The sequence below is a fragment of the Paenibacillus pinistramenti genome (genome assembly GCF_005869875.1).
GTDB lineage: Bacteria > Bacillota > Bacilli > Paenibacillales > Paenibacillaceae > Fontibacillus > Fontibacillus pinistramenti.
This window is the reverse complement of the sequence record NZ_VAWG01000002.1, coordinates 402,879-460,549: the sequence shown is the minus strand read 5'-3', so window position 1 is coordinate 460,549 and position 57,671 is coordinate 402,879. Positions and strand designations below refer to the sequence as shown.

The window sequence follows — 57,671 nt, the reverse complement described above, 5'->3', positions numbered from 1 at the left end:
AGCAGCGTATAAACAGGACCTGAATTCCAGGCGTACTTCTGGCCCTCGCCGGCGTTAAGAAGCGCGTACAGCAGGGATGAAATACCGATGGTGAAGGTTAGAGCGCCCCAGTAGTCGATTGTCCGGTCAGCCTTCTTCTCCAGTGACTCATGGAAATAGAAGATGATCAGCAGCAGGGAGACGAGGCCGATGGGCAGATTAATATAGAAGATCCAGCGCCAGCTGACCTGGTCCACAAAGAAACCGCCGATCAGCGGGCCGAGCAGGCCGGCGATTCCCCAAACCGAGCTGAATACCCCCTGCATCTTCGCGCGCTGTTCTCCAGGGTAGAGATCCCCGATAATTGTAAAAGTCAGCGGCATTACGGCCCCTGCCCCAATCCCTTGGACAGCGCGGAACCAGATCAATTGGCTCATAGTCTGAGCAGCTCCCGATAACATGGACCCCCCCACAAATAAAATAACACCGATAATAAAAATGCTCTTCCGGCCGAATAAATCGGCTAATTTCCCGTAAATGGGAGTGGTTACAGCTGTGGTCAGCGTATAAATCGCAAATACCCAGCTGATCAAGGATAAACCGCTGAGGTCGCTCACGATCTGCGGCGTAGCTGTGCTGACAACCGTGACATCAATGGCGACTAAGAGAATGGCGACCAGCATTGCCAGGGTGACCATTTGCCGATTGGTCGATTTGATAGACATGTTTCTGCTCTCCTTATCTGTTGATTCTGAAATCTGAAATGAAGACGGCTCGTGCTTGTCCCGGTTACCATAATTTGCTGCTCTTGTTATCTCCCTTTCGCTAAGCTAATATGAAGCGGAGAACCATCTCACTTATGATAAGCGGAGAATTCTCCGTTTGTCAACGGAATTTGGGAGTGATAGAACTTGAAGGATAACATAAAGAAGGACGGCCGCTCTGAACGGCGGGATGCCGCCGAGAACCGCAGACGTATCCTTGAGGCAGCGTCCGGACTGTTTGGCCAGCATGGCGTCACACAGGTAAGCATGAATCAAATTGCCCAGGAGGCCCGCATCGGCCCCGGCACCCTTTACCGCCGGTACAGCAGCAAGGGCGAAATCTGCCTGGATCTGATCAAGGACCAGATTGACGGTTTGTTTAAGGATATCGAAGCTTATTTACAGGAGAACCTGGCGACTCCTCCGGATGACAAGCTGAAAGGGGTGCTCAACCTCTTTATTCAATTCAGGGAAAATAAGAACCAGCTGCTTAAAGGTGTCGAAGATTCCGCTGGAAGCGTCAAGAGCAAGCCGTTTATCCATGATCCGCTCTATCTTAGACTGCATGAGATTTATGTCCGCCTGTTTGAAGAGCAGAGTGTTAAAGCGGATTCAGCGGCAAGCAGCGTCTTCAAGGCTGACATGCTCCTGAGTTTATTCAAGGGCGATTCTTACCAGCTGCAAAGAGAAGTGCGCGGCTATTCGCCGGAACAAATTGTGGAGCAGATTTGCGCCGTCTTTTGCGGGAAGTGACCCTAAACGACTGAATCGGCTCCGTGTGCCCATACGCCGAAAGATTAAACGCTGCCCATGTGAGGTATTAATTTAAAGAGCGAGCTTGGGCAGGCTTTTTTTTAACAGCTGCACTGAATATAATGAACCTGATATACGTTCAGTCAATCAGCACCAGGGAAAGCACCTTGCCCGTTATATGAGAAAGTGTGTAAAAGACTTCTGTGATAATGGTTTCCATGAGCAGAGAGCAGACTGGCGCGCGGAGTCTCATTCATTCATCTGCTGCGCAGCCGGGAAAAAGAGGAGGAACAGCAGCTTTGTCCGTTCAAAAAGATCGACAAATGACCACCAACTACGGTGATCCGGTTATCACCGGGGGCTTAGAGGTATTTGACCCGAAATTTGATGACATCTATTTCTATGACGGCGATGATTTGGGCGCCCGCTGCAGTGAGGACCGGACTTTATTCCGTCTATGGGCGCCGACTGCCGGCGAGGCCTGGGTGAATCTCTACGAGAGCTGGAATGCTGAGCAGCCTGACAAGCGCCGCATGCGCAGGGATGTCAAAGGAACCTGGGTTTTGGAGGCTGAAGGCAACTTCGAGGGGATTTATTACACTTATTCCGTAAAAATCGGGGAAGAAATGCATGAAGCGGCTGACCCCTACGCAAGAGCTGTAGGCGTCAACGGTGACAGAGGCTGTATTCTGGCTCCGGGAAGCACGGACCCGCAGCGGTGGACAGAAGACAGACCCGCCCTCGCTTCGCCGCTGGATGCTGTGATCTATGAGATTCACGTCCGGGATGCGACGATCCATCCTGCGAGCGGTGCAGTGCATAAAGGCAAATATCTGGGGCTTGCCGAGTCCGGGACCACCGGGCCTGGAGGAATTCCGACCGGACTGGACCATATTGCCGGACTCGGGGTTACCCATGTTCAGCTGCTGCCTGTGTACGACTATGCCACTGAAAGCGTCGACGAAACCCGTCTCGATGAGCCGCAGTATAACTGGGGGTACGACCCCAAGAATTACAATGTGCCTGAAGGCTCCTATGCAACCAATCCGTATGATCCGGCTGCCCGGATCCGGGAGCTGAAGGAGCTGATCCAGGCGTTCCATGACAAGGGGATTGGGGTGGTTATGGATGTTGTCTATAACCATGTGTACGATGGGCACCTGATACACTTTACCCGGCTGGTGCCGGGATATTATCTGCGTTATACGGCTGACCGCAGGTTCTCCAACGGCTCGGGCTGCGGGAATGATGTGGCTTCCGAACGCCGCATGGTCTCCAAATTTATTATCGACTCTGTCTTGTATTGGGCTGAAGAATTTCATTTCGACGGGTTCCGCTTTGACCTGATGGGCCTGCTGGATATAGACACGATGAATGAGCTTCGCAGGCGGCTGGATGAGCTCGATCCGGCGATCATGCTGTACGGGGAAGGCTGGAACATTCCGACGGAACTTGATCCAAAGCGCCAGGCTGCAATGGTGAATGCCAAAATGCTGCCGGGCATCGGCCACTTCAGCGATGTGATCCGAAATGCGGTTAAAGGCGATGTCTTTGATCCGAAAGCAGGAGGTTTTATTACAGCAGACGCCGGCTATGAGAATGAGATCCGCAAAGGCATCGTTGGAGGAATCCGCTATGATGCCGAGATCCGTGCATTTGCCCAGGAGCCTGTCCAATCGGTCAATTATGCCGAATGCCATGATAACTACACGATGTGGGATAAAATCGTACTCGCCACGGGCAGCGACGCAGCGCTGCTCCGCCGGGCGATGCACCGGCTTGGCTCGGCGATCATCATGACGAGCCAGGGCATTCCGTTTCTGCACGCGGGCCAGGAGTTCATGCGCACCAAAGACGGGGTTGAGAACAGTTACAACGCGGATGATCTGACCAATCGGCTGGACTGGGACCGCTGTAACGTCCACCAGGAGGATGTGGCCTATATGCGGGAGCTGATTGCTCTTCGCAGGCAGCATCCGGCTTTCCGGCTCCGGACAGCCGAGCTGATCCGCAAGCATCTTCATTTTGAGCATTCTCCTTACCACTCCGTGGCGTACAGCCTGCGCGATCACGCCGGCGGCGATGAAGACCGGCATTTATATATTATTTATAATTCGAATCGTGAGCCTGTACAGGTCAGCCTGCCTGATCTCGGCGAATGGGAAGTGCGGTTCGGGGAGCCGCTGGTGCGCAGCCTCAAGGAGCGGACAATGGAGATCGACGGAATTGGCATGGTTGTGCTGGGCATCCGTTAACCGCACGAAAGATTTGATACTATTTGGAAGGAATGCTGGTGAAAATGACAGACGGATCAGCCTATCATCCGGAGCCGCCGATTCAGTTAGGAATTCTGGACTTGGTGCCGCAGGCGGAAGGCGCCGCCGCCGAGCAGGCTGTCCGGGAAGCAGCTAGGCTGGCCCAAACGGCGGAGGCATGCGGATACACGCGTTACTGGGCGGCTGAGCACCATGACCTGCCGGGGCTGGCGTGTGCTGCTCCGGAAGTGCTCCTGGCCCATATCGGCGCCGTTACGCGCTCCATTAAGCTGGGAACGGGGGCGCTGCTGCTGCCGCATTACAGCCCGCTCAAGGTGGCCGAGACCTTTAACCTGCTGTCCGCGCTGTATCCGGGGCGGATAGAGCTTGGAATCGGCCGCGCTCCCGGCGGGCCGGCGCATGCGTCAATGGCGCTGAGCGGCAATTTCCTGCAGCGGGTGTACGGCATGGAGCAATCGGTCAAAGCTTTGACCGGGCTGCTGGACGGCACGTACACCTATGAAGGCGAGCCGGTTCAGGCGAAACCGGCTGCTGCCGCAAGCCCGGCGCTCTGGATGCTCGGCACTGGCAGCAGGAGCGCCGGGTATGCGGCGCAGAGCGGGTGCGGCTTTGTCTTCGGCGCTTTTATGAGCGACGAGGACCCTGCCGCAGCTTTAGCCGCCTACAGGCAGGCGTTTGTCCCGTCCAGCAGGCTGCCCGGTCCCCGGACGATCCTCGCTGTCAGCGTCCTATGCGCGGAGTCGGCCGGGGAAGCGGCGGAGCTGGCCCGGGCGGGCAGACCCGGCCTGTCTGACGAAGCTGCCCCGCCGCGCCGGCAGCACGAGATCTTGGGGACGGCCGGGGAGGCCGTCAGCCGGCTGCGGGACTGGCAGAGCAGGTACAGAAACGATGAGTTTCTGATTATGACGCCCTCCTGGAATTATGAGGCGCGGCAGCGTTCGGTCCGCCTGCTTGCGGAGTGCGTCAAAGCCTTGTCCTAGCTTGCCCGGGACTTCATCCGGGACTTCATCCGGAACTTCACCCGGGACTTCATCCCGGACACCATTGTAAAGATCGAAGGCGGCACGGAGATCCTCCCGTGCCGCCTTCTGGTTTAATGTGCCCGGATGACCCGGATGGCTGCATTTTGTTTTGCCTTCAGCGGTTTGACATAGTGGGGCTTCATGGAAGTAGCAGAGCGTTTGGTATGTGACCGCAAGCTGCGCGGTCTCGCCACCTTGACCCCGAACTTGCGGAGCGCCCATTCAACCGGAAACGCTACCGAAAGGCTGCCGTCTTCCGCTCCGGCAAAATTAACGGCTGCCGCATAGCTGCCGCGTCTGGTCAGCCAGACCGAGCCGGAATCGCCGGCGAGCGATACGGGTCTTTTCCCTGTGACAATCGTCTGATTCTTGAACTTGACAACGTCCAGCCCGCCAAAATCTTCATACGAGACGTTAACGTCTGTATTGATGGATTCGACAGTCCCGTAGACGAGTCCGCTCGACCGGCCGATTTTTTTGAAGCGGTCGCCCACTTTGTAAGAACGGACGCTGCCGGGAAGCGCGCCGAATTTGGCATAGCGGGGGGACAGGAGAGAGCGCCGGAGCGGAAGCGACAGGGCGGCATCCATATAGTTCTCGCCTTTGCCGCTCAAAGGGACGAACCGGTACAAACGGCCGATCAGATCCTTCTTGACCATTCCGCCGTCTGCCCCTCCGGGCTGGAGAGTCTCGGAGTATCCCGCCGTGTTGTTCCGGTTCAGCACATGATTGTTGCTCAGGACATACAGATTGCCCTTCTTATCCGATACGATAAGCCCCGCAGTGCCGGAGCCCTTGGCGGTTCCGATGCTGTAGCCGGCAATGACCGGACGGATGCGGCGCTGGTACTTTCCCTGTCCTGTTGAGGAATGCACCCGGAACCGTTTGGCGTGAACGTAGCGGATAGGCACGGTGATTTGTTTGCCCTGGTAACGGATGGTATGCTGCTTCTTCCGGCCTGTCTTTCTTGGCTTGATCGATGCCGACGCATTCGAGAATTTTCCCGTGTACACAATGACTGCGGCTCCCTTGCCGGGCTTCCGCGGATGCCGGTAGCCGACACCTACAGCATGGACGCCGGGCTGCCTGAGAAGCTGCTTGGACAAGCGCTCCTTGAGCCGGTTTGCTGCTCTAAAGTCAGCCAAATTCATCACCTTCTTCATGAGTGTAGTACAGTTTATGGAAGGGTTGACGGAATGGTGAGGCGAATGTTATAAGGGTAAGACGAAGCCCGCAGGCCAATTTTATTGAAACCTCTGGGCGGTTTGTGCGTAGTAGATAGTATTTTTAATTTAAGGAGTTGTTGTATTCGTGGATAGTGACAGGCTTGGGTTGAAATTAGTGATGGTCGTAGTATTGATCGGTTTATCGGCGTTCTTCGTGGCCGTAGAGTTTGCGGCGGTGCGGATGCGTCCGAGCCGGGTTGACCAGCTGATTGCGGAAGGCAGAAGAAATGCTTTATCCGTAAGGAAAGTGATTGACCATTTGGACGGGTATTTATCGGCCTGCCAGCTGGGGATTACGATTACCTCCCTCGGACTTGGTTTCCTGGGGGAATCGACGGTAGAGAAGCTGCTGCATCCGTTGTTTCATGCCCTGCATATGCCGGATTCGCTAAGCGGAGCGATATCTTTGATTCTTGCTTTTGTTATTATTACTTACTTTCATGTTGTGGTTGGAGAACTCGCTCCAAAGACGGTCGCCATCCGCAAGACCGAAACCATCATGCTGCTGACGGCAGGAACGATTATTTGGTTCAACAGGCTGATGTTTCCTTTCATTTGGCTGCTGAACAGCTCGGCCAATCTGCTTGTCAAACTGTTTGGCGTCAAGCCGGCTTCCGAGCATGAAGAAGCGCACTCGGAGGAAGAGCTTCAGATCATTCTAAGTGAAAGCTTTGAAAGCGGGAAGATCAACCAGGCCGAATACGGATATGTGAGCCGGATCTTTGCCTTCGATAATATGCTCGCGAAGGAAATCATGGTGCCTCGGACTGATATGGTCTGTTTATATACGAATTTAAGCCGTGATGAGAACCTGAAGATCATTAAAGAGCAGCAGTATACGCGTTTCCCGGTTGTCAAGAACAGCAAGGACCATGTCATCGGAATTATCAATACGAAGCAATTCTTTCTGACCTATGACGACGAGCCGGATCTTGACGTCGCTTCGCTGATCCAGCCTGTATTGTCTGTGGCCGAAACGATGCCGGTCAACGATCTGCTGAAGAAAATGCAGAAGGAGCGCACGCATATCGCCATTCTGATTGACGAATACGGCGGGACCTCCGGTATGGTAACGATTGAGGATATCCTGGAAGAGATCGTCGGTGAGATCCGGGACGAATTTGATGCGGAGGAAGAAGAGAAGGTCAAGATTGTGAGCGAGAACCATATTATTGTGGACGGCAAGCTTTCTTTGAACCAGCTGACGCGCTACCTTCCGCTGGAGCTTGACGACGAAGAATGGGATACGATCGGCGGCTGGCTGTATGCCCACCACGAGCTGCTTGACGAAGGTCAGGAATTCAGTCACGAAGGCTATTTGTTCACTGTGCTGGAGCGCGAGAAGACCCGTTATCTCCGGATTGAAATTCAAGCTGAACGGGGAGAGCGGGAAGAGGATGAACCTGAGTCTGAGTCCTATGCAGCTTCAGGAGCTGAGAGCGGTAAATAAAGCCCGGCGGTTGGTTTATATAGAAAAATTGGTTTATATAGAATAATGGTATATATAAAAATAATAGAAGCAGCCCGCGACATGCCGATCCGGCTTTCGCGGGCTGCTTTCTGTTATAAACGTCAGGGCTGCAAATAAGGGGCGAAGGGAGGCTCAGCCTTTAACCGCCCCTGCGACAACGCCTTTGACGATGTATTTTTGCAGCAGGATAAAGACAATAATCGAAGGAAGCACGGCCATTACCATGGCGGTCATGGCGTACTGCCAATCGGACGTGTACTGCCCGACAAAGGTGTAGGCGGCCAGCGTCAGCGTCTTGGTGGACGGCGACCCGTTGACCATAAGGAGCGGCAGCAGGAAGTCATTCCAGATCCACATGACGTCAATGATAATGACGGTTGTCGTTACGGATTTCAGGAGCGGGAAGATGACGGAGAAGAACAGCCGGAAGCCGGAGGCCCCGTCAATAACCGCACTTTCGTCAATCTCCTTCGGAATGCTCTTCACAAAGCCGTGATAGATGAACATCGCGAGCGGAGCTCCGAAGCCCCAGTACATCAGGCCAAGTCCCCAGTCGCTTTCAGACAGATGCAGATGTTTGGCCATTTGCAGCACGGTCAGCATGATCGACTGAAACGGGATCAGCATTGGCATGATGCACAGGAAATAAATCAGGGCGCTCCATTTCGATTTGGTGCGTGCGAGCTTGTATGCGCCGATGGAGGACACGAAGATAATCCCCGCAAGTCCAAGCAGCGTTACAATCGCATTATTCAGGAACAGCCGCGGATAATTGATATATTTCCAAACGTAAGAGTAGTTATCAAACGCCAGGTGCTTCGGCAGGGCAATGACGTCGGTCATCAGCTCGGCAAAGCTCTTTAGAGAATTGATCAGCGTCAGAAACAGCGGATAAAGAAACAGCAGCGATAAAATGACCATAACAACTTCCAGGACGATCCGTCCGGCCGATTGTTTCTTCATCAGGCTTCAACCTCCCTGCGTTTAAAGATCGTCAATTGCAGAATAGTAATGATCAGCACCGCTACAAACAGGATCAGCGCTTTGGCCGTACCGTAGCCGTATAGGTTATCCTGGAATGTGTCGCGGTAGATGTCGTACGCCACGCTGTAAGTCGTTCCGCCAGGGCCGCCTCCGGTCAGGGACAGAATTACGTCGAATACCTTGATCGAGTTGGTCAGTGCCATAAAGACGGAGATCGTAACAGAAGGAGCGAGCAGCGGCAGTGTAATGCTGAAAAATCTCCGCACCGGACCCGCGCCGTCAACCCTTGCGGCTTCCTTAAGATCGTCCGGCACGTTCTGCAGACCGGCGATGTAAATGACCATATAGAAGCCGATCGACTGCCAGATCGAGACGGCAAGAATGGAGATAAAGGCCAGGCCGGGCTCGCCGAGCCAGCTCAGGTCGAACATTTTCCAGCCGGTACTGTCTCCAAGGGACTCGAAGCCTTGCATGAAGATAAACTTCCAGATGAAGCCGACAATCACCAGGCTCAGAATATAGGGGATGAAGAAAGCCGCGCGGAGCCAGGCGGAGGTCTTCAGCTTCATATCCAGGATGACGGCCAGCAGAATTGCAAGCACATTAATAATTACAATGTACAGGACGGCATATTTGATGGTGAACCAGGCCGCACTGCTGAAATTCGTATCCCCGGTAAAAATTTGTTTAAAATTGTCCAGCCCGATAAATTTCGGGTGCTTGGAAATGCCGTTCCACTTCGTCAGCGAGTACCGGATCGTCATGACGAACGGTACATAAAAGATAACGGCGACACAGATCAGAACCGGTAATGTGAACAAGCCGAATTCGAGCTTTTCTGTCCATTTTCTGCCCATTTTTCGCATAGATGACACCTCTTTCCCAAGACCTCAGCAGCAGGACGCTCAAGCGAGCTTGCCCGACTGGCTCTTGCTTTTCGTCAACAATGATTATAGATTAGGGGGAGAAAGCGACCAATGGATTTAAGAAATCAGTTAGGGGTAAAAAGGTGAACTGAAGACAGAGGGCGTGAACAGAAATGAAAGCGTTTAAGCCGGGAGTCCGTTTGCTGTTGGAAATCAGGGAGCGGATCAGACGAAGGCTTGTGCACAAGCTTGTTCTAGTATTTTCATTGATTATCGTGCTCCTGGTAGGTTCTCTATCGGTCATTTCCTACCAGATGATTCAGCAGGAATCTGTCGGGAGCAGCGTGGACAGCACCACCAGCAATCTGCTGCTCGTCAATCGTAATCTGGAGGATTTTCTGTCCGGTATTGAGGAGCTTTCCCTGCCGAAGATTCAGTACGATCAGCTGATTAATGCGATTTTGACGGAGCCGGCCGAATATTCCTCCAGGCTGTATCTGGAGCAGTATTTGAAGAATCTCTTTTTTGCGAGAAAAGATTTGGAGGCCATCAATCTCTATCTGCCCTCCTCACACAAATACTACTCGATCACCCGCGAGCAGTATGATACAAAGGTCCGCTCCGTTTATGATGCGACGGTGCCGGAGCAGAGCTGGTACAAGCAGACGCTGGCCAGCACGGAGAACAGGCTGTTCCAGTCCTTTGCGCTCGGGAGCAGCAGCACGAACAGCTATGAAAGCTACGCCAAAAGCAGCTTTATGGCTTACCACCGGGTACTGAGGTCGATCTCAACCCGGCAGCCCCAGGCGGTCTTCTCCTTCTATTTCAATACAAAGGTGGAAGGCGAAATTCTGAAGGACATCCCCCGGGCGGAAGGCGAGCATGTGCTGCTGCTTGATCCGGATAATACGGCATTTGATGTCGATGACCGCGATTATTTCCGCCAGATCGGCCGTGACGGGCTGCTGGAGCGGATTCCGGACGGCGGCTCAGGGCGGCTTACCTGGAAGGAGGAGGATCAGAAGTATCTGGTCGTCTATAATGTGGGGGAAGAGTACGGGTGGAAGCTGGTGAAGCCGATCCCGTACAGCATGATCTACGACACGGCATACCGCACAAGGAACCTGAGCGTGGGAATCGGACTTATTTTATTTATCATCGGCATTATTCTTGTTGTCATTATTACCAATGCCATCACCAGACCGCTGAAGAAGCTGGCCTACCAGATGAGGCGCTTCAGTGAGGGGAGCTTTGATGCAGAAGCCGAGGTTAAAGGCCGGGATGAGGTCGCTTATTTAAGCCGGCATTTTAACCTGATGGTGCGCAGAACGAATGACCTGATCAATGAACGCTACAAAATGAAACTGACCGAGAAGAACGCGATCCTGAAGGCGCTGGAGGCGGAAATCAATCCGCACTTTCTCTATAACGCCCTGCAGGCGATTTCGACGAAGTCTCTGAAACACGGTATGTTTGACGTTGCCGATATGGTGGAGGCGCTGGCGCTCACGCTCCGCTACTGCATCAGCGGCAGTGATATCGTTTCGGCCCGGGAAGAGCTGGATCATGTGGAGCGTTACTTGTCGCTGCAGAAAGCCCGCTTTGGCAGCCGGCTCGAGGTCGAAATGGACTGGACAGAGGAGCTGAAGGAGATCAGGCTGCCGAAGCTGTCCCTGCAGTCGCTGGTGGAGAATTCGATCAAGCATGGGCTGGAGAAGGTCAGGGAGAGCGTGAAGATTACGCTTGAAGCGGAGGTTCAGGAGGATGCAGCCTGCATTTCCGTGACGGATAACGGTCCGGGGCTGCCGCCTGAAAGGCTGCAGCAGGTACTCCGTTCCTTCGAGACAGATTGGGAAGAGCGTGAAGGCGGAAGCATTGGCCTTAAGAATCTCAATACAAGACTGAAACTTCTGTTCGGAGAAGAAGCCGGGCTTCACATCGAGTCCTCCGACGCTTATACCAAGCTTACGATGCGGATACCAAAAGGGGGGAACTGAACATGTATAAAGCGCTGATTATAGATGACGAAGAACCGCTTAGAGAAGCGATCCGGATATTGGGCGAGTGGGAATCGTTAGGCGTGGATACGGTTCTGGAAGCCGCCGACGGAGAAAGCGGCCTGAATCTGTTGAAGCAGCAGCCGGTCGACCTGGTCATGGTTGATATGAAGATGCCTGGTCTCAGCGGGCCTGAGGTGCTTCAGATTCTGGAGCGGGATTATCCCGGTCTGCCTACAATTGTGATCAGCGGCTATAACGATTTTGAATTCACCCGCCAGGCGATCAAATCCCGGGTCGTAGACTATTTGCTCAAGCCGGTGAACCGGACCGAGCTGAATCAGGCGATGCGCAAGGCAGTGGGACAGCTTGCCGACCGGCGGCAGCATGAGCGCGAGAACATCAGCCGCGGCATCAAGCTGAATATGTCTTTACCGAAGCTGAAGGAGAAGTTCTACCAGTCGCTGCTGGACAGAAGCTTTCATCCTGCAGGCCAGCAGGATCTGCTGTCCCTGATCGGCGCGCCAGAGGCGGACGGCTGGTACGGGGCTGCGGTCCTCCGGCTGCTGAATATGGGAGCAGTTGCCCGGGAGCGGTTTAACAGCGACCTCGGTTTATTGCATTTTGCCGTTTCGAATATCGTCAACGATGCCTCGGGACCTGATCTGCACAGCTTCTGCTTCGCTAACCCGCGCCAATACAGAGAGATGGTCACCATCCTGACGATGCGCGGCGGGTCTGAAGCGGAAATGGCTTTTCACAGCAAATTTTTACTCCGAAAAATCCAAACCGCCCTGCGCGACCTGCTGGGCCTCTCCGTCGTCTTCGGCTTTGGCGAACCCTGCCAGGCCATGAGCGGGCTTGCGGATGCCTACGAGGAGGCGCGCTCGGCCCTGCTGCAGCTCAATCTGCAGCAGCCAGCCGGAAGTGAGGGGCCGGGGCGCAGGCCCGAGGAAGGGGGCATCAGACTCCCGGCTGCACCGCTGCAACCTTCGCAGCTGCCGCCTTCGCAGAGCGCCGAAATGCCGTCCATCATGCACCGGATGCCGCTGCTGCGCTCAGCCCTGGAGACAGGCAGCAAGAATCAGGCCCGCACCGTGCTGGCCGATTATTTACGCTCGGTCGGGGAGCTTGAAGGGCTGCGCCTCGGCGATGCCGACCGTGCGCTGCAGGATTTCAAAATGCTGCTCCGTGATGCGGCGCTTTCGCTTGGCCTGCCCGATCACCAGCTCCCTTCCCTTGACGAAGAGAAGCCGTTTGCTGCCGCATACAGCCTGGATTACACAAGCTTCAAGGAGTATGAAGAGGTGATGCACCGGATTCTGGAGGAATACTGCGATCTGATCCGTACCCAGACAGCCGCCCAGGGGAAATTTGACGCCGAGGACATTAAGACGTATATTGATACCCATTATTTTGAGGACTTCAAAATCTCGCTATTCACTGAAAAATACTTCTTAAGCCGCGAATACCTGATGAAACGGTTCAAGCAGCAGTTCGGCTGCGGCATTCACGAATATGCCCAGAAGGTTCGAATGGAGAAAGCGAAGGAGCTGCTGGCCGACCCGGCCCTGAAGATTCAGGAGATATCGGAGATGCTCGGATACCGGGATAAGAACTATTTCAGCAAAGCGTTCCGCAACTACTGCGAAATGTCCCCGACGGAATACCGGTTATCGATAACAGGGGAAAAGGCCTGAGAGGTTTAAGGAGGTTTACAGAGGTTTACAGATGTTCACGGAGGTTCACGGAGCCTAATCGGGGGATGCGCCACTTTTTTACCCTCAACTCACCACATAACTGCATTTTGCATGCAGCCGGCCTTTAATACAATGATCTACGAGATGCAAAATCAGTTCAACATTGAAACGGGGGCGTATTCATGTTTAAGAGATTGACAGCGGTTACAGCCAGCCTTGTGCTTATGACCGGTCTGCTCGCTGCCTGCGGCGGCGGGTCAAACAATGCCAATACCAGCAGTAGCGGCAATGCTTCAAACAGCGGCGGAAGCACCGATTCCTCCAAACCGGTAACGATCAATATGTTCACGGCTTCGCCGGAATATACGGATGCCTTCAATGCTTACATCGAAGAGTACAAGAAGGTTAAGCCGAATGTAACGATCAACCTTGAAATCATGCAGTCCGATTATAATACCGTGCTGAAGTCGAGAATTGCGGCAGGCAGCACGCCTGATGTATTCCAAACGACGGCCGGCGGAGATATCGATACTTATGCGGATTACAGCGCCGATTTGACGAACGAGCCTCTCGCTCAGGCCATGACGGATGCGGTTCGCAGCAATATGAGTTCATCGGATGGCAAAGTGCTTGGTTTACCGGTAAAAGGAAACCTGTTTGCACTAATTTACAACAAGCAGCTGCTGGAGGAAGCGGGCATCACTTCCGTGCCTAAGACGACCGCAGAGCTGGACGACGCGATTACGAAGCTGGAAGCCAAAGGCATCACTCCATTCGCCAATGCTTACAAAGAGTGGTGGGTATGGAAGCACATCTTCCAGCACTTTGTAGACGCAGCCGCCCAGGATGCGGGAATCAGCGCCAAGGACCTGGTGCAGAATTTTATTGACGGCAAGACGACCTTTAAAGATCATTCTGTCCTTTATAACAACTTCTTTAACTTTATTGACACCACTGTCAAACATGGCACGGACAAACCGCTTGAACGCGACAGCAATGCCGAGATCAGTGATTTCGCTTCAGGCAAAGCCGCATTTATGACCGGCAAAGGCGCATGGGACGAAGAAGCGATCAAGAAGATCAATCCGGACATTCAGATCGGCATCGCCGGTTATCCGGTCAGCGACAAAGCTGAGCAGTCTGTTATTATCACCGGTGCAGACCAGGCTCTCCGCATCAACAAGGATTCCAAAGTGGTGAAAGAAACAATCGAATTCTTCAACTGGCTGTACACTTCGGACTACGGCAAGAACTGGTTCTCCCAAGTTGCAAAGGTAATTCCTCCAATCAAGGATGCTCCGCTGCCTGATCTCGATATGCCGAAGCAAATGGATGAAATTCTGAAGACGGAGCAATCCGGCGACTTGTCCGTCAACTACTCGCTGGATACGTTCCATCAGAAATTCGGGGAAATCATGCAGGCTTACATCGGCGGCAGCAAAACGAAAGACCAGGCGATCGACGAAATTCAGAAAGCCTGGCAGCAGTTTGGCTCAGCTCAATAAACTGAATCAATAAACTGTATCCAATAGAATAGCGATCTGTTCGAAAAATTTTCCAATCTGACTCAGCCCTTATGCGTGCTGGGTCAGATTGCTGTTCAGAATGCTGTTCAGAAGTCCAGAGAATCCTTTTAACAGACGAAAGGAGCAAACCATTATGTCAACAAGGCCTCAGCCGCCCCTTATGCCCAAGAATGACTTTCCATTTCTATTGTCTTTCATTGAAAATGATCTGCTTCTTCAGCTTGAAGTGACGGACAGCCGCGATGTTCTGCTGCTGTACTTCGGGTCTCTGCGGCCGCATGACCCGGGTGCCGGTCAAACCGCATCCGGCCAGCCGGAAGCGGTGGCTGCTCCCTGGACTGTGCCGGAAGCGCAAAAATCTTTCTGCAGGCTGCTGGAGCTGCAGTTAACCGGTGAAGACCGGGCTGAATATCACGGAAGGACGCACAGGGCTTCCTATCCGGGGCTGCGGCTGCAGTATGAAAGCCATGCCGATTACCGCAATGCTTATGGCCGGAAGCTTGAAATCGTGCTGCGCGACCCGGTAACCTCGCTCAAGGCCGTCCAGCATTTTCAATTCCTGAACGGAGTAAGCTCCGTCGTGCGGAGCTGGACCGAGCTGCTCAACGAGGGAGAGAAGGAGGTCACGGTCGAATATATATCTTCCTTTGCTTTGACCGGCCTGGACCAAGGCGGGCGGGGGAGCAGGGACGATAAAATGCGTCTTACCCTTGCTCATAACGGCTGGCAGAGCGAGCTGCAGTGGGTAAGCCGGAGCCTGCCCGAGCTCGGCATGCCGCAGATGACCGACCGCAGCTCCAAGCGGATAACCGGCAGCAATACCGGTTCCTGGTCCGCCGCCGAGCTGATTCCGATGGGTGTGCTTGAGAATATGGAGATAGAATCGGCTTTCTTCTGGCAGATTGAGCATAACGGCTCCTGGCACTGGGAAATATTTGAGCAGGGGAACATGCTGAGCATCCTGATCGGGGGCCCTAATGAGCATGACAACCACTGGTGGATCAAGCTTGCCCCCGGAGAAGGATTCACGAGCGTAACGGCAGCTGCCGGTTCGGTTCAAGGAGGCTTTGAACAGGCAGCCCAGAGACTGACATCTTACCGCCGCCAGATCCGCCGCGAGAATGAGGATAACCGCAAGCTGCCCGTCATTTTTAATGATTACATGAACTGTTTGTGGGGCCAGCCGACAACGGCCAAGCTGCTGCCGCTGATCGACAGCGCGGCTGAAACGGGCTGTGAAATTTTCTGTATTGATGCCGGCTGGTATGCGGACGGCGTATGGTGGGATGAGGTCGGAGAGTGGCTTCCGTCGTCCGCGCGTTTTCCAGAGGGGCTGCCATATGTACTTAAGAAAATTAGGGATAAAGGTATGGTGCCCGGACTGTGGCTGGAACTTGAGGTCATGGGGATAAACAGTCCCAAGCTTGCGGATACTGACGACAGCTGGTTCTTCATGCGGCACGGACAAAGGGTGAAGGACCGGAGCCGTTATCAGCTCGATTACCGCAATCCAAAGGTCCGCGCGTATGCGGATGAGGTCATCGCCCGGCTTGTTGAAGATTATGGCGTCGGATACATCAAGATGGATTACAATATCAACGCTGGGATCGGAACAGAAGCAGCTGCGGACAGCTTCGGGGACGGTCTGCTCGGGCATAACCGGGCCTATCTTCAGTGGCTCGACGGGGTGTTTGCCCGGTATCCGGAGCTGATTATCGAGAACTGCTCCAGCGGCGGAATGCGTATGGATTACGCGATGCTCAGCAGACACAGCATCCAGTCGACCAGCGATCAGGAGAATTATTTGAACTACGCGCTGATTGCAGCAGGATGCCCGGGCGCTCTGACTCCTGAGCAGGCAGCAGTCTGGTCATATCCCCTCAGAGAGGGCAATGACGAAGAGGTCGTATTCAACATGGTGAACGCCCTGCTGCTGCGGATTCATCAAAGCGGCCATCTGGCCGAGCTGACTCCAAACCGCAGAGCGCTGGTGAAGGAAGCGATTGATTACTATAAAGAGATCCGTTCTTCCATTCCGCAGGCTCTTCCGTTTTGGCCGCTTGGACTGCCTGACACTTCAGCCGCCCATATTTGTTTAGGCCTGAGAGCCGGCTCCCGGAACTTCCTTGCGGTATGGCAGCTGAAGGACGGTCCGGACGGCTGTCTGCTGCCGGTTTCCGGGCTTCAGGGTCAGGACGGCGTCAGATTCAAATGCGCGTATCCGAGCCAAGCGGAAGGAACCTTCTGCAGCTGGGACTCAGAAAGAGGCGGCCTCTATGTGAAGCTGCCAGGCGCAGGAACAGCAAGGCTGTTTGAAGTAACTGCGGATTAGAACGAACATGATTAGATCGAACATAATTAGATGTAACATCGCTTAGCGTGTGTAGGGGAGAAACTTCCGTCCAAAAGGTTAGCCTGGACGGAAGTTTTTTTGCAGGAAGCTGCATTCTTGGGGTTGAGAACCGGAAGAAGCCGTGGAAAGTAATCCTGGATCTGCGTATGATATTCCTAAGAATAGGGTAATGAATGAATAGCATATAATAAACAAACCGGAGGTTCAAACGAGGTCAAGCTGATAATCCGTGCAAAATCAAAAGGTGATTCCCAAAGGAACCACCTGAATTGAAATCATTTTTGACGACTGAATGAAAACAAAATCGACTTATATTGATATCATATTATAATTATGATATAATGACGGATAGCGATAAAATACCGTCTGAAATACTGCTTTATTTTCATCATCATACCATATTTTATGCGGTTTTGTCAAACGGTGACTTTATATTCCCGCTTGTAATTGTTCTCATTCAGGAGGAGGGGAGCCTGCCGATGGCTAACGATCAACATACAGAATTAACACTTGAACAGGTTAAAGAACAACTGATTGAACAAGGCAAATCGTCCTCTTCGTTAACGGCCAAAGATATTGCAGATAAGTTAGCCCCGTTTGATCAGGAACCAGAACAAATTGATGAATTTTTGGAACAGCTGTCTGAAATGGGGATTGAAGTCGGCGGTGAAGCGGAGGACGAAACCGGTCCGAGTGAATCGGATGCGGAGGATTTCCACATCGATGACCTGACTCTTCCGCCAGGCATGAAGATCAACGATCCGGTAAGAATGTACCTGAAGGAGATCGGACGTGTTCCGCTGCTTTCAGCTCAGGAGGAAATCGAGCTTGCAAAGCGGATTAATCAGGGCGACGAGGAAGCGAAACGCCGCTTGGCAGAAGCTAATCTCCGTCTGGTCGTGAGCATTGCCCGCCGCTATGTCGGACGCAGCATGCAGTTCCTCGACCTGATCCAGGAAGGCAATATGGGTCTGATTAAAGCTGTTGAGAAATTTGATTATTCGAAAGGCTTTAAATTCAGTACCTATGCTACCTGGTGGATCCGCCAGGCGATCACACGGGCGATTGCAGACCAGGCGCGCACGATCCGTATTCCGGTGCACATGGTCGAGACGATCAACAAGCTGATCCGTGTATCCCGCCAGCTCCTGCAGGACCTGGGGCGTGAACCGACGCCTGAGGAGATTGCGAAGGAAATGGACCTTACGCCTGAGAAAGTCCGCGAAATTATGAAGGTGGCACAGGAGCCGGTTTCCCTCGAAACCCCGATCGGTGAAGAGAATGATTCGAACCTGGGTGATTTTATCGAGGATTCCGATGCCCCTGCACCTGCTGATGCAGCTGCCTATGAGCTCCTTAAAGAACAGCTTGAGGACGTGCTGGATACCTTGACTGAACGTGAGGAAAATGTTCTCCGGCTCCGCTTCGGCCTCGATGACGGCCGGACGCGGACACTCGAGGAGGTCGGCAAGGAATTCGGCGTTACCCGCGAGCGGATCCGCCAAATTGAAGCGAAAGCGCTGCGCAAGCTTCGGCATCCGAGCCGGAGCAAGCGGCTCAAGGATTTTCTGGAATAAGACTTTTTGGAATAAGACGAAGAAGAAGTCGATGAAGAAAGACGAAGACGCACCTCCCTGCTTGGGCGGTGCGTCTTTTTGCTGCTTGCAGCCGGAAGCAGAAGCTGTGAATCAGGAGTCGCTGCTGCTATTTGTTTTATTCTTGTCAGAACGCGGCTTCAGCCTGAGCTTCTCCGTGAAATTCCGCGTGGAAGCCGGTTTGTCCCCGGAACCTGCCAAGGGGTCTTCGGGTTCAGTTCTGGTGCTGAATGGAGGAACAACAAACTCTTCCTGCGGGAGAGTGATCCATTTCTGCAGATAGCCCTGCTGGATAAGCTCCTTAATTAAGATCATCAGGATGGGCGACAGGATTAAACCGGCCACGCCGAAGAGCGACATGGAGACGATCGCGAAAGACAGCATCAGGTACGCCGAGGATACACCGATGGAGTTGCCGGTTATTTTTGGCTCAAGCAGCTGCCGTACAATCAGCACCACGGCAAGGACAACGATCAGCCCGATGGCTAAAGAGGTGTTACCGACGATCAGGAGATAAATAATCCAAGGTATCAGAATGGTAGACACCCCGAGCAGCGGCAGAATATCAAATACCGCACAGATCAAGGCCATGGTGATCTCGTTGCCGGATTTCAGGATAAAGAGTCCGATCAGCACCAGGACGAAGGTGATGGACATCAGAATAAGCTGGGCTTTCAGATAAGAGCCGATAGCGCGGAATACATGGCTGCGCAGAAAGTCATAAGCGATTTTAACCGTCTTGGGTGTCTTCTCGTACGCAATCCGCCGCCAGTCCTTGATTTCCATGCTGAGAAAGAAGGCCAGAATGATCGCCACTCCAAAGTTCGCCATGAAGGAAGAGAAGGAACCCAGCGTGTTGATCAGATACGAAAGCATCACTTTGGCCCATTTGGTCAGCAGATTGGTCGCATCCGCGAAGTATCCGTTCAATTTGTCGGTAATGTTGGACGGCAGCGCATCCAGCCTGTTCTGCAAATAATCGGTAGTCGTCCGGAAGTGGCTTTGCGCCATCTCAGTATAAGCGGGCAGGTTGTCATATAAATGGCTGATCTGAATCGCAACGAGGACGCCTGCGCCAAACAAGATACCAAGCAAAACAACCAGGAACAGAATGACGGAGATCGCAGAGGCAAAAGCTTTCTTCATGCCCTTCCGGTTCAGGAACCGGGCCAAGGGTTCAATCAGCATGAATACAAAGAAGGATAAAAATACCGGCGCTGCGAGCTGATACAGCTTGCTGAACAAGAACATAACCAGATAAACCGTTAGCACAATTAAAGCAATGTCAAAAAAAGTGCGCCAATATTTCTTATACAGAGGAAGCATTTTGTGTTAACCCAACTCCTTATCAGCAGTTCATGATGCTATTCTACATGATAATGGCAGGAAAAGCATTCTGCAGACATGCCCGCAAGTGTGATTTACCGCATGGATAGACGCAATTTTAAACATTTATATTTAAGAGAGAAGATTTGGGGAGAGTTGATGATTAAAGGGGCGGACAGCAATGCTGAGAATAAAGAAAGCGGATTGGATTCTGATTGCGGTTATTTTGCTCGCGGTAGCCGGATATTTTGGGGGAAAAGCTCTATTTTCAAAGGCGGAGGCCTATTCACCAGGCAGCCTGGAGGCCAGAATTACAGTAAACGGGGAGCTGTATAAGCAGGTGCCGTTAAATGAGGAACAGACTATCGATATGAATACGCAATACGGACACAATGTGTTAAAAGTGTATGACAACGGCATCCGGATGACGGTTTCGGATGCTCCGCTGCCCATTGCGCTGAAAATGGGGTTTATCTCAAAGCCCGGCGAACGCATTATCTGCGTGCCGAACCGGGTACTTGTCGAAATTGTTTCAGCCGGCAGCACTTCCGGCGGGGAAACCGGCGGCGAAGAGATACAGGATGGCCTGGACGCGGTTGTGAACTGATAGCATGATAGCATGCACATGGAATATGGACTGTAAGCCGGCAGCGTGAGAGGCTGGCAGAAGGAGGGCGCTCTGAATGGAGCGGCCTTCTTTTTTTCGCAAAAATGGCAATAAAGATTGACAAGGGAATGAGCGGAAGGTATATTAAGTTTTGTTAATAGTAATAATTACGATTTATAGACTGATTATACAGCCTGAATCTTTAGGCTGACTATAGGGCTGATTAGAGGAAGCTTTGGTTGACATGTGATTGGCCATAGTCTACTATTAGTTGATGTTCGTAAAGATTACGATTACCAAACGGGCGTTTATTTTTAAGGCGAGGTGCACATAATGCGAGTGACTGTGCGGTTAGCTTGCATGGGAGCAGCACCCTTTTACTGATAGACGCAGTACACCGGATAAATTTGTTAGAAAAGAGGGGTCGGACTTGATCTTATCTTCAATGCGCAGCGTGGTTTTTGGATATGGCAACGAACCCGTCGTGGAGAATATATCGCTTGATATTCACGCCGGGGAATTTCTTGGCATTACCGGACCGAACGGGGCAGCTAAATCTACTATATTAAAGCTCTTGCTAGGCTTGCTGAAGCCCTGGAGCGGCACGGTCAAGATCAATCAGGCTGCACTGGACGGCGGGAAGCTGGTTGTCGGCTATGTGCCTCAGCAGGTCGCTTCCTTTAACAGCGGATTTCCCAGCAAAGTCATTGAGCTTGTGCGCTCCGGCTGCTATTCCCGGCTCGGCCTGTTCCGCAAATTCAGCAAAGAGCAGGAGGCCGTGGTAGAAAGAAGCCTGAAGCAGGTGGGGATGTGGGAACACCGCCATGCGCGGATCGGCGAATTGTCAGGCGGCCAGAAGCAGCGGATCTGCATTGCGAGGGCGCTTGCCCAGCAGCCGAATGTGCTTATTCTGGATGAGCCTACTACCGGCATGGACCACCAAAGCCGGATCGGCTTCTACGAGCTGATGAAGCATTATGTGAAGGAACACCATCTTACGGTCGTTATGGTTACCCATGGTTTGGAGGAAATGGATTCTTATCTGGACCGGGTCATTTCGCTGGAACGAAAGGAAAGTGAAGAATGGAAATGTTTGACTACGAGTTCATGCAGCGTGCGTTTTGGGCCGGAGGTTTCATAGGCATTATAGCGCCCATTCTCGGCGTTTATCTGATGCTGAGAAGGCAGGCTCTGATCGCGGACACCCTGTCGCATGTCTCTCTCGCAGGTGTTGCGTTAGGTTCGGTGCTTCACTTCAACCCCGTCGTGAGCGGCTTTGCGGTCGCTATAGCGGGCGGTCTTATTATTGAACAGCTCCGGCGTACATATCTAAGCTACAGTGAGGTTCCGGTAGCGATCATTATGACTTCGGGACTGGCGCTGGCCGTGCTGCTGATGAGCCTAAAGAGCAACCTGAACAAAAGCTTCAGCTCTTACTTGTTTGGATCCATCGTCGCCGTCAACAGTCAGCAGCTGTGGATGATCGGTATTGTTGCGATTATCGGACTTATCTTCTTTATCGTATTCCGCAGACCGCTCTACAGCTTGACCTTTGATGAAGAAACCGCAAGCATCGGCGGCGTTCACGTCAGACTGCTGTCCTTTGCTTTCTCGGTGCTTACAGGGATGACGGTTGCTTCCGCGATGCCGATTGTCGGCGTCCTGCTCGTTTCTTCGCTGATGGTGCTTCCTGCTGCCCTGGCCCTAAAAATCTCAAGAGGATTCTTGTCCGCCATTATTATTGCGGTTGCAGCAGGCCTGGCAGGCATCTTCAGCGGGCTGTCGGCTTCTTACTATATAAATACCCCTCCGGGAGCTACGATCTCTTTAATCCTGCTTGTCTTCTTCTTAGCCGGCCTTGCTGCACAGCGGATAATTCTCCGCTCAAAGCGCCGCAAACGATTTGCCAGATCCGCATAAGGTCAGGCAGACTCTTTTACATAGAAGAGACTTCTTACAAGAGACTATATTAAGGAGATTTCATAAAGGAGACAGAAACAACTATGACATTCGGCAGGAACAAGACGGTCACAGCGCTGATCATCAGCTTTGCCCTTGCGGTCTCCGGGTGCAGTACAGGGAAGGACACTTCATTCTCTGATCAGCCGGGAACGCTGAAGGTGGAAGTCAGCTTCTATCCGATGTATGAATTCACGAAGAAGGTGGCCGGGGAGCTTGCTGACGTGCATACCCTGATTCCCGCAGGCGTGGAGCCCCACGATTGGGAGCCGACGCCGAGAGATATCGGCAGCATCGAAGAAGCGGATGTTCTGGTCTACAACGGCGCAGGACTTGAAGGCTGGGTGGATCAGGTTGTAGATGCTTTGGACAGCGATAAGCTGGTCACGATCGAAGCGAGCAGCGGCATTGATTTAATAAACGGTTTTAAAGAAGAGGAAGAAGGAGAGGCTGCAGATCCGCGTGAGGAGGGCGGCGAGGACCCTCATGTGTGGCTGTCACCGGTCCAGGCGGTCAAGGAAGTCCGGAATATCCAGGAAGGGCTGTCCAAGGCGGCTCCGCAGTATGCAGCGCAATTTAAATCCAATGCGGACACTTACATTGCCCAGCTCGAGGAGCTGGATCAGGAGATCAAGCAGGAGCTTACAGGGGTTAAACGCAAGGATTTTATTACCCAGCACTCTGCGTTCGGCTATTTTGCCAGGGACTATGGCCTGGAGCAGATTCCGATTGCCGGCCTCTCTCCCGATCAGGAGCCGTCCGCTTCCAGTATGGCCGATATTGTAAAATTTGCGAAAGAGCATGATACCCGGACGATCTTCTTTGAAACGCTGGTTTCTTCAAAGGTTGCCCAGACGGTTGCCGACGAAATCGGCGCCACGACTGCCGTGCTCAACCCGATTGAAGGATTGACAGATGAGGAGCTGGCGGACCATCTCGATTATGTGTCCGTCATGCGCCAGAATTTAAAGTCGCTTGCAGCAGCGTTAAATGAATAGAAAAATGAAGGAGCCTTATCGCAGCATCTGCTGCGGTAAGGCTCCTGTCCGTTTAGCGGGCGGTTCCGCTCAGGGAGTGATCTGGCTCTGCTTCTTCCTGAACAGCTCCGCCCACGCGCTTGCAGCGATATCGGGATCAAGCATGAAGCCGATGATCACGACATAGCCTGCACCCGGATATTTGGAGGATTCCCAGGTGAAGCGGCCGCCGGCATACTGCATCAGGCATACTCCTGCGTCTGCCAGATTGACATATCCTTTTGCGCGGAGGATTTGGCCCTGCAGCGTTTCCAGGAACTGCTGAAGCTCAAGCCTGGAGACGGACCCCCCGGCTGGGCAGGGAAGGGTGAAGGTCTTGACGCCGGTATATGAAGCGGAACCCGTCTGCTTCTGGCCGGCTGAGAAGGCAGGGCCATGCTGCTCCGGCCTATTCGGCAGCACATGGAAGGGACGGCGCGCAGTTGAGACGGCGTGTTCGGAGTCTTTTTCTACCGGATCCGCTTGTATGCCTGTATCCGCTGCTGAGAGCGGCGAAGCCCCGGTTTGACCGCAATCCCTCAAGAGCTCTCCGGCGTCTACCTCCGCATAACGGGTGGTCCGGATGGCAGCGGCGAGATTGTGCTTTCGAACTAGGTTCATCACTTTGGAAAGTTTGGCTTCGCTCACCAGATCTGTTTTGTTGACCAGAATCAGATCCGCTGCTGCAAGCTGCTGCTGCAGGGTCTGGACAAGCGCTTTGTCCGCCGAGAAGCGGCTGCTGTATTCCAGCGCGTGCTCCGCATCCAGCAGGGTAATTTTATGCCGGAGATTAATTCGGTCCTTGAACGGCGGCTTGGACAACAGCTCCGAAATTTCAGCCGGGTTAGCGACACCTGTAAGCTCTATGAAGAGCAGATCAGGATTTGTATGGAGGATCGTCTCCAGACTCTGCGTCAGCTCCTCCTTCTTGCTGCAGCACACACAGCCGTCCAGCAGCTTCTCGATCGGGAACCCGGTTTCTTCCTGCAGGATCATGCCGTCAACGTCCTGCTTCCCCAATTCATTCATCAGAATGCCGGGCCTTAACCCTTTATTTGCCGCCTCCTTAAGCAGTTTGACCAGCAAGGTCGTTTTGCCGCTGCCCAAAAAACCGCTCAACCAAACCGCAGGTATTGCTGTATCCATATGATCCTTGGCTCCTGTCATAAAATTCTTTGGAAGAATAAACAAAAAAACTTATTTTATTCTTACGCGGGTTTCAGGAAAAATGACCTGATATTTGAGATTCGGAGAAGCTTTTTTATTGCAACCCCATAAGTCACTTAGATAAAGAATGAAATGTGTCAATAATGAGACAATTTGATTGACGAATTTTGACTGAAGGTGTAAGATAACTAAGTCGGATACGCAATAACCTTACGTAACCTGATATATTTAGTATAGTTACTATAGAGCATTAGAGAGTGAGGGTTATATAGAATGGACGCAATGACTTTTGTTTTGTTTGGCGCGACAGGGGATCTGGCGAAACGTAAAATCTATCCCGCGCTGTACAATCTGTTCCTGGACGGCAAGCTGGCTTCGTCATTCACAGTTATTGGTCTGGGCCGTAAAGAAATAGCAGACCCAGATTTTCAAGATAGTGTGAAAGACTCCCTGCACCGCTTCTCCAGAAGACCGATGGATCTCAGCCATATTGATTCCTTTATCCAGGCTTTCCATTACAGCTCCCTGAATGTCAACAATGTAGATGACTTCAAGAAGCTGCTTGGTGTTGCGCAAAAGTATGAAAGAGAATTGGGAATTCCTGAAAACCGTCTGTTCTACCTGTCGGTATCTCCGGAGTTCTTTGAAACGATTGCGGATAACATTAAAGCCAGCGGACTTGGTGATACTAAGGGCTGGAAACGTCTGATCATCGAGAAACCGTTCGGCCACGATTTGGAATCGGCCCGTTCGCTGCAGGCCAACCTCAGCCGTTCCTTTGAAGAAGAAGAGGTATTCCGGATCGACCACTACCTCGGCAAGCCAATGGTTCAGAACCTTGAAGTGCTCGGCTTTGCCAATCCGGTCTTTCAGGCTCTTTGGAATAACCGCTACATCGCTAACGTTCAGATCACAGCTAATGAGCTTGTGGGCGTAGAGGACAGAGCGGGCTACTACGATACTTCCGGCGCTCTCCGCGACATGTTCCAAAACCACATGATGCAGCTTCTTATGATGGTAACGATGCATCTTCCTCACCGCAGTACGCCTGACGAAGTGCGTGCCAAGAAGAAAAACATCATCAAATCGCTTCGTCCGGTCACCAAAGATACAATTAACTCCCAAATTATCCGCGGCCAGTATGGTCCAGGCTATGTTAAAGGCGTTGAAGTGCCTGGATACAGAGATGAGAACGGCATTGGCCAGGACTCCCATAACGATACTTACGTCGCAGCACGTCTGATGCTGGATACACCTTTCTGGGAAGGCATTCCTTTCTACATTCGTACAGGCAAACGTACAGGAGAGAAATCCACACGTATTGTCATCGAATTCAAAGAGCCGCTTAAGGCAGCAACATTCCCTGATGAAGTTATTCCTCCAAACCTGTTGACGATTGAAGTGAACCCTGAGGAGAGAATTACCCTTCAGCTTAATGTAAAAGATAAATCCAACTCCAAGAAGCTGGATCAAGTTGTGATGGAATTCGGCGGAAGCTCCAAAGAAACGCCTGAAGCCTATGAGAACCTGATTCACGATGCGCTGCTTGGCGACTCCACATTCTTTGCGCATTGGGACGAAGTGGAATGGTCCTGGGCATGGGTGCAGCCCGTTATTGACGCTTTTACCGCTAACGAGGTGCCGCTGCATTTCTATCCTGCGGGTGAAGACGGTCCTGAAGCTGCTCATGAGCTGCTGGCGCAGGACGGTTACAAATGGTGGTAAGCTGATACCTTCAGGTATACGGCTTTCAATATATGCTTGTTAATCAAGAAGGCATCAAATTCAACAAATTAGGAGGTTACTAAAATGCAAGTAGGATTAATCGGATTGGGTAAAATGGGCTTGAACCTTGGTAAGAACCTGATGGACCACAAACATGAGGTTGTTGCATTCGACCTTAACTCGGCAGCAGTTGCTGAAATGGTGGAATATGGAGCGAAAGGCGCTTCCACAATCGCTGAACTGGCTGCGGCTACATCTTCTCCGCGCGTATTGTGGGTTATGGTTCCTCACCAGGTTGTAGATAACGTTCTGGACGAGGTTGCTCCTCTGCTGAGCGCCGGCGACATTATCATTGAGGGCGGAAACAGCCACTACAAAGAATCCAAACGCCGTTATGAGAAGCTGAAAGAATCCGGCATTCATTTCATGGACGCTGGTACTTCCGGCGGTATGGAAGGCGCACGCAACGGCGCTTGCTACATGATTGGCGGCGACCCTGAAGCGTGGGAAGTTGTTGAACCGATTTTCCGCGATACAGCAGTTGAAAATGGTTACCTGTATGCTGGCCCGTCCGGCAGCGGCCACTTCCTGAAAATGGTCCACAACGGGGTCGAGTACGGCATGATGGCTTCCATCGGCGAAGGCTTTGAAGTTCTCGAGAAAAGTAATTATAAATACGATTATGAGAAAGTTGCCCGTGTTTGGAACAACGGTTCCGTTATCCGTTCCTGGCTGATGGAGCTGACGGAGAACGCGTTCTCCAAAGACAGCAAATTGGATGAGCTCAGAGGCGTTATGCACTCCTCCGGCGAAGGCAAATGGACGATCGAAGAAGCGCTTGACCTTCAAGCGGCTACACCGGTTATCGCCATGTCCCTGCTGATGCGCTACCGTTCCCTGGAAGCTGATACTTTCCAAGGTAAAGTAGTTGCGGCGCTGCGCAACGAGTTCGGCGGCCACGCAGTAGAGAAGAAATAATTTAATGAAAATAGATCGGCAGTCTCTTTAAAGAGGCTGCCGATTTTGCTATGAACATGCACAATTGCAGCATTTACATAAGAAAAGCTCCCCCGAAAGGATTTCGATCAGGCTTTGCAGCCGATCGTCACTTCCGGAGGAGCTTTATTTAGTTGAATTTCACTGTCGCGTAACCTGATCAGACTGCGCTTTTATTTAACTGATTGGGCAAATGGACGGAGAAGGTTGTGCCTTCACCGACTTTGGTCTGAACGGTGATGGTACCGTTGTGGGCCTCGACCATGGACATGCTGATCGCAAGCCCGAGGCCGGCCCCGCCGCGTTTGCGGGCCCGGGAAACATCGCTGCGGTAGAAACGTTCGAACACGTGCGGCAGATGTTCGTCCGGAATTCCGGGACCGTTGTCGCTGACCGAAAGGATAACTCCATTCTTGACGGATGTCAGCGCCACATGGATAGAGCCCGTTGCCGCATCGGTATGCTGGACCGCGTTCTGGAACAGATTCAAGATGACCTGCTTCAGTTTGTCCTTGTTATATTTGCCGTGAAGTCCTGCTGTCAGATCGAAGGATACGTTTCTTTCGCCCGACAGCATCCTCAGATGCGGCTCCATCTCCATCACAAGCTCATCAAGCCTGATGGAGGTGAGCGTCAGCTCAGGAGCCCGGTCCAGCTTGGCCAGCATAAGCAGATCCTCAATCAGCTTCTTCATGCGTACGGACTCGCCGTGCATGCTGGTAAGCGCTGATTTAAGCTGTTCCGGCTTAATGGACGGGCTGCGCAGCAGCACCTCCAGAAATCCGTGAATCGACGTAAGCGGTGTTCTGAGCTCATGGGAAGCGTCTGCTGTAAAGCGCCGCATCTGCTCTTTGGCTTCCCGCTCGGCTTCAAAGGAAAGCTCCAGCCGCTCAAGCATGCCGTTATAGGAGGAAGCCAGCCTGTCGATTTCTTCCTGTCCAAGCTGATCAGGGATACGCTGCTTTAAATTCCCGGCATCTGTTGCACCAAGGGCCTGAACGATCTGGTTGAGCGGAACCAGCGTGCGGCGGATAACCGGCATGTAGAGCAGAAGCCCGCCGGCCATAGCGAGAATGGACAGAATGATGAAGATCACCAGCTGGCGCATGGCCACGTACAGGAGAGGGGCAGTTTCTGTGCCCATCTGGACAAGTCCTGTAATCCGTTCGTCATTCCCCGACGCGGCGGCCTGTCCGCTTTGAGGCGTATAACCCTCTCTTATCGGATTAACGGGGCTGTCGGAAGGGCGGAAGACAATCAACTGCTCGTTGCCGTCGTTATCCCGGACGATCCGGTATTTGATATTTTTCTTAGCTTTCCATTCCTCCAGAATCTGGGCATATTCCGAGCTGGACAGCACAGGGTATCCGGTTTCGGTTGATTGGGTAAGACTTACATAAGTGCCGTCATCCTGAATATAGCCGAGGGACGTATCGGGAGGAGTGAACAAGATCGGACGGGTACCCCGGCCTTGATTCTGCTGGTCACTGCTGCTGCCGCTACTACTGCCGCTACTGCTGCTATTATTATTTGTATTGTTCTGGCTGGCGGCCGGCGGATTTTGCCCGGTCGAACCGGCAGGCTGGCTCTCTCCGGCCGGCGAGGCTGCACCATTTGACGGGACTGCACTGTTCGACGAGGCTCCCCCGTTTGACGGGGCTGCACCATTTGGCGAAGCCTGCCCGCCTGAAGAGCTTGTGCTGCTGCCTTGCTGCTCGCGCTTGACTAGCAGGTCAACCGGCATCGAGCGCAGCTGATTGACCATCGTTTCTGCGCGGCTGTTGTACAGGAAATTTTTCATGACAAAATATTGCACCCCGCCAATCAGCAGCAGCAGCATCGCCAGAATGAATAATGACCTTGCCAGAAGCTGGGAGCGGAGCGATCTTGGCGAGAGAATACGCTTGAGCTGGTTCCTTCCCGGGAGTCTCATAGCAGATCAACCCTGTAACCGGCTCCGCGAAGGGTGCGAATGAGACGGTGCTCCTTGTCGCCGAGCTTGTCCCGCAGGGAGCGGATATAAACCTCGACGATATTCTCTTCGCCGCCGAAATCATAGCCCCAGACCTTGTCGAGAATCAGCGTCTTGCTGAGCACAATTCCGTGGTTTAACACCAGGTAGCGGAGCAGCTGATGCTCGGTTGGCGACAGCTCTAGCACTTTGCCTTGATAGATAATTTCCTTGCGTCTATCGTCGATCCGGAACGGACCGATGGATACCTCGCCAAACAAGCTGGGGAACTGGTTGCGCAGCCTGGCCTGAATCCGGGCTAGCAGTTCTTCGAAGCTGAAAGGCTTGACGACATAATCGTCAGCTCCGAGCGTCAGCCCTTTCACTTTGTCTTCCACTTCATCTTTGGCGGTCAGCATGATGACAGCAGCCTGGCTGCCGTTCTTCTTCAGCATCCGGCAGACCTCAAAACCGTCGATGCCTGGCATCATCACGTCGAGAATAACAATATGGGGCGAGAATTGTTCAGCTACGCCGATGGCAGTAATTCCGTCCGGGGCTGTGGCAACCTCGTATCCTTCATTCACCAGTCCCATTTCCAAAAATTGCAAAATATGCGGCTCGTCATCGACGAGCAGGATTTTAATTTCTTTTTCCAAATCGTTCACCCTCTAGTCCTAAAAATCTTGTTGAACACAGTTTGCTTCTATTATGCAGCGCGACGCTGAGTTTAGTCTGAGACCAAACTGAAGAAATGCTGAATATCCCGAGGAATTGCCCGGCGGTGGAGCATTGGCCTCTTTCAGCTAATTTTCAGCTTCCTTTCATATTGGCCTCAGGTAATCCGTCCAAAATAGAGAAAGCCGAAAACGAGCAGGTCCGGTGAGTACCGGAACGGTCTTATTTTAACGCAAAAGGAAGTGGGCAAATCCATGAGAACTACCGACAATAGAAGGCGTTCCAAGCGAAGTGCGGACTATTACCTGATCGCAAGCATGCTGCTTGCAGCCTTCCTGAATATGTACCTGATCTGGACGGACAAGTACGTTAATACGTATTATACGACAGCAGTTGCAAGCATGATGAAAAATTTCCATAACTTTTTCTATGGCACGCTGGACAGCGGCGGCTTTGTCACCGTTGATAAACCGCCGCTTACTTTTATGATACAAACTCTGTTTGCCTTTATCTTCGGGCTGCACGGCTGGAGTGTGATTCTGCCTCAGGCCCTTTCGGGCGTAGGCTCTGTGCTCCTGATCTACCTGCTGGTGAAGCCATCCTTCGGTACGGGAGCGGCCCGGATTGGCGCCCTGGTTATGGCTTGTACACCGGTTGCCGTAGCGGTCAGCAGAACGAACAACATCGACAGTATGCTGGTCTTTGCCTTGCTGCTGGCTGCATGGTTCTTGTTTAAAGGCGTGAAGCAGGGAAAAATGTGGGCTGTAATTGTCGGCTTCGGCCTCATTGGCGTCGGCTTTAACATTAAGATGCTGGAAGCTTATATGGTGCTCCCGGCTTTCTATTTCTTCTACATTATAGCCGGAATAGGCGGCTGGAAGAAGAAAGTAACGACCCTGATTGCATCTACAGTGGCTTGTGCCGTCATCTCGCTGTCCTGGGCGGTTATTGTAGATTCCACACCGGCAGACCAGCGCCCTTATATCGGCAGCAGCCAAACGAATTCTGTGCTGAACCTGGCTTTTGGCTATAACGGTGTCTCCCGTTTGACGGGCGACCGTAATACTGGAGGCAGCGGCAAATCAGACGGAGGCGGGGCGGATTTCGGCTCCATGAAGCCCGGGAACGGAAGCAGCTCGAGTACGGACCAAGCGGCTCCTGGCGGAGCGCCGGGTTCCGGTCCGAATGGTGGCGGTGCCAATGCCAATGCCAATGCCGGTGCGATGTTCGGCAATCCCGGATTTGGCGGGGAGCGGCCAACTATGAATTTCGGCGGCGGAGGCGGCATGTTCAATACCGGGACAGCAGGTCCGCTGCGGTTGTTCCAGTCCGAGCTGTCCGGTCAGGCAAGCTGGATGCTGCCCTTCGTACTCTTCGGCTGCATCGCCCTGTTTGCCAATTTCAGACTGCGGCAGATGACCTGGAAGCATAAAGAAGCGTTATTTTGGCTGGGATGGCTGATTCCTGTAGCAGGCTTCTTCAGTATGGCGGGATTCTTCCATCAATATTATTTGATTATGCTCGCCCCGCCAGTCGCAGCGTTGACAGGTGCCGGCTGGGCAGAAATGACGAAGCAGTGGCGGGAAGGCGGCTGGAAAGCCTGGCTGCTTCCGGCAGCAGTGCTTCTGACAGCCGGTTTCTCCTGGTATATCGTACAGCCGTATGATTCCGTGATCGGCAAAGGCTGGTCTATCGCAATCGCCGTAACAGGCGTACTTGCAGCGCTGTGGCTGATCGCAGGGATCTTCAAGCAGCCGCTTGGCAAGCCGGCGGCCATCCTGGGCTTCCTGATTCTGCTGATCGGACCGATGTACTGGGCGCTGACTCCGATTACCTATGGACAAAGCAGCATGACACCGGCAGCTGGCCCCGATTCGGTCGGCGGTATGGGCGGCAGCCGCGGCGGCGGGTTTGCAATGGCAGCGCCCGGCGGGCTCGACTGGCCAGGCGGGACTAACCGGGACGGCGCAAACGGCCGTACCGGCAGCAGCGAGGATGCTTCGGCAAACGGCAGCAGCACGGACAACGGTTCACGCAGCACTGCCGGCGCACCAGCGGTCCCTTCACAAAGCACGAATAGCAGCGGAGGCGGCTTAGGCAGAGGCGAGGGCTCAAGCCTTGATGAAGGCTTGTATCAATATTTGAAGGACAACAATACAGGCGAGAAGTACCTGTTTGCGGCTTTTGACTATACTACACTGGCTCCTTATATCATTGAACAAGGCGAAAATGTCATCAGTCTCGGCGGCTTCAGCGGCTCTGACCCTGTGCTCAGTGTGGATAGAGTGCAGGAGCTGATCAACTCCGGACAGCTTAAATACATTTACATGTCAGGACGGGGAGGAAGCAGTACATTAACCCAATGGATTCAAGACCATGGAACAGAGGTTCCTTCAAGTGAATGGGAGGGAACATCGGGGCAAAATCAGACGGCAGATACCGGAGGCAGAACCGGCTTTGGGAGCTCAGGCACTTTATACGAATTTACACCGGATCAAGGGGAGTGATCGAAATGACAGCTTGGATAACAGGCCGGATACGGTATTCCGTAATCATTCCGATGTACAACGAAGAAGAAGTGATCGCGGAAACCTATCGCCGGATTAAGAAAGTATTGAGTGACACCGGAGAAAGCTACGAGCTCATCTTTGTCAACGACGGCAGCAGAGACCGGAGTGAAGAGATCATCAAAGATTATTCCCAGTGGGACAATACGGTGAAGCTGATCAATTTCTCCCGGAACTTCGGCCATCAGATTGCGATTACTGCAGGGATGGATTATGCCTCGGGTGACGCCGTTGTCATCATCGACGCTGATCTGCAGGACCCTCCTGAACTGATTCATACGATGATTGCCCGGTGGAAGGAAGGCTATGAAGTCGTATACGCCCAGCGCATCAAACGCAAAGGAGAGAGCTGGTTCAAGAAGTTTACGGCAGGCACCTTCTACCGGGTGCTCCGCGCCGCAGCGGATACGCCGATCCCGGTGGATACAGGCGATTTCCGGCTGATGGACCGGAAGGTGGTCAATGAGCTGAAGCAGCTGCCGGAGAACAACAGGTTTGTGCGCGGGCTGGTGAGCTGGGTCGGCTTCAGACAGATTGCTGTCGAGTTTGAGCGTGACGAACGGCTGGCGGGAGAAACCAAGTATCCGCTTAAACGGATGGTGAAGCTGTCTCTTGACGGCATTACTTCCTTCTCAACAAAGCCGCTGAAGATTGCCGGTTACGCCGGAGGGCTGCTGTCCGGTGCCGGGTTTCTCTACCTGCTGTATGTGATCTACTGTGCGCTTTTTACAGATTCCACGGCGAAGGGCTGGGCTTCCCTGATCAGCCTGATGCTGATCTTTAACGGATTTATCCTGATCATGCTGGGCATTCTCGGGGAATATGTGGGCCGCATTTACGATGAGACGAAAGGCAGACCGCTGTATATCGTCAAAGAAACCCGAGGACTTGAGCAGGTGAAGCAGAGGGAAGCGGCACACCGGTTCTAAGCCCCGTTAGACGACAAACGAACGCCATAACCTAAAGGGACAAGGAGTGATTCATTGATGAAGGTCAGAAAAGCAGTCATTCCGGCTGCAGGACTAGGCACCAGATTCCTGCCGGCAACCAAGGCTCAGCCCAAGGAAATGCTGCCGATCGTGGATAAGCCTGCCATCCAGTACATTGTGGAGGAGGCGCTTCACTCCGGCATTGAGAGCATTATTATCGTAACGGGCAGAAACAAGAAGTCGATCGAAGACCATTTTGATAAAAATATTGAGCTCGAACAGCTTCTCCGCGATAAAGGCAAGCTGAGCATGCTGGAGGAAATCGAGCATATCAGCGAGGTGCCCGGGATTCATTTTATCCGGCAGAAGGAGCCTCTTGGCCTGGGTCATGCTATCCTCTGTGCCCGGCAGTTTATCGGAAATGAACCGTTTGCTATCCTGCTGGGAGATGATATTATCGAGCCCGGCGGCGGCAAGCCGGCGCTGCGGCAGATGATGGACGTGTATGAGCAGACCGGCAGACAGGTGATTGGGGTGAAGCAGGTTCCCCGCGGGGATGTCAGCAAATACGGGATTATAGATCCTGCCGCAAGCAACGAAGGCGTGTACGACATTCAGGGGCTGGTGGAGAAGCCGGAACCGGACTTGGCCCCTTCTAATCTGGCGATTGTCGGACGTTATATTCTGAATCCGGAGATTTTTGATATCCTGTCTGTGCTGAAGCAGGGTGCAGGCGGAGAATATCAGCTGACAGATGCCCTGCACGAGCTGAACCACCGGGACACGATGCTGGCTCTTGAGCTCGAAGGCGACCGCTACGACATCGGCGATAAATTCGGCTACATGCAGGCTGTGCTTGAAATCGGGCTGCAGAGAGAGGAGTTAAAGCCGCTTCTGCTTCCCTATTTAAATGAACTTGTCAGCAACAGAATGAACTTGTCTGCAACAAAATGAAGCTGGGAAACGTCATAAATTCATAAGCTTCATCATAATGTGACAGAAATAGAGATAAAGACAGAAATAAAGACAAAGACAGAATTAAAAACAGAGATATGGACGTCTTCCGGCTCGGGGTTCAGCTCCCGGCTTCCCGGGTCTGGAGGAAGGAAAAGGTTAAATACAGATAGAGAACGGATATATGAAAAATAACAGGGTTCATGCCGGATCAACCGGCATAAGAGAAGAGCAGGCGCCGGAAGGGCGAACCTGCTCTTTTTCTTTGCAGACGTGGAGTGCCGTTCCGGGACAGCCTTAAGTCCGGTCAGGACTCTTTAGACGGGGGAATTATTTTGTGCCGATGAGAACCGCATAGCCGAGCTCCTGGCCGAATTCCTGGATAAATGTCTGGTTGCGTTCAAAGAAATCGAGCACCTCCGGGGTGACCAGCAGATTTAAGTCCATCATCTGATTCGGATCAAGAAGAGCAGCGGAGTGCGGGCCGAAGAGCTGCTGGCTGCTTCCTTCGCCGGCCCAGACGACTGGCTTATTAAATTTTGCCTCATTCATGCGGTCCACCCATTCGCCAACAGTCGGCAGGGAGTGAATTTCATATAATTCACGCATCATATCCTCAAGCTGCCGGTTTTGGCGGGTGGCAAACAGCTCTCGGTCAAATAGACGCCCTCCGGTAACAAGAACCCGCGCATATTCGCTCAGCGCAGACAAGGGATCAACGAAGACCGTAACCGACTCGGCAAACACATAATCAAATTCACCATCCTGAAACGGCATCTGAAGCAGGCTGCCCTCCACAAAATTCACCTGGACTCCTTCAACTCTGGCCCGTGCACGCGCTTTGGCAAGCATTCGGGGGTTGCGGTCGAGAGCTGTGACGGACAATCCCGATTTGGCCATATAGCAGGCCGTCCGGCCTGTTCCGCAGCCTACCTCTAAGATTTTAGCGCCTTGGGGGAGCTTCAGACTCTCCAGCAGCTGAACGGTTCCTTCAAACCCGCCGGGGTGTGCGGCCCCTTCTCCGGTCAATGCAATGATGTCCGTGTATTTCATTTCACAGACTCCTTTCATATTTTGGTGAACAACAACAGGACTTTCTTTAACGGAATTTCAGCGGCCGAATATACTGTCATGAATTCGAACAAGGAGGAGGCGATTCGGTGCAGCTGATTCAACCGGTTAACCAAGAGACCTGCAAAGCCTACATCGGCCAGCATGTGTGCGCTGTACTTCATGATGGAACCCAAATTCATGGGGTTATCAGCGGCGTTACAGATCAAGGGATTGAATTCAACGGTGCAGCCCGGGGAGCAGAGGCGATGTCGGCTCATCCTCAGAAAGCCAAACAGCAGCCTCAGAAGGACCGGCATCCGCGCAGGAAGAAAGGGACCGCACAGCCTAAAGGTAAAACCTCCGCTTACGGAGCAGGATATGGTGTGCCCTACGGCGGAGCGGAGAGTGGAGCTTATTACGGCGGATCTGGCAATGGCTATGGCTACGGAGCTGGCTACGGCTATGGCGGCGCGTATGGTTTGGAGTGGGCCGCAATTGCCCTGCTGTTTCTGATTCCTTTCATTTTTGTTTAGGAACGGCCGAAGAGTGGAGGCAAAGAAGATTTTGCGCAGAGACAAGAACTGCTTCTTGTCTTTTCTTTTTTTGCGGGAGAAGGATTGAACCGGTCTTTTTGCTCCTGATTCATATATACATGAAGTAGCGGCAAATCATGCGTGAGAACAGCGATAAGGAGGAGAAATATGCTCGATCGTACAGCGGTTAACCCAAATTCGGGCCATCCATGTGCTTCCCTGTCTGATGAACTCTGCGGAGATATCGTTACGGTGCTGGGTGTACCGCGGATTCCCGGCGTCTTCAGCCTGCTTGAGCCTTTTGGTTTGGGGGAAGCTTGGCTTTCTCTCCGGAAGTATCTGGTTTCACCTGATGCCGAGGCGGCGGCACAAGTGCTGCGTCAGCAGCGGCTCGCGGCTTCCCCGCCTTTGATCGACTGGCGGAATTTATACAGTCCCGGCACATTTGAGCAGCTGCGGAGCACTGTCTTATCGAGGTATGAGGCCAATCCCAGACTGCTGCTCATGATCACCCTCTGGATTGAAGGGCTGAGCGGCCGCTTACTGCGTGGAACCAAGCAGGAGGTCTACAAAGAGTCTGATGCGCTGCCAAAGAGAACGGAAGTGAACGCTCGCGTCCTTAAAGACCTTCATATTGAAAACGCTTTATCTACAAAAATACTCCTAAATGAAATCGCGGCTGCCCATTCGGGCGCGGAGCTTCCCGAGGATTACAGGCTGCTGGCCGCTTATCCTGAATTTTTGCGGATTCATTGGGGCTATCTGAAGACACATTTAAAATCAGCCGAATATGCCGGCCTGCAGCAAAAAATGATTTCACAAGCCTCCGTGTTTGTGCAGAATTCTTCTTATGACTTCGGGATGGATGAACGCTTGCTGCCTATGCGGATACATTCGGAGGATTGTGAGCAAGCAGAGACGGAGAAAGCGCGGCTGCTCGAGCTGCTGCTCTTATTGCAGAACCAGCTTGCGGGAATGGTGCTTGAGATCGGCTTTATCCGCGACAGCCTGAGGTAAAGAAGCATTTACGTCCAGCCATTTCATCAATTGCAGCGTGTCCAGTACATGTGCAGGCCAATCGAGCATTAGAGCACGGTTCCTCCGGAAAGGAGGGCCGTGTTTTATTTTTTTAAAGAGGCGCAGCTGCCCCGGCATAAAAAGAATAACGGCAGTCCCGGAAATGCCGCCTCTCCGTTCTGCCGTTTAAAGAGTATGGAAATTTCAATCCCACTCGATCTCAAGCCTATTCGATCTCAAGCCTACTCGTTCTCAATCCTATTCGGTTAGTCCTGTTTGCCCTCCATCGAGCAGAGCAGGATGCCTGCCGCCAGACAAAGCCGCGGATCGAGAGACTGATGCAGCCCCGAGAAATCGCACAGTACTTTGGTGACGAGCGGGTTAATATTTTGCGTGAATGCGGGATGCTTGTGACCGGCGATGTCCACATGGTAGCGCTGGGGAATGATATGTATGAACCTTCTTAGAAGAGCAAGAAAAGAGCTGTTCTCCTTGATCCGTCCAAGCTCCTTATCTCCTGTTCCCAGCAGAATCCACTCGTCCTTCAGGATGGACTTGAACCCGCGCCTGCGCAGCGCACCAATCCATTCTCCTGTAGCGGAATCCCTGACATCATAAGTGGCAGAGAAATCAATAATCTTACGGGCCTGGATCCAGAGCAGCTCCTGGGACATGGATTCATCATTATAGAGACGGATATCTTCTTTAAGTTTAAACGCTTTCATTTCCGAATACAGCACAAGCTGTCCGCTCTCGTCCGAGATGTGATATTTTGTGCCCAAGAGTGAGAAAATTTTCTTGCGGATGACATATTTCGTTCGGCTGAATAAAGGGTTCATGGCGCTGTATTCCTCCTGTCCTCTATGTACATGCTTCTATCATCTCATAATTCCGGCGGGCCTGCCAGAACAGAAACGGATTAATTATTACAAAGCTGAGGCAGCGATTTATGTTTCTTTCTATTTGGGTTATGCTGTAAGGTGGACAAATTTGTTTAATGATTGTTATACGGACAGGAGAGGAACAGGGATCATGAAAAGGGCAATCGGACTTCGGAACATCAAGACAGGGATCTCCATTTGCATCTGTGTCATTCTCGCGTACCTCTTTCATTTTGACTCCCCTTTCTATGCGGCCATTGCTACCATCATTTCGATGGAAAATTCCATTACCAACTCCTTTACCGCTGGAAGGGACAGAGTTATAGGCACGCTGATCGGCGCGGTAACAGGCACATGCTTTGCATTTGTGCAGCCGGGTAATCCGCTGCTATGCGCCCTCGGCGTCATTATCATCATCTACACGCTAAATACCCTCCAGAGGAAAAAGTCGATTTCGATCGGCTGCATTGTGTTCCTGGCCGTCATGCTGAACCTCGGCAGCGGCGAAAGCCCGTGGGCCTATGGCTACCACCGGATTATGGATACCGTGGCCGGCATTGCCGTGGCAGTGGGGGTTAATTATCTGATCTTCCCGCCCCGGCTGAAGGAGAAGCTCGAGCAGAAACGAATTCTCTTCGCCGAGCACATGGCTAATGCGTTCCGGAAGCTGGCTGAGCGCGGGCAATCGGTAGATTTGCCGAGTCTGCGAAAGGAATTAATCAGTCTGGATCAGGCTTTTGACCTATGGAACAATGAATTCCACCCCCGCAGACAGCGCGGCGCTGACATGGAGCAGCAGGTCGAGAAGCTGGCCTCCTACCGGCATATCTACGAGCATCTCGTTATTCTGCAGCGGCTGAAGGAAGAATTTGATGCCGACCCGGACCGCTCACCAGACAGCACCGCCGTGTACCATTATCACTTAAAATGGATCTACAATGAACTTCGCGCACAGGGTCTGCCGGTGCCGGAGCAGAAGAGCTTGAAATTACAGTAATGATCCGATCCGATACGGAAGCATTGGAAGGCTGCTCGTTCTTGTTTAAGAACGGGGGCCTTTTTTATTGACTGCAGTAAGGGGATATACGCAATTTACGAGTTATTTTACTTAAAGTTTGAGAATTAACCGGTTAAAGTGCTCTTGTTATCCCAATAATGTCTATACATAACACAACTGAAAATAGTGAGGTGAGTTCAATTAAATTCACAGCATTTAATGTTAGCTGTCTAGGCTTAGCGATCCTTTTTGGCCTATTAGCAATGTCCGAATACATGCAGAAAAATAATTTAATTGACGAGATAGAACAATTACAAACCGATACAGTCGAGTCTATAGACAGCCAAACCCTAACGCTGATGGATAAGTTAAAGGGAGTGATTTCTGATCATAAAATTGTTGAAAGTGAAAGGCTGACTATTGCATGCTCGGTTCAAGATTTTAAAAATATTCTTAACCAATACGGAAGAATTGCATTACTTAACAATAAATCCGAACAGGATAAATTTTATTCCCTCAGGGTATCCCAAAATTTAGTGCTGCGGGCATTTGATATTTCTCCGGAAACGGCAACAGTAGATGAAATCAGCAGCATGGTTGATGGAATGGAGCAGTTCAGGGGAGGCATTCAAGATGTAAAGACAGCGTACTGAGAGTTGGCCTGGTTGGACGGTTAAAAGACGTTGGAAGGGAAAATAGAAGGAAATGGAAGTGGGATTGGAGAAGTAATGGAAACGCGGGAATCGCTAATAAGAATGTTATACGCAACCCAATGAAGTTAATGAATAGATTAATAAGAAGTAAGCAGAAAAGAGTTCACTGCGGGAACTAAAAATAAAATACACCAAGAGCATTATAAATCCCACAAAGCTGCAAGACCTACGAAACCTATAAATACGATAAATTACAAAAGCTAAAACCAAATAACACAAACTAATATAAGTTAATTCGAAGAAGCCGGGGCAGCGTGTAACATCGTAGTCACGCATCGGGCCATACGGTTCTTGGTCCGGCAGAAGTGAAAAAGCTAGAAAACGTAATCAGCCGGACACAGCCGCATCGACTAACCGCATCGCGGCCGGCTCCTGACGGAGCCTTAAGTCGGTGGGACGTCGTGGATACACGAACGTTATGCGTAATTATTGCTAAAAAACATGGTATAAAAACATGAAAGAAGTGATTGATGGATGCCTTTTAACAATATGGATCATGAAGAATCAATAACTTGGTTTGATGAGCACAAAGAGTTTGAAACCATTAGAGAAGCACATGAATGGGTTTATAGTGAAGCATATAATGAAATTGGATACAATTATGACGGATACAGAAGTAAGGATCCTAAGCTAGCATACGCCTTGCTTTTTGAACTGATTAGATCAAATACAATTCATGAATATAGACATGATGTGTATTGCGATGATGAGTTAATAGATGGAACTATGATTTATAAGGTCTGGGTAAATAACAAGAGGTACGTGAGTAAATAGATAAGGAACGAGAAGATTATAAGAACAAGTTCAAGGATAGTGTGATGCTAATTCGATGAGGGCAATAACAACGCATAACACTATATTCACGCGGCGGGCATTCGCCCTTGGTCTGGACCGAAGTTAAGAAGCGTGGAAGCGGATTCAGCCAGACGACTCCTGCGAGGCTAAGTCTTCGACCCGGCTCCCGATGGTCGCCTTAAGCCTCTCGGGTTCGTGAATACAAGAACGTTATCTGAAAGAGCTGCAGATTGTATTAAGACCATATTTATAATCATAAGATCAAAGTTATTATAAGAACACTTGTACGCAGATATGATTGGAGGTAAAGTATAACTACAATTGAATCTTGGGTGGGCATGGTTTCCCTTCGAAAGGAGGTGAAGCCATGGAAGTGAAAGATGCATTAACGATTATGTTCCTATTTGGAACGTTCATTCTTGCTCTTTTAACATACATCAATAATAACAACAAGAAAAAGTAAAACCCACCCTAAGATTGGAAGCCGAAGGTGGGTTTTAATCCTTATATGACCTAGAAGGGATAACCATCCAAGCCAATTGTACTGACCAAGTGTTAGCGCACTTGGTCTTTATTTAATATATACTACCATATCTGAAAAGATGTATCAAAGCATTAAATGAACATAAAAACAATTTTGAAAAGCTATGCTAACTTATATTGAAAGAGTTTCAAAGGGGGCAACTCCATCAGATAACATCGTATCTACGCAGAGGGCCGTTTGGCTCTTGGCTCGCGAGAAGTGGAGGCAGAGAAGCTGAGTCAGCTCACAACCCTGCGAGGCTAAGTCCGTTGGACCCAGTCGCTGTCGCTCCTTTAAGCCTCTCGGGTTCGTAGATACACGAACGTTATGAGAAATTCTCGCAAAACAATTTAAATAGGAGAAGTTTCGATGAAGCGAATTATGATCATTGGGTCTGGTGGAGCAGGTAAATCCACTTTTGCAAGACAACTTGGAGGAGTATTGAACTTTCCTGTACACCATTTAGATGCTTACTATTGGAAACCTGGATGGATACCAACACCAAATAATGAATGGGATAATTTTCAAGAAAAACTTGTGCAGGAAGAATCGTGGATTATTGATGGAAACTATGGCAGAACACATGATATAAGAATGAAACAAGCGGATGTAATTATACTCTTAGATTTTTCAAGATGGATAACTGTTTATAGGGTAATTAAAAGAAGAATCATGTATCACGGTAAGACAAGACCAGATCTAAATAAAAATTGTCCTGAGAGTTTAGACCTTGAGTTTTTAAAGTGGGTGTGGAGTTTTAAGAAGACAAAAATACCAGGGATTATGGAAAAGCTAATGGAATATCAAGATAAGAAAATTATAGTTTTAAAATCGCCAAAGCAGGTAAGAAGGCTTCTTGATAAGGTAAGGAAAATTGGTGAGGGTTATTTCAGAGAAGGCGAGAACATCTCATAAACCAACACAGTATTTACGCAGCGGGGCTATTGCTCCTTGTTTGTCTGAATGTATAATCATGGAAGCAGCTCGGACAACAAACGACCCAGCCTAAGAGAAGAGCTATTTAAGGCTGGGTCGTTTCGTGAATGCAAGAAAGTTATTTGAAATCATATGCAATTCTTCAAGTACTAATAGACAAAAATCCGAGGTGAAATTGTGTTTTTATACATAGATTTGTTATGAAGCGATCTGAAACAGGCAAAGGATTGGGAACAAATAGGTCAATATAACATCATATCCACGTCTCGGAGCCTGGCAGCCCCTAGGTCCGCCCGATAGGATTGGCTAGGAAGAGGGAATCAGGCGTAAACACCCGCACGCAAGATATACAACCATTAATGCAGTACAAGGATTATCTATTGAAGAACTTGATTATTTACAAGATTCACAAAGTAATTCGATAGGTGCCTTGCTGTTACATTTAGCTGCAGTGGAGATCGGATTTCAAATTGAGATTTTTGATAATAGACAACCAAATGATAAAGAATTAAAAGAATGGCTTGCAGCATATGAACTAGGTGATAAGGGACGGAATGAAATTAGAGGGAATTCGCTCGATTATTATTTGAACAAGCTTGAACAAGTCCGTGCTAGAACGCTGAAAGAATTTGGACAAAAAAATGATACTTGGTTGTATGAAGAGCGAGAATGGTCTGGGCTGCCTTCAAATCATTATTTCATTTGGTTTCATGTATTTGAGGATGAAATAAATCATCGGGGACAAATCAGATGGCTAAGACAGAGACTTCCTAAGCCGAATACAAAGTGATTCGTGTAAGCAAGCAGATTAGCAGGAATACTCGAAACCACTAATAGAAAGCAGGTAAAGCAAGAAGTACAAGCACGTTTTATTTGATCTTGATGGGACTATTTCTGACCCCAAGATAGGAATAACCAAATCTGTACAGTATGCATTGAACAAGATGGGTATTTTAGAAAATGACCTTGATAAGTTAGAACCCTTTATCGGTCCTCCACTTAAGAACTCGTTTATGGAACTTTACTTGTTCTCTGAGGAACGAGCAAGTCAAGCAGTTGAATATTATAGAGAATATTTTAAGGAATACGGAATGTTCGAGAATGAACTGTATCCCGGGATGAAAGAGCTATTAGACCAGTTACAAACCTATGGTTTCATTCTGTATGTGGCTACATCAAAACCCGCTGTTTTTGCTGAACAAATACTGAAGTATTTTGAGATTGATCACTATTTTGAATTAGTTGTCGGTAGCAATCTTGACGGGACAATGGCTGACAAGACGGATATTATTGCTTACATTTTAAAGAACAACAACCTTGAAAAAGATAATGTGATCATGATCGGTGACAGGAAGCACGATATTGTAGGCGCACATAATAATGGCATTGACTCTATTGGTGCAGGTTATGGTTATGGAAGTGAGGGAGAATTAAGTAAAGCTAATTGCACCTATTACATCAATAAATTAGAGGATATTATGAAGGTAGTTTCATAAAAGCCGGGTACTTCTGCTCGAATAATTAAGAAGACTGTATAATCATACAGGCTGTCAGATGAAATGATGTAGCTTATCCAATTAGAGGGCTAGTCATAATAGCTTCAATAAGGCATTTTTACTGTATGGATGAATTATCAAGGGAAGAGCAAATCGAGTATATTTCGTTAATCCATAAGATTAGAAATGAACAAAGAAATCGATTGGGGATTGAGAAGGTCTATTATTTTTATAATGAAGACACAAGCCATCACTTTCATTTATGGATGGTCCCAAGATATGAATGGATGAAGAAATTCGGGAAATGCATATGAACACAGAAGACAATATGAATAGCGTAATTGAAGGAATAAATAAATTAAAGGAAGGTGTGAAGGACTTTGTAAAGGCATACAGAGTAACTTCATCTAACAGCTTGAACCGCCACTATATAAGGCACTGACATTAATCGGGATGGGGACAAAACCGTTCTTGATGAGGAGATAAAAACATATGGATATTCTTGAGCGTGCCGAGCAAAGGAAAACTCATGCTGTAAATATCTTAGCTGATTTGGACTTGCTGAATTTGTGACGATCCGTTAACACACCCTTATGATCTGGTATGAAAGCCAGCCGCAGGGCTTAACGTTCTGGAAGCCAAGGAGTCAGGAGGAGTGAATGATACACACTAATGAGTTCAAATCACTTGCAGACCTTATGAAACATTATAATAAACCATGGTTTGTGGCCGGTGGCTGGACGATCGATTTGGATGTAAATGAGATAACTCGAAGTCATAAAGACATGGATATATGTATTTTTCGAGAGGACACAGGATATGCAATTGTGAACCCCGCGTGGCAATTGCTATTTAAAAGTCTCAGTACAAGAATAGAAGATGAACATGATTTTAAAATATATTTGAATCAGACCAATGATATTAGATCCAAGTTATGGTTATTAAAGAGCATGAAAGAAATGAATGGAAACAAGAGATGGATTGAAGAATTGAGTGAGCAATTGGAAAAGACTTGAATACGAACTAATGTAAGTGGATTTGAAGGATTGGCTTAAAGACAGATGTGAACAATCGGTGATGTATTGAGGAGATTATATATGTCAGGACATTTAGGCTTCTCATATGTAGGTCTGATTTATTTATTCATGTTATTTATTCCAAATATCATTTGGAGTAAGAGTCAACCGATTGATAATGAAACAACTCATGAAAATAAAATATTACAACTGTTAGAACGAATTGGACAAGTAGGCTGCACAGCCAGCGTGTTGATGTTTAATGATTTTAACATTGCAGCGTTATCAGCTTGGAGTTTGTGGCTAATAGCATCGTTGCTGTTAATGATACTTTATGAAATTTGTTGGATTAGATATTTTACTAATGAGCATACCAAAGGGAATTTTTATCGCAGTTTATATGGGATACCAGTCCCTCTTGCGAGTCTGCCTGTTATGGCTTTTTTGTTATTGGGGATCTATGGGGAAAATATTTGGCTTATTGCATTCGATATCCTTCTTGGTATAGGACATATTGGAGTACATATTCAGCATTTGAAAGCGATTAAATAAGTTGAATACACTTCTTTAAGTCTTTCGAGTTTAGGGATACAAGAATGTGACCGGAAATCATCGCATAGAAATAAATAGAAAGGAAGATGATTGTGAATCCAATCCTTATTGATTTTATACGAAAATTTGAAATTGGTTATTGGATTGATTCAAGATACCAATGAACGAAGTGGAATCAGGTCGACACATCTGCTCCGACTAACCGCATCGGCCGGCTGAGGACGCTGCCTAAGTCAGTGGGACTTCGTGAATATATGAACGATAAATGAAACTCACGTAAGGGAGGAGAAGATACGTATGAACAATGAAGACTTTAGTGAAATTTTCCTCAAAATCACTTTGCATCGAATGTGTGATCTCTACTTTCAAAAATTGAAGGTTACGCTTTCTGGTGTATCTCAGAATAATCTATGGGCGGAGAGTTATGAGGATAGCAATACAATAGGAGGCATCGTACTGCATGTTTGTGAACATATAGCAAGAAGTTGTTTAAGGCTAAAGAATCTAGAAAATGAGTTGAAGAAGGGATTTGAAAATTACTTCCCACAAGAGCATATAAGTTCACAAGAGTTAATGGACGCATTCGAATGTCAATTAAATGAATGGAAATCGATCATATGTGAATTCATCAAAAAAGGTAGGCCGCTGAATGAAGAACATATTCATCAGCTCTATCATCTTGTAGAACATACAGGATATCATTTGGGTCAAATAATAGATAGAGTTCAAGGAATTACAAAGAAGAAGTTTGCATTCTGCAGTAACGGATTAAATGAATCTTATTTAAGAAACAAAATAGAATCGGACAATATCGTGTAGGATCAGTGAAAAGAGTCGATGTTGTATATTCTTTAATAACAAATCAATTTAAAACTAAAGTACTGGCCAGCAGCGAAAGTACAGCTGGCGGCTCCGCCACTACTCGAAGGGAGCAGATTAATGATTGTAATGATTAACGGAGCATTTGGATCGGGCAAAACTACTGTAGCCAATAGATTAATTGCAGAAATACCCAATTGCATGTTGTTTGATCCTGAAGAGGTCGGATATATGCTCAGAAACGTCATACCAGAGAATATTAAACGCAAAGAGGAAAGAACAAATGACTTTCAAGATTTGGAGTAATGGCGAATCTTAACTGTGAACGTGGCTAGGGAAATAAGAATAAAATATGGAAAAAGTCTTATTATCCCAACCTACATAATCGGCTATATGAACGAGGAGATACTCCAGGAGGGTGGTCGTTCCAACAAACCAGTAAGTGTGTTGCTGCATTTTCAAATAACCAGTTTCAGGAATACACATATACCGATGAATTAAATCAGGAGGAAGTTCTGAACAGAATACTGAGACGGGTGACTATACCATAATATGAGGAGAGGAATGGATGGCATGAAGTATTTTAAGAAGATTGAAGGAACCAGGCTGTTCTTATCACCTGTGAACCCTGATGACGCAGAAATCTACACACAATGGATTAACGATCTACCGACGTCTTTGCGTCTGGGAAATGCAGCAGAAGTATATAGTTTGCCTCAAGAGCGGGCTTTTCTGGAAGGTATAGCTAAAGAGGGCATGAATTTTGCAATTGTATTAAAAGATACGGAAGAATTACTTGGAAATTGCTCGTTATTCTCAATCAATCATATTCATAGAAGGGCAGAACTGGGAATATTCATAGGCAGTCAAAGCAGCAGAAATAAGGGGTATGGAACTGAAGCGATTCAATTGCTTGCGGAATATGGATTCAAGGTCCTGAATTTAAACAATATCATGCTTAGATTATTTGAGTTTAATCACCCTGCTAGGAAATGTTATGAGAAGGCGGGTTTCCGATTGTTTGGCAGGAGAAGCCAGAGTTATTTTGTAAACGGGCAGTACTTTGATGAGCTGTACATGGAGTTATTATCAAATGAAATAAAAACAAATTTTTTAGAAGAATTTTTGCCGAAACAAAATGGTTAGACGAGCTTCCGAAAAGTAAATTTTATTTGACGAAAGAAGGAACCCTATGATTTCTATTAGATTTGCAACCAATGAGGATATTCCGCACATTCAATCAATAGCGTGGGAAACGTGGGCATCTACTTATGAAGGTATGTAGAGAGTGATATCCAAAGCTCTAAACGGAGATTTTTGATAGCAGAAATGAATGATGAAGTTGTTGGATATGCTCAGACAAGTCCAGTAACGGATGAAGAGTATGAGCTGCTGAGAATTTATGTACGGCCGCAGTTTCAGAAGCTAGGAATTGGAAAAGCCTTCATTCAGGAATATATTGAGCTGTTGAAACCGATATCGAAACTGTTTGCTTGGGTGAGTAAGGAAAATTCGATAGGTAGAGCCTTTTATGAAAAGAACGGGTTTATAGAAGCAGGAGAAAAGAGCGAAACCATAGAAGGGCAAAACAAAACGCAGATGAAATATGTGCTGGAAATCCCAGGTGAAAATTAAAGAAGATTCACGCAAGGGTGGGGTGAAGTTCAGTGGCATCAATGGATCCTCGTTCGGCTGACGGCGAAAGGGCATCGGGTATGTTTCAGCTTTATGTATGATGGATTATGGTTTAAATAATCTAGGTATCACAAACTATTTTGCCGAAACGCATGAAGCCAATACCCGATCACGAAAAATGCTGGCGAAGGAGGTACCCTCATGAAAAATACAGCAGAAATTCAAGTCATTCAAGGCGATATTACGCAATGTGAGACGGACTGCATTGTAAATGCGGCAAATACAAGCCTGCTTGGCGGCGGCGGGGTGGATGGGGCCATTCACAGGGCCGGCGGTCCGGAAATTTTGGAGGAATGCATCAAGATTAGGGAAAGACAAGGCGGATGTGCCGTAGGTGAGGCCGTAATTACAACCGCTGGAAGGTTAAGAGCGAAATATGTGATTCATACCGTTGGCCCTGTATGGAATAATGGGAGAAATCAAGAAGAAGAGAAGCTTAGAAACTGCTATATTCACTCTCTTGAGCTGGCTCAGAAACACGGCATCACGTCCATTGCTTTTCCCAATATAAGTACGGGGATTTACCGGTTTCCGAAGGAGCAGGCAGCCCGAATTGCTATTGATGCAGTAACAAATGAGCTAAGGAATCAAGAAACGATTACCCAAGTCCAGTTTGTATGTTACGATGAGGAGAACTACAAGCTCTATAAAGAGATTTTGGGAGATCAAGAGAATGGATAGGGGAATTATGCAATGAATAACATCAATTACCGTCTGATTGCGCTGCTTAATTTTTTTGCGGCTGTTTGTTTTACAGTGGCCGGATTCTTTGTTCAATCCAATAACGGCAAATTAAGCATTGGCTTATGGATTGTGGCTGTATTCTTTCTGGCTAACAGTATCGGAAATGTAGTCCTTGACAAGAAGTTTAAGAATAAGGAATAAAGAATAAGAAATAAGACTGAGGCGGAAGGACTTGTCCGGAAAAATGGAGCCGCACATCCGATAGGAGGAATTCTACTCGTGCTTATTAGAGAAGCGAAGGACGATGAGCTCGAACAGGTCCGAAGGATCATGATTGAAGCTTTTGCCGAATATCAGGATAAGCTGGTTCCGCCGTCAGGGGCTTTGTCAGAAACGACAGAACAAATTAGAGAGAAGCTCTCCGGGCGGGGAGGTACGCTGCTCGTCTTCCAGGATTCCGAGGCAATTGGCTCGGCGCAGTATTATGCCAAAGAGGATTATTTGTACATAGGCCGGATCTCTGTTCTGCCGCAGTGGCGGGGGCAAGGGATCGGTAAAGCTATTGTATCCTATCTTGAGGAACTCGCTGCAAGCAAGTCCATAAACGAGATTAGGTTAGGAGTCCGATTGTCCCTGCCTCAGAATGTGGATTACTATACCAAGTTAAACTACAAGCCGATTGAGGAGCACGAATATCCTTGTAAATCGGACCGCTGGTATATCATGAGCAAAATGCTCGATCAGCAGGAACGATGAACAAATTTAGAGAAGGAGAAACGTTTGATGCCTTGGCCAATGGTTCATTTTGCAGTTGCGCAAGCATTGTTTGGCGATATTCCATCCCCCAGCTTTTTGATCGGAAGCATCGCTCCTGATGCCATCCATGTTCGGGAGAAGATCACCCGTGAGGATAAGGGGCGTACCCATCTCGTTCAAGAGGGCAATTTACCCGGTGCGGAGGTTATTTTCCAAACTTGCCGGCAGTATTTGGAAAGGTCTGGAGATAGGGCGTGGAAGGATTTTGTCAGGGGGTATTTTACCCATATTTATACGGACTTGAGATGGACGGAAACCCTTTACTCAGCGTTTGAAGCCGGTTACCAGGGGGCTAAGGAGAGCATCCGGGCAGCGTATAACAAAGAAGTGAGCCAGATCGAATTTATACTGCTTCGAAATCTGGTAGGGGCTCAGTCTGCAGTGTTTAATTTGGAAAAAGCGAAAGCGTTTTCGATTAATCCCTTGCTGCACGATTATGAGATCCATCAGTACCGGGATGAGAAGATGAGCTGGCTGAAAAATAACGGGAATGAGCCTGGGATCATTCCGGAATATTTTACTGAGGACAAGGTTTGTGCATTTATCGCCCTGACGGCAGCCGAGCTGCAGGAACGAAGAGAGGTATGGGAGTAAGCCGAAGCTCAGCAAACGTTCAGCAGGCTTTTATGCAAACTTAATGTTCTGCTCATCGAACTTTCAGGCGGGGCGGTTAAGATGTACTTACAAACCCCCTATGAAATATAGATTGACTGCTCCGGATGATGTGGTTAGAACCTGGAGCAGTCCTTTTTTTTTGCGCTCCGGGCAGTTGACATTCAACTTAGAAGTAACTAAAATGGTTACAACGGTGGTGATGCACAATGAAGCAAATCAGCACAAGATTCACGATGGCTGTCCACGCGCTTTCGCTGATCTCCCTCAGCCCGCAGGAATGTACGGGAGATTTCATTGCAGCAAGCGTAAATACGAATCCGGTTGTAATCAGAAGAATCATGGGAATGCTGAAGAAGGCGGGACTTGTGGAGATCCGGCCTGGTGTCGGAGGAGCTTCGCTTCTCAAAAGCCCGGATCAGATTACGCTGCTGGATGTCTACCGGGCGGTGAATGCGGCAGAAGAGGATCAGCTGTTTCGTGTTCATGACAACTCGAATATTCAGTGTCCCGTCGGACGCAATATTGAGCATGTTCTGCAGAGCGAGCTGAGGGAAGCTCAAGCTGCAATGGAACAGAGGCTGGCGGAGACGACGCTGGAACAGCTGGCGGTTCAATTCCAAACGTAAAAGCTCTAGCGAGCTTTTATTTTATAGATTAGTTGTAACCTATGCGGTTATAACATAACGTCTATGGGCTATAAGGCTGCATAAATTCAAATTCATGGAGGAATGAAAAATGAAAATGTTAGTGACAGGCGCGACAGGAAAACTCGGAAGCATGGTTGTCGAGAAGCTGCTCAAAACGGTTCCAGCGGGACAAATAGCGGTAAGCGTCCGCAATCCGGAGAAAGCGGAGAGCTTTCTGGCACAAGGAGTAGAGGTCCGGCATGGGGATTTTGATCAGCCTGAATCCTTGGACAAGGCGTTTGCCGGAATTGACCGGCTCCTGATCATCTCCGCGGATGGCGACAACGATACCCGGATCCGGCAGCATGCAAATGCGGTGGAAGCTGCTGCAAGAGCGAAAGTCGGCTTTATCGCCTACACCAGCTTGGGACGCGCAAGCGAAAGTTCGCTGTTCCTGGCTCCTGTCCATCGCTTTACGGAAGAGGCCATTTTGAAGACGGGCATCCCTTACTCCTTCCTGCGCAACAACTGGTACCTGGAAAATGAAGCTTCCGCCATCGAAGGCGTGCTGGCAGGTGCGCCTTGGGTAACCTCTGCGGGCAATGGCAGAGTAGGCTGGGCACTCCGGGCGGATTATGCGGAGGCGGCAGCAGCAGTGCTGGCAGGCAGCGGACATGACAACACGGTATATGAGCTTTCCGGCAAACCGCTCACCCAGCAGGAGCTGGTTAACGAGCTCGGCGCTGTGCTCGGAAGAGAAATTCCGGTGCAGCAGGTTGACGACAATACTTATGGCGACATCATGAACAATGCCGGCATACCGGATTTTGTCATCCCGATTCTGGTCGGCATTCAGGAAGGAATCCGCAGCGGTGCGCTCGACATTGAGAGCGGTGATCTGGAGAAGCTGCTTGGCCGCCCGGCAGCGCCGGTCAAACAAGGGCTGGAACAATTGGTTGAGCAGCTCAAGCAATCGAAATAAGTCCTACAAGCTTGCGAAGAGGACTGATCATGCCGGTTTCCCGCTGGAGGGGAACCGGTTTATTTTTTGCGCGAAGGCGGGATTTCAGCACGTTTGTATGGATTTTTTTATTATCTTAATACACAATACCTGATAGAGGAGCTGGAAAGGTGAGTTTGAACCCCGCAATCACAATCAGCCAGGCAACGGTGGAGGATTTGGAAGAGCTGTCCCGTCTATTTGATCAATACCGGATTTTTTATGGGGAGAAATCGGATGTGCCCGGAGCACGAGCCTTCTTGTTTGATAAATTTGTTCATTTGGAATCGGTTATTTTTAAAGCCCAGGATGAGCAGCCGGGCCGGCTTGTCGGATTCACGCAGCTGTATCCGGTTTATTCTTCGATCTCCATGCGCAAGTCCTGGATTTTGAATGACTTATTTGTGCTTGAGGAATTTAGGAGAAACGGGGCAGCCCGGATGCTTCTGAAGCGTGCGGCCGATTATGCGGCCCTTACCGGGGCTAGAGGAATTGAGCTCTCAACCTCCATTTCCAACGCTGCCGCACAGCGTTTATATGAAAGCCTGGGTTTTATCAAAGACGAGCACTATTTTCACTATCATCTGACCTTATAGCTGTTATCCGATTGGAGGAATACATTTATGAGTACCCTCAAAACCCCAAAGCTGGACTTATCCCCTTCCGAGCGCAAGGCTCTGCGCAGCCATAACATCCGGTTGAATGAGCTCCATACTCGGAGTGTGGAAGAGATCCGTACAATTTTGAATATAACGGAGACAAGGGCAGCTGAACTGAGAGCCTCGTCCGAATTTCAGCGTTTGCCATCAATTGGGCCCAGATTTGCGGAGGATCTGATTCGGTTAGGCTTCTGCTCGCTGGACGATTTGTCCGGACAGAATGGCGCTGAATTGTTCGACAGGCTGGAAGCTCTCGCAGGGCAGAGGATAGATCCTTGCGTGGAGGACCAGCTCAGGCTGGTCGTATTCTCGGCTGAACACCGCACAAGCGGGAAGCAGTGGTGGGATTTTACGGAAGAGCGGAAGCTCTACAGAAGCCTTCATGGGTATCCGGCTGACCGGCCCGAATAACGGAAGCGGTTCAAGAAAGGAGAGGGTACAGATGGAGACCACGCTTTATTTTGTCCGGCATGCAGATTCGCCTTATGTGGAAGGGCAGGAACGAGCAAGAGGGCTGTCCGAGCGCGGAAGGCGCGATGCTTTAACGGTTAGTGATCTGCTTGAGAATGAGGGAATAGATATTCTGATCTCTAGTCCCTATGAGAGAGCCATCCAAACGATTGCTCCTCTTGCAGCTCGGTTAAATCAAGATATACGGTCAATTGAGGATTTGCGGGAACGCCGGATGGGGCGGTTTGAACCGCTGAATTTTCAGGACGCTAAGCAGAAATTGTTTGGACAGCCGGATTTTGCATATGCTGATGGAGAGTCCAGCGTTGAGGCGCAGTCCAGAGCAGGAAATGAGCTGAAACGGCTGCTTGCGGAATACTCCGGGAAAAAGATCGTCATCGCAACCCACGGTGATATCATGACGCTGATGATGAACCTGTTCGATTCGAATTATGGTTATGAGTTCTGGGCTTCTACAACGATGCCTGATATTTATAAGTTTGTATGGAACGGACAGCAGCTGCGCGAAGCAGCCCGGCTTTGGACATCACGCGGATAACGCATTGGACGGAGGTGCCCGGATGACTCCTGACGAAGAAGAGCTGAACCTGAAACGGGATACACGAAAGATAACCAGAAGAAGCCTGCTTGCTGCCTTTCTCTTTGGCACAGCCTTTATAGGAATTGCTGTTTATTGGACCTTGCATAACGTTAATGAAGCTATGAACCGCTACCTGTGCGAAAATAAGGTGCTCAGCACGTTAGAGCAGCCAAACGGACGCCATGATCTGGTTTATTTCGAGCGGAACTGCGGTGCGACAACCGGTTTCAGCTATCAGATTTCTTTAATCAGGCACGGCGCCAGGCTTAACAGCCAGTCCGGCAATCTGTATATTTCGGATAAACCTTTCACGGCCTATTGGACGGATGGTGACGTTCTCGTCGTTCTGGAACCTGGCAGCAGGGCCTATCGGAGGAAGACCTCTTACCAGGGTGTAGCTGTTCAATACAAAGACCTATGTTCCAAACAGGGAGGTTGTGACAATGATTGAAGCGGGCGAAATGGACAGGCTGGATCATCTGCTGCCCGGGTGGGTCGATACCAGCCGGCAGGAGAGCATACACGGCAGAGTGGCAACGTATATTCCGGAGCTGTCCAAAGCCGGGCGGGATCTGCTTGGCATTCACATAATTAACGGTGAGGGTCGTATCTCCGAAGCCGGAAATACAGACCACCGATTTACGCTGCAGAGCATCTCAAAGGTTTTTACCTTGATTCTTGCCCTTATGGACCATGGGGAAGCCGCGGTGTTCTCAAAGGTCGGCAAGGAGCCGACAGGCGACAACTTCAATTCCATGATGAAGCTCGAGCTGATTCAGCCGGCTATTCCGTTTAATCCCTTGATCAACGCGGGCGCGATTGTGATCTCTTCCCTCATTAAGGGAAATACAGTAGAGGAGAAGTCGGCTCGTATCCTCCAATTCTTCAGGAAGCTTGCTGCCAACGATAAGCTCGGCTATGACGAGGACGTTTATCGTTCGGAGCGCGAAACAGGACATTTGAACCGTTCGATGGGCTATTTTCTGCTGGATAAGGGAATTCTGGAAGGGGAGGTGGAGGAGGTGCTGGAGGTGTACTTCCGCCACTGCTCGATTCAGGTGAACACAGCCGATTTGGCGCGGATGGCGCTTGTCATGGCGTTTAACGGACAGGATCCGTTATCCAAAGAGCAGCTCATTCCAAAGCGCTACGTGCAAATTGCCAAGACCTTCATGATCACCTGCGGCATGTATAACGGATCGGGTGAATTCGCCATCTGTGCGGGAATGCCTGCCAAGAGCGGTGTCTCCGGCGGGATTTTGACTTTTGTTCCGGGGCGGCTGGGAATCGGAGTGGTCGGTCCTTCGCTGAACGCCAAAGGCAACAGCATTGCAGGCGTGCATCTCCTTGAGCGGCTGTCCAAAGCGTTTGAATGGAGTATTTTCTAATACGAAGTATTCTTTGAATTAAAAAGAAGGTCCCGGACTTAAGGAGAATTCCTTAACCGGGGCCTTTTTGTGATTTTTCCAATAGAAGCTATTAGAAGCCTTTATATTGAGGCTCTTCGCTTTCCAATTGCTGTACGCGGCTGGAGACTTGGTCAATGATCATTTGCGTCTGCTGGGCAGCGTTTGTGAACAGGTCTTTAGCCTGCTGGTTTTGTGTGCCGAGAGCAAAGGTCTCAAGGCTGGCTTGGGCGCTCTTCAGAGAAGCTACGCAAGTCTTGACTTGTGAGGATACCGTCATCAAATTCACCTCCAAACTTGGCTTGAAATGAAGCAACGTTTACTAATTTGGTGCTCCAGCCGAGAAAATATTCACTTCGTTTATTCAATCCTGCTGCATAAAAAAATCCATTCTGGCCATAATTCCAATGATCTTTGTTTACCTGGATATTGAAGGAGGTTTATTTTGTATGCCCCAATGGCTGGAAATCATCGTCCGGACACTGGTCACGATCGTCTTCCTGTTCCTTCTTACGCGCCTGCTTGGGAAGAGGCAGATTTCACAGTTATCTTTCTTTGAATACATTACCGGGATAACAATCGGGGACATTGCTTCTTCCATCTCGCTTGATGTGCATGAGAAATGGTACCTGGCTGCCATCTCGCTGACCGTATGGGTTCTTATCTCTTTGGGTATCGAATTTCTGCAGCTGAAGAGCCAGAGAGTCCGCGGATGGATTGACAGTAAGAGTACCGTGCTGATTAATGACGGCAAAGTCATGGAAGATAATATGAAGAAAGAACGGCTGACCAACGAAGAGCTGCTTGAACAGCTGCGGAAGAAGAGCGTGTTTCAGCTTGCGGAGGTCCAGCATGCCGTCATGGAGCCCAACGGGGAGATCAATGTCCTGCTGAAGAAGGAATACCAGCCGCTCAAGCCGGCCGATCTTGGCATCAAAGTTGCGCCGGAGGCCGAACCGCAAACCGTCATTCTGGACGGAAAAATCATGGAAGAACCGCTCGCTACCGCCGGCTTCAACCGCCGCTGGCTGAACCGGGAGCTGGAGAAGCTTGGCGTGTCCGTCGACAATGTGTTCATTGGCCAGGTAGACAGCTACGGGCAGCTGTATGTGGATGTTTTTGACGATAAGCTTAAAGTTCCAGAGCCTCAGGAGAAGCCTTCTCTGCTGGCAACACTGAAGAAGTGCGAGGCTGATCTTGAAATGTTTGCTCTATCCACCCAGGACCATGCTGGCAAGTCGATGTACGAGAAGTGCTCGCAGGAGATGCAGAAAGTAATTGAGGGCATCAGGCCCCTGCTGATCAGTTAGGAGGAACACCGGTATGGCAAATAAGAAAAAGAAGAAGCTGACACCTGTTCAGCAGGAATACCAGGCGCTTGCCACGCGGATTGAGCCCAAGCGGCCTGTAGCAGTTAACTGCCTGCGCGCTTTCGTATCCGGCGGCATCATCTGCGTCATTGGCCAAGCCATAGAGGAGATGTTTGTCCGCTGGGGCGGATTCGACCATAAATCGGCGGCCGGTCCCACGGTGGCAGTGCTTATCCTGATCTCGATCATTCTGACGTGCTTGGGTGTCTACGATAAAATCGCCCAATGGGCGGGTGCCGGTACGGCTGTGCCCGTTACAGGCTTTGCCAACTCGATGTCGTCAAGTGCCCTGGAGCACAGGGCGGAAGGGATGGTGCTGGGTGTCGGGGCAAGCATGTTCCAATTGGCCGGTTCGGTCATCGTATTTGGCGTCGCAGCCGCCTTTATCATTGGTATCATTCATTTCATTGTGGACATGGTATAACATAGGTTTGGTTTGTTGTTAACATGGCAAAGAAGCAAGGGAGGAACGCCGAATGCTTAAGGGGCACCAAAGCTGGATATTTGAGAATAAGCCGGCGATTCTGTCTACAGCGACCATTGTAGGGCCGTTTGAAGGCCAGGGCCCGCTGGTTGAGGATTTTGATACTATTCACGGGGACTTAACGCTTGGGCAGGACAGCTGGGAGAAGGCCGAGAAGACACTGATTGAGGAAGCAGCTAACAAAGCGATCATGAAATCAGGGCTGACGAAGGAGCAGATCCATTTTTATTTCGGCGGCGATCTGATGAATCAGATTATCAGCAGCAGCTTCTCTGCGCGAACGCTTGCAATTCCTTATTTCGGCATGTTCGGGGCGTGTTCAACCTCAATGGAGACTTTGGCCATGAGTGCCTATGTCGTCAATTCCGGCGGAGCGGAGTATGTGCTGGCGGCGACGGGCAGCCATAATGCGAGTGCTGAAAAACAGTTCCGCTATCCGACCGAATACGGTTCGCAGAAGCCGCCGACCGCCCAGTTCACGGTGACCGGAGCCGGAGCGGCTGTCGTATCGAGGGAAGGCTACGGACCGGTTGTCACTTCAGCGACAATCGGGCGGGTCATTGATATGGGCATCACTGACCCGTTCAATATGGGCGCTGCCATGGCGCCTGCCGCGGTCGATACGATTGAAGCCCATTTCCGCGATCTTCAAATTGAACCGGGCTATTATGACCTGATTGTGACCGGAGATCTGTCCAAAGTCGGATACTCGATTGCTAACGAGCTGTTTGAGAAGCATAACTTCCCGATCAAGCAGACAAATTATCAGGACTGCGGCATGATGATTTATAACTATGAGACCCAATCCGTCCAGGCCGGCGCAAGCGGCTGCGGCTGCTCTGCGGTTGTGACATACGGCCATCTGCTCAACCGGATGCACCGCGGCGAAATCAACCGCCTGCTGGTGGTCGCAACCGGCGCCCTCCTGTCGCCGCTGTCGTTCCAGCAGGGGGAGAGCATCCCCTGCATCGCCCATGCGGTGGCGATTGAGGCCGGGCGGTAAGGTCGTTCGGCTGCATGGCCGGAGAAGGAGAAAATTACTTGAGAGAGTCCAGTCAAAGAAGCTCCATTCCCATTTGTGGAAATGGAGCTTCTTTCTGTGAGGCAGTAGAGGTGTAATAATGGTAAATACAAAATATTGCTCCGTGAGTTCGCTCCGTGAGTTCATCCGCACTCTTCTCGTATTCTCGTATTTCATACGCCATACACAACCTTTTTTGCTGGATATTAAAGGAGATTAATTATGCTAAATATTCAGGTTGCAGCAGGTGAAAACTACTGGGCTTCGTTCGAGTTCAATTCACCTGCTCTTGAGAAGGAAATCGAACAATTAGAGTCTGATTTGAAATAGTCCTGCCCAAGGAATACTAAGAGTCCTTAAAAATTCATAATGGAGCTAAGTTATTCGACAATGGGTATGGTGAATGTACCCGGATATTCAGTATTGATGAAGTATATGATGTTGCTAATTTCATGCCTGAGATTTCGTCCAGCCTTTTGCCATTTGCTTCTTACCCTTCAATTAAATTCTACCTAGGCTTAACTAG

General features: G+C 50.0%; 57 protein-coding genes and 1 pseudogene (1 of these 58 only partly in view). 47 read left to right on the top strand and 11 right to left on the bottom strand.

What is annotated here, in order from left to right; genetic code table 11:
* Window positions 1-704, bottom strand: partial view of an MDR family MFS transporter gene (locus FCN15_RS04875; protein WP_238996513.1) — the 5' end (the start) only. 751 nt of this gene lie to the left of the window's left edge; 704 of the gene's 1,455 nt are visible here — the first part of the coding sequence; the start codon lies at window positions 702-704; its stop codon lies off the left edge, out of view.
* A 186-nt stretch (window positions 705-890) separates the two neighbouring features.
* Here FCN15_RS04875 and FCN15_RS04870 point away from each other — a divergent pair, with 186 nt between their 5' ends.
* From FCN15_RS04870 to FCN15_RS04860, 3 genes are all read left to right on the top strand, one after another.
* Window positions 891-1,496 carry a TetR/AcrR family transcriptional regulator gene (locus tag FCN15_RS04870; RefSeq protein ID WP_138493842.1) on the top strand — a complete coding sequence of 202 codons (606 nt, stop codon included), beginning with the start codon at window positions 891-893 and terminating at the stop codon, window positions 1,494-1,496.
* Window positions 1,497-1,795: 299 nt separating this feature from the next.
* Entirely contained in the window at window positions 1,796-3,751 is a 1,956-nt protein-coding gene (gene pulA / locus FCN15_RS04865) for a type I pullulanase (protein WP_138493841.1), read from the top strand.
* 32 nt (window positions 3,752-3,783) lie between these two features.
* Window positions 3,784-4,752, top strand: a complete 969-nt coding sequence (locus FCN15_RS04860; RefSeq protein WP_238996524.1) for an MsnO8 family LLM class oxidoreductase — start codon at window positions 3,784-3,786, stop codon at window positions 4,750-4,752.
* Between the two features lie 113 nt (window positions 4,753-4,865).
* Here FCN15_RS04860 and FCN15_RS04855 read toward each other — a convergent pair whose 3' ends face one another.
* Entirely contained in the window at window positions 4,866-5,939 is a 1,074-nt protein-coding gene (locus FCN15_RS04855) for a hypothetical protein (RefSeq protein WP_238996512.1), read from the bottom strand.
* 166 nt (window positions 5,940-6,105) lie between these two features.
* Here FCN15_RS04855 and FCN15_RS04850 point away from each other — a divergent pair, with 166 nt between their 5' ends.
* Complete coding sequence (locus tag FCN15_RS04850) at window positions 6,106-7,470, top strand: hemolysin family protein (RefSeq protein ID WP_138493839.1); 1,365 nt, start codon at window positions 6,106-6,108, stop codon at window positions 7,468-7,470.
* 153 nt (window positions 7,471-7,623) lie between these two features.
* Here the strand turns inward: FCN15_RS04850 and FCN15_RS04845 are convergent, their stop codons facing one another.
* Window positions 7,624-8,454 carry a carbohydrate ABC transporter permease gene (locus FCN15_RS04845; protein ID WP_138493838.1) on the bottom strand — a complete coding sequence of 277 codons (831 nt, stop codon included), beginning with the start codon at window positions 8,452-8,454 and terminating at the stop codon, window positions 7,624-7,626.
* A complete protein-coding gene (locus FCN15_RS04840) occupies window positions 8,454-9,341 on the bottom strand; it encodes a carbohydrate ABC transporter permease (protein ID WP_138493837.1) in 888 nt (295 codons plus the stop codon). The genes FCN15_RS04845 and FCN15_RS04840 overlap by 1 nt, the downstream gene beginning before the upstream one ends.
* Before the next feature lie 173 nt (window positions 9,342-9,514).
* Between FCN15_RS04840 and FCN15_RS04835 the strand changes: the two genes are divergently transcribed.
* The 5 genes from FCN15_RS04835 to rpoD all read left to right on the top strand — a co-directional run bounded on the left by FCN15_RS04835 (window position 9,515) and on the right by rpoD (window position 18,494).
* Window positions 9,515-11,338, top strand: coding sequence for a sensor histidine kinase (locus FCN15_RS04835; protein ID WP_138493836.1), 1,824 nt, complete (start codon window positions 9,515-9,517; stop codon window positions 11,336-11,338).
* A gap of 2 nt (window positions 11,339-11,340) precedes the next feature.
* Window positions 11,341-13,038 (top strand): response regulator, encoded by a 1,698-nt coding sequence (locus FCN15_RS04830; protein ID WP_138493835.1) that lies wholly within the window; start codon window positions 11,341-11,343, stop codon window positions 13,036-13,038.
* 182 nt (window positions 13,039-13,220) lie between these two features.
* Complete coding sequence (locus FCN15_RS04825; RefSeq protein WP_138493834.1) at window positions 13,221-14,543, top strand: ABC transporter substrate-binding protein; 1,323 nt, start codon at window positions 13,221-13,223, stop codon at window positions 14,541-14,543.
* 154 nt (window positions 14,544-14,697) lie between these two features.
* Window positions 14,698-16,896 carry an alpha-galactosidase gene (locus FCN15_RS04820; protein WP_338044362.1) on the top strand — a complete coding sequence of 733 codons (2,199 nt, stop codon included), beginning with the start codon at window positions 14,698-14,700 and terminating at the stop codon, window positions 16,894-16,896.
* Window positions 16,897-17,396: 500 nt separating this feature from the next.
* Window positions 17,397-18,494 (top strand): RNA polymerase sigma factor RpoD, encoded by a 1,098-nt coding sequence (rpoD, locus tag FCN15_RS04815; RefSeq protein WP_138493833.1) that lies wholly within the window; start codon window positions 17,397-17,399, stop codon window positions 18,492-18,494.
* 111 nt (window positions 18,495-18,605) lie between these two features.
* Here the strand turns inward: rpoD and ytvI are convergent, their stop codons facing one another.
* On the bottom strand, window positions 18,606-19,838 hold the full coding sequence (gene ytvI / locus FCN15_RS04810) for a sporulation integral membrane protein YtvI (RefSeq protein WP_138493832.1): 1,233 nt from the start codon (window positions 19,836-19,838) through the stop codon (window positions 18,606-18,608).
* A gap of 181 nt (window positions 19,839-20,019) precedes the next feature.
* Between ytvI and FCN15_RS04805 the strand changes: the two genes are divergently transcribed.
* From FCN15_RS04805 to FCN15_RS04790, 4 genes are all read left to right on the top strand, one after another.
* Window positions 20,020-20,445, top strand: coding sequence for a NusG domain II-containing protein (locus FCN15_RS04805; RefSeq protein ID WP_138493831.1), 426 nt, complete (start codon window positions 20,020-20,022; stop codon window positions 20,443-20,445).
* A gap of 430 nt (window positions 20,446-20,875) precedes the next feature.
* On the top strand, window positions 20,876-21,586 hold the full coding sequence (locus FCN15_RS04800) for a metal ABC transporter ATP-binding protein (RefSeq protein ID WP_138493830.1): 711 nt from the start codon (window positions 20,876-20,878) through the stop codon (window positions 21,584-21,586).
* Complete coding sequence (locus FCN15_RS04795) at window positions 21,529-22,365, top strand: metal ABC transporter permease (RefSeq protein WP_138493829.1); 837 nt, start codon at window positions 21,529-21,531, stop codon at window positions 22,363-22,365. The genes FCN15_RS04800 and FCN15_RS04795 overlap by 58 nt, the downstream gene beginning before the upstream one ends.
* 83 nt (window positions 22,366-22,448) lie before the next feature.
* Complete coding sequence (locus FCN15_RS04790; RefSeq protein WP_138493828.1) at window positions 22,449-23,402, top strand: metal ABC transporter substrate-binding protein; 954 nt, start codon at window positions 22,449-22,451, stop codon at window positions 23,400-23,402.
* Between the two features lie 69 nt (window positions 23,403-23,471).
* Here the strand turns inward: FCN15_RS04790 and FCN15_RS04785 are convergent, their stop codons facing one another.
* Window positions 23,472-24,566 carry a CobW family GTP-binding protein gene (locus tag FCN15_RS04785; protein ID WP_162515289.1) on the bottom strand — a complete coding sequence of 365 codons (1,095 nt, stop codon included), beginning with the start codon at window positions 24,564-24,566 and terminating at the stop codon, window positions 23,472-23,474.
* A 294-nt stretch (window positions 24,567-24,860) separates the two neighbouring features.
* On the opposite strand from FCN15_RS04785, the gene zwf reads away from it, so the two are divergent.
* Together zwf and gnd are read left to right on the top strand one after the other, a co-directional pair.
* Window positions 24,861-26,312 carry a glucose-6-phosphate dehydrogenase gene (zwf, locus tag FCN15_RS04780; RefSeq protein WP_138493826.1) on the top strand — a complete coding sequence of 484 codons (1,452 nt, stop codon included), beginning with the start codon at window positions 24,861-24,863 and terminating at the stop codon, window positions 26,310-26,312.
* An 84-nt stretch (window positions 26,313-26,396) separates the two neighbouring features.
* On the top strand, window positions 26,397-27,290 hold the full coding sequence (gene gnd / locus FCN15_RS04775; RefSeq protein WP_138493825.1) for a phosphogluconate dehydrogenase (NAD(+)-dependent, decarboxylating): 894 nt from the start codon (window positions 26,397-26,399) through the stop codon (window positions 27,288-27,290).
* A gap of 178 nt (window positions 27,291-27,468) precedes the next feature.
* On the opposite strand, the gene FCN15_RS04770 is transcribed toward gnd, so the two are convergent.
* Together FCN15_RS04770 and FCN15_RS04765 are read right to left on the bottom strand one after the other, a co-directional pair.
* Complete coding sequence (locus FCN15_RS04770) at window positions 27,469-29,241, bottom strand: sensor histidine kinase (protein ID WP_238996511.1); 1,773 nt, start codon at window positions 29,239-29,241, stop codon at window positions 27,469-27,471.
* On the bottom strand, window positions 29,238-29,927 hold the full coding sequence (locus FCN15_RS04765) for a response regulator transcription factor (RefSeq protein ID WP_138493824.1): 690 nt from the start codon (window positions 29,925-29,927) through the stop codon (window positions 29,238-29,240). Before FCN15_RS04765 ends, FCN15_RS04770 begins: the two co-directional genes overlap by 4 nt.
* 264 nt (window positions 29,928-30,191) lie before the next feature.
* Here FCN15_RS04765 and FCN15_RS04760 point away from each other — a divergent pair, with 264 nt between their 5' ends.
* From FCN15_RS04760 to galU, 3 genes are read left to right on the top strand one after another with little or no spacing between them, the layout of a single operon-like run.
* Complete coding sequence (locus FCN15_RS04760) at window positions 30,192-32,444, top strand: ArnT family glycosyltransferase (RefSeq protein ID WP_138493823.1); 2,253 nt, start codon at window positions 30,192-30,194, stop codon at window positions 32,442-32,444.
* Between the two features lie 17 nt (window positions 32,445-32,461).
* Window positions 32,462-33,433 (top strand): glycosyltransferase family 2 protein, encoded by a 972-nt coding sequence (locus tag FCN15_RS04755; RefSeq protein ID WP_138494035.1) that lies wholly within the window; start codon window positions 32,462-32,464, stop codon window positions 33,431-33,433.
* Between the two features lie 57 nt (window positions 33,434-33,490).
* Window positions 33,491-34,387 carry a UTP--glucose-1-phosphate uridylyltransferase GalU gene (gene galU / locus FCN15_RS04750; protein ID WP_138493822.1) on the top strand — a complete coding sequence of 299 codons (897 nt, stop codon included), beginning with the start codon at window positions 33,491-33,493 and terminating at the stop codon, window positions 34,385-34,387.
* 330 nt (window positions 34,388-34,717) lie between these two features.
* Here the strand turns inward: galU and FCN15_RS04745 are convergent, their stop codons facing one another.
* Window positions 34,718-35,440: a class I SAM-dependent methyltransferase gene (locus FCN15_RS04745; RefSeq protein ID WP_162515288.1), complete on the bottom strand. Its 723-nt coding sequence runs from the start codon at window positions 35,438-35,440 to the stop codon at window positions 34,718-34,720.
* Between the two features lie 107 nt (window positions 35,441-35,547).
* On the opposite strand from FCN15_RS04745, the gene FCN15_RS04740 reads away from it, so the two are divergent.
* Both FCN15_RS04740 and FCN15_RS04735 read left to right on the top strand, forming a co-directional pair.
* Entirely contained in the window at window positions 35,548-35,973 is a 426-nt protein-coding gene (locus tag FCN15_RS04740; protein WP_138493820.1) for a hypothetical protein, read from the top strand.
* 168 nt (window positions 35,974-36,141) lie between these two features.
* Window positions 36,142-36,990: a hypothetical protein gene (locus tag FCN15_RS04735; RefSeq protein ID WP_138493819.1), complete on the top strand. Its 849-nt coding sequence runs from the start codon at window positions 36,142-36,144 to the stop codon at window positions 36,988-36,990.
* A gap of 266 nt (window positions 36,991-37,256) precedes the next feature.
* On the opposite strand, the gene FCN15_RS04730 is transcribed toward FCN15_RS04735, so the two are convergent.
* Window positions 37,257-37,829 (bottom strand): LURP-one-related family protein, encoded by a 573-nt coding sequence (locus FCN15_RS04730; protein WP_138493818.1) that lies wholly within the window; start codon window positions 37,827-37,829, stop codon window positions 37,257-37,259.
* 193 nt (window positions 37,830-38,022) lie between these two features.
* Between FCN15_RS04730 and FCN15_RS04725 the strand changes: the two genes are divergently transcribed.
* The 24 genes and pseudogenes from FCN15_RS04725 to glsA all read left to right on the top strand — a co-directional run bounded on the left by FCN15_RS04725 (window position 38,023) and on the right by glsA (window position 54,252).
* Window positions 38,023-38,868: an FUSC family protein gene (locus FCN15_RS04725; protein ID WP_138493817.1), complete on the top strand. Its 846-nt coding sequence runs from the start codon at window positions 38,023-38,025 to the stop codon at window positions 38,866-38,868.
* Between the two features lie 191 nt (window positions 38,869-39,059).
* The gene (locus tag FCN15_RS04720) at window positions 39,060-39,521 is read left to right on the top strand and encodes a hypothetical protein (RefSeq protein ID WP_138493816.1); all 462 of its coding nucleotides are present in this window, start codon (window positions 39,060-39,062) and stop codon (window positions 39,519-39,521) included.
* Between the two features lie 549 nt (window positions 39,522-40,070).
* Window positions 40,071-40,355, top strand: coding sequence for a hypothetical protein (locus FCN15_RS04715; RefSeq protein WP_138493815.1), 285 nt, complete (start codon window positions 40,071-40,073; stop codon window positions 40,353-40,355).
* A gap of 388 nt (window positions 40,356-40,743) precedes the next feature.
* Window positions 40,744-40,839 carry a competence inhibitor ComI gene (gene comI, locus FCN15_RS19420; RefSeq protein WP_019419116.1) on the top strand — a complete coding sequence of 32 codons (96 nt, stop codon included), beginning with the start codon at window positions 40,744-40,746 and terminating at the stop codon, window positions 40,837-40,839.
* A gap of 429 nt (window positions 40,840-41,268) precedes the next feature.
* Window positions 41,269-41,814: a DNA topology modulation protein gene (locus FCN15_RS04710; protein WP_138493814.1), complete on the top strand. Its 546-nt coding sequence runs from the start codon at window positions 41,269-41,271 to the stop codon at window positions 41,812-41,814.
* Between the two features lie 340 nt (window positions 41,815-42,154).
* Window positions 42,155-42,625 (top strand): DinB family protein, encoded by a 471-nt coding sequence (locus FCN15_RS04705; RefSeq protein WP_138493813.1) that lies wholly within the window; start codon window positions 42,155-42,157, stop codon window positions 42,623-42,625.
* 61 nt (window positions 42,626-42,686) lie between these two features.
* A pseudogene (locus FCN15_RS04700) lies at window positions 42,687-43,331 on the top strand (HAD family hydrolase); the annotation flags it as partial.
* Between the two features lie 659 nt (window positions 43,332-43,990).
* Window positions 43,991-44,347 (top strand): nucleotidyltransferase domain-containing protein, encoded by a 357-nt coding sequence (locus tag FCN15_RS04690; protein ID WP_138493811.1) that lies wholly within the window; start codon window positions 43,991-43,993, stop codon window positions 44,345-44,347.
* A gap of 81 nt (window positions 44,348-44,428) precedes the next feature.
* Window positions 44,429-44,899, top strand: a complete 471-nt coding sequence (locus tag FCN15_RS04685) for a hypothetical protein (RefSeq protein WP_138493810.1) — start codon at window positions 44,429-44,431, stop codon at window positions 44,897-44,899.
* Window positions 44,900-45,196: 297 nt separating this feature from the next.
* Complete coding sequence (locus FCN15_RS04680) at window positions 45,197-45,718, top strand: hypothetical protein (RefSeq protein ID WP_138493809.1); 522 nt, start codon at window positions 45,197-45,199, stop codon at window positions 45,716-45,718.
* A 129-nt stretch (window positions 45,719-45,847) separates the two neighbouring features.
* The gene (locus tag FCN15_RS19410) at window positions 45,848-46,024 is read left to right on the top strand and encodes a hypothetical protein (RefSeq protein ID WP_238996510.1); all 177 of its coding nucleotides are present in this window, start codon (window positions 45,848-45,850) and stop codon (window positions 46,022-46,024) included.
* Window positions 46,025-46,282: 258 nt separating this feature from the next.
* Window positions 46,283-46,864, top strand: a complete 582-nt coding sequence (locus tag FCN15_RS04670) for a GNAT family N-acetyltransferase (RefSeq protein ID WP_238996509.1) — start codon at window positions 46,283-46,285, stop codon at window positions 46,862-46,864.
* A gap of 147 nt (window positions 46,865-47,011) precedes the next feature.
* Window positions 47,012-47,353 (top strand): GNAT family N-acetyltransferase, encoded by a 342-nt coding sequence (locus FCN15_RS04665; RefSeq protein WP_275259473.1) that lies wholly within the window; start codon window positions 47,012-47,014, stop codon window positions 47,351-47,353.
* A gap of 201 nt (window positions 47,354-47,554) precedes the next feature.
* Window positions 47,555-48,094, top strand: a complete 540-nt coding sequence (locus tag FCN15_RS04660) for an O-acetyl-ADP-ribose deacetylase (RefSeq protein WP_138493807.1) — start codon at window positions 47,555-47,557, stop codon at window positions 48,092-48,094.
* A 12-nt stretch (window positions 48,095-48,106) separates the two neighbouring features.
* A complete protein-coding gene (locus tag FCN15_RS04655) occupies window positions 48,107-48,298 on the top strand; it encodes a hypothetical protein (RefSeq protein ID WP_138493806.1) in 192 nt (63 codons plus the stop codon).
* Window positions 48,299-48,376: 78 nt separating this feature from the next.
* The gene (locus FCN15_RS04650) at window positions 48,377-48,853 is read left to right on the top strand and encodes a GNAT family N-acetyltransferase (protein WP_138493805.1); all 477 of its coding nucleotides are present in this window, start codon (window positions 48,377-48,379) and stop codon (window positions 48,851-48,853) included.
* Between the two features lie 27 nt (window positions 48,854-48,880).
* Entirely contained in the window at window positions 48,881-49,507 is a 627-nt protein-coding gene (locus FCN15_RS04645; RefSeq protein ID WP_138493804.1) for a hypothetical protein, read from the top strand.
* A 227-nt stretch (window positions 49,508-49,734) separates the two neighbouring features.
* Complete coding sequence (locus FCN15_RS04640; RefSeq protein ID WP_138493803.1) at window positions 49,735-50,154, top strand: Rrf2 family transcriptional regulator; 420 nt, start codon at window positions 49,735-49,737, stop codon at window positions 50,152-50,154.
* A 109-nt stretch (window positions 50,155-50,263) separates the two neighbouring features.
* On the top strand, window positions 50,264-51,136 hold the full coding sequence (locus tag FCN15_RS04635; protein WP_138493802.1) for an SDR family oxidoreductase: 873 nt from the start codon (window positions 50,264-50,266) through the stop codon (window positions 51,134-51,136).
* A 149-nt stretch (window positions 51,137-51,285) separates the two neighbouring features.
* Window positions 51,286-51,750, top strand: a complete 465-nt coding sequence (locus FCN15_RS04630) for a GNAT family N-acetyltransferase (RefSeq protein WP_238996508.1) — start codon at window positions 51,286-51,288, stop codon at window positions 51,748-51,750.
* Between the two features lie 27 nt (window positions 51,751-51,777).
* Window positions 51,778-52,224: a helix-hairpin-helix domain-containing protein gene (locus tag FCN15_RS04625; RefSeq protein ID WP_138493801.1), complete on the top strand. Its 447-nt coding sequence runs from the start codon at window positions 51,778-51,780 to the stop codon at window positions 52,222-52,224.
* Between the two features lie 31 nt (window positions 52,225-52,255).
* Window positions 52,256-52,822 carry a histidine phosphatase family protein gene (locus FCN15_RS04620; protein ID WP_138493800.1) on the top strand — a complete coding sequence of 189 codons (567 nt, stop codon included), beginning with the start codon at window positions 52,256-52,258 and terminating at the stop codon, window positions 52,820-52,822.
* A 22-nt stretch (window positions 52,823-52,844) separates the two neighbouring features.
* The gene (locus tag FCN15_RS04615; RefSeq protein ID WP_138493799.1) at window positions 52,845-53,315 is read left to right on the top strand and encodes a DUF5412 family protein; all 471 of its coding nucleotides are present in this window, start codon (window positions 52,845-52,847) and stop codon (window positions 53,313-53,315) included.
* Window positions 53,308-54,252: a glutaminase A gene (gene glsA / locus FCN15_RS04610; RefSeq protein WP_238996507.1), complete on the top strand. Its 945-nt coding sequence runs from the start codon at window positions 53,308-53,310 to the stop codon at window positions 54,250-54,252. Before FCN15_RS04615 ends, glsA begins: the two co-directional genes overlap by 8 nt.
* Before the next feature lie 91 nt (window positions 54,253-54,343).
* Here glsA and FCN15_RS04605 read toward each other — a convergent pair whose 3' ends face one another.
* On the bottom strand, window positions 54,344-54,550 hold the full coding sequence (locus FCN15_RS04605; protein ID WP_138493798.1) for a DUF1657 domain-containing protein: 207 nt from the start codon (window positions 54,548-54,550) through the stop codon (window positions 54,344-54,346).
* A gap of 169 nt (window positions 54,551-54,719) precedes the next feature.
* Between FCN15_RS04605 and FCN15_RS04600 the strand changes: the two genes are divergently transcribed.
* The 3 genes from FCN15_RS04600 to spoVAD are packed head-to-tail and all read left to right on the top strand — an operon-like array spanning window position 54,720 to window position 57,127.
* Window positions 54,720-55,580: a DUF421 domain-containing protein gene (locus FCN15_RS04600; protein ID WP_138493797.1), complete on the top strand. Its 861-nt coding sequence runs from the start codon at window positions 54,720-54,722 to the stop codon at window positions 55,578-55,580.
* 13 nt (window positions 55,581-55,593) lie between these two features.
* A complete protein-coding gene (gene spoVAC / locus FCN15_RS04595; protein ID WP_138493796.1) occupies window positions 55,594-56,064 on the top strand; it encodes a stage V sporulation protein AC in 471 nt (156 codons plus the stop codon).
* A 52-nt stretch (window positions 56,065-56,116) separates the two neighbouring features.
* Window positions 56,117-57,127, top strand: coding sequence for a stage V sporulation protein AD (gene spoVAD, locus FCN15_RS04590; protein ID WP_138493795.1), 1,011 nt, complete (start codon window positions 56,117-56,119; stop codon window positions 57,125-57,127).
* The last annotated feature ends 544 nt before the right edge of the window (window positions 57,128-57,671 follow it).

Coding starts and splice junctions, on each gene's coding strand:
- FCN15_RS04860 (WP_238996524.1), top strand. CDS start 3,784: ATGCTGGTGAAAATGACAGACGGATCAGCCTATCATCCGGAGCCGCCG.
- FCN15_RS04845 (WP_138493838.1), bottom strand. CDS start 8,454: ATGAAGAAACAATCGGCCGGACGGATCGTCCTGGAAGTTGTTATGGTC.
- FCN15_RS04840 (WP_138493837.1), bottom strand. CDS start 9,341: ATGCGAAAAATGGGCAGAAAATGGACAGAAAAGCTCGAATTCGGCTTG.
- FCN15_RS04835 (WP_138493836.1), top strand. CDS start 9,515: ATGAAAGCGTTTAAGCCGGGAGTCCGTTTGCTGTTGGAAATCAGGGAG.
- FCN15_RS04830 (WP_138493835.1), top strand. CDS start 11,341: ATGTATAAAGCGCTGATTATAGATGACGAAGAACCGCTTAGAGAAGCG.
- FCN15_RS04825 (WP_138493834.1), top strand. CDS start 13,221: ATGTTTAAGAGATTGACAGCGGTTACAGCCAGCCTTGTGCTTATGACC.
- FCN15_RS04820 (WP_338044362.1), top strand. CDS start 14,698: ATGTCAACAAGGCCTCAGCCGCCCCTTATGCCCAAGAATGACTTTCCA.
- rpoD (WP_138493833.1), top strand. CDS start 17,397: ATGGCTAACGATCAACATACAGAATTAACACTTGAACAGGTTAAAGAA.
- ytvI (WP_138493832.1), bottom strand. CDS start 19,838: ATGCTTCCTCTGTATAAGAAATATTGGCGCACTTTTTTTGACATTGCT.
- FCN15_RS04805 (WP_138493831.1), top strand. CDS start 20,020: ATGCTGAGAATAAAGAAAGCGGATTGGATTCTGATTGCGGTTATTTTG.
- FCN15_RS04795 (WP_138493829.1), top strand. CDS start 21,529: ATGGAAATGTTTGACTACGAGTTCATGCAGCGTGCGTTTTGGGCCGGA.
- FCN15_RS04790 (WP_138493828.1), top strand. CDS start 22,449: ATGACATTCGGCAGGAACAAGACGGTCACAGCGCTGATCATCAGCTTT.
- FCN15_RS04785 (WP_162515289.1), bottom strand. CDS start 24,566: ATGGATACAGCAATACCTGCGGTTTGGTTGAGCGGTTTTTTGGGCAGC.
- zwf (WP_138493826.1), top strand. CDS start 24,861: ATGGACGCAATGACTTTTGTTTTGTTTGGCGCGACAGGGGATCTGGCG.
- gnd (WP_138493825.1), top strand. CDS start 26,397: ATGCAAGTAGGATTAATCGGATTGGGTAAAATGGGCTTGAACCTTGGT.
- FCN15_RS04770 (WP_238996511.1), bottom strand. CDS start 29,241: ATGAGACTCCCGGGAAGGAACCAGCTCAAGCGTATTCTCTCGCCAAGA.
- FCN15_RS04760 (WP_138493823.1), top strand. CDS start 30,192: ATGAGAACTACCGACAATAGAAGGCGTTCCAAGCGAAGTGCGGACTAT.
- galU (WP_138493822.1), top strand. CDS start 33,491: ATGAAGGTCAGAAAAGCAGTCATTCCGGCTGCAGGACTAGGCACCAGA.
- FCN15_RS04745 (WP_162515288.1), bottom strand. CDS start 35,440: ATGAAATACACGGACATCATTGCATTGACCGGAGAAGGGGCCGCACAC.
- FCN15_RS04735 (WP_138493819.1), top strand. CDS start 36,142: ATGCTCGATCGTACAGCGGTTAACCCAAATTCGGGCCATCCATGTGCT.
- FCN15_RS04730 (WP_138493818.1), bottom strand. CDS start 37,829: ATGAACCCTTTATTCAGCCGAACGAAATATGTCATCCGCAAGAAAATT.
- FCN15_RS04725 (WP_138493817.1), top strand. CDS start 38,023: ATGAAAAGGGCAATCGGACTTCGGAACATCAAGACAGGGATCTCCATT.
- FCN15_RS04715 (WP_138493815.1), top strand. CDS start 40,071: ATGGATCATGAAGAATCAATAACTTGGTTTGATGAGCACAAAGAGTTT.
- comI (WP_019419116.1), top strand. CDS start 40,744: ATGGAAGTGAAAGATGCATTAACGATTATGTTCCTATTTGGAACGTTC.
- FCN15_RS04710 (WP_138493814.1), top strand. CDS start 41,269: ATGAAGCGAATTATGATCATTGGGTCTGGTGGAGCAGGTAAATCCACT.
- FCN15_RS04690 (WP_138493811.1), top strand. CDS start 43,991: ATGATACACACTAATGAGTTCAAATCACTTGCAGACCTTATGAAACAT.
- FCN15_RS04685 (WP_138493810.1), top strand. CDS start 44,429: ATGTCAGGACATTTAGGCTTCTCATATGTAGGTCTGATTTATTTATTC.
- FCN15_RS04680 (WP_138493809.1), top strand. CDS start 45,197: ATGAACAATGAAGACTTTAGTGAAATTTTCCTCAAAATCACTTTGCAT.
- FCN15_RS19410 (WP_238996510.1), top strand. CDS start 45,848: ATGATTAACGGAGCATTTGGATCGGGCAAAACTACTGTAGCCAATAGA.
- FCN15_RS04670 (WP_238996509.1), top strand. CDS start 46,283: ATGGATGGCATGAAGTATTTTAAGAAGATTGAAGGAACCAGGCTGTTC.
- FCN15_RS04660 (WP_138493807.1), top strand. CDS start 47,555: ATGAAAAATACAGCAGAAATTCAAGTCATTCAAGGCGATATTACGCAA.
- FCN15_RS04655 (WP_138493806.1), top strand. CDS start 48,107: ATGAATAACATCAATTACCGTCTGATTGCGCTGCTTAATTTTTTTGCG.
- FCN15_RS04645 (WP_138493804.1), top strand. CDS start 48,881: ATGCCTTGGCCAATGGTTCATTTTGCAGTTGCGCAAGCATTGTTTGGC.
- FCN15_RS04640 (WP_138493803.1), top strand. CDS start 49,735: ATGAAGCAAATCAGCACAAGATTCACGATGGCTGTCCACGCGCTTTCG.
- FCN15_RS04635 (WP_138493802.1), top strand. CDS start 50,264: ATGAAAATGTTAGTGACAGGCGCGACAGGAAAACTCGGAAGCATGGTT.
- FCN15_RS04625 (WP_138493801.1), top strand. CDS start 51,778: ATGAGTACCCTCAAAACCCCAAAGCTGGACTTATCCCCTTCCGAGCGC.
- FCN15_RS04620 (WP_138493800.1), top strand. CDS start 52,256: ATGGAGACCACGCTTTATTTTGTCCGGCATGCAGATTCGCCTTATGTG.
- FCN15_RS04615 (WP_138493799.1), top strand. CDS start 52,845: ATGACTCCTGACGAAGAAGAGCTGAACCTGAAACGGGATACACGAAAG.
- glsA (WP_238996507.1), top strand. CDS start 53,308: ATGATTGAAGCGGGCGAAATGGACAGGCTGGATCATCTGCTGCCCGGG.
- FCN15_RS04605 (WP_138493798.1), bottom strand. CDS start 54,550: ATGACGGTATCCTCACAAGTCAAGACTTGCGTAGCTTCTCTGAAGAGC.
- FCN15_RS04600 (WP_138493797.1), top strand. CDS start 54,720: ATGCCCCAATGGCTGGAAATCATCGTCCGGACACTGGTCACGATCGTC.
- spoVAC (WP_138493796.1), top strand. CDS start 55,594: ATGGCAAATAAGAAAAAGAAGAAGCTGACACCTGTTCAGCAGGAATAC.
- spoVAD (WP_138493795.1), top strand. CDS start 56,117: ATGCTTAAGGGGCACCAAAGCTGGATATTTGAGAATAAGCCGGCGATT.